Source organism: Gudongella ferriphila (assembly GCF_046224405.1).
Lineage (GTDB): Bacteria > Bacillota > Clostridia > Tissierellales > Tissierellaceae > Gudongella.
Window position 1 is genome coordinate 1 of record NZ_JBJXRK010000020.1, and the last position, 45537, is coordinate 45537.

At 40.4% G+C, this 45537-nt stretch carries 47 protein-coding genes and 1 pseudogene; 38 read left to right on the plus strand and 10 right to left on the minus strand.

Annotated elements, in window-relative coordinates:
* Positions 1 to 413 precede the first annotated feature (413 nt).
* The gene (locus tag ACKVDP_RS10000) at positions 414 to 998 is read right to left on the minus strand and encodes a TetR/AcrR family transcriptional regulator (RefSeq protein WP_409228700.1); all 585 of its coding nucleotides are present in this window, start codon (positions 996 to 998) and stop codon (positions 414 to 416) included.
* A gap of 293 nt (positions 999 to 1291) precedes the next feature.
* Here ACKVDP_RS10000 and ACKVDP_RS10005 point away from each other — a divergent pair, with 293 nt between their 5' ends.
* The 3 genes from ACKVDP_RS10005 (at position 1292) to ACKVDP_RS10015 (ending at position 6712) form a co-directional block, all read left to right on the plus strand.
* The gene (locus ACKVDP_RS10005; RefSeq protein ID WP_409228701.1) at positions 1292 to 2461 is read left to right on the plus strand and encodes an IS110 family RNA-guided transposase; all 1170 of its coding nucleotides are present in this window, start codon (positions 1292 to 1294) and stop codon (positions 2459 to 2461) included.
* Between the two features lie 269 nt (positions 2462 to 2730).
* Positions 2731 to 5358 (plus strand): phosphoenolpyruvate synthase, encoded by a 2628-nt coding sequence (gene ppsA / locus ACKVDP_RS10010; RefSeq protein ID WP_409228702.1) that lies wholly within the window; start codon positions 2731 to 2733, stop codon positions 5356 to 5358.
* Between the two features lie 64 nt (positions 5359 to 5422).
* Complete coding sequence (locus ACKVDP_RS10015) at positions 5423 to 6712, plus strand: MFS transporter (RefSeq protein WP_409228703.1); 1290 nt, start codon at positions 5423 to 5425, stop codon at positions 6710 to 6712.
* Between the two features lie 568 nt (positions 6713 to 7280).
* Here ACKVDP_RS10015 and ACKVDP_RS10020 read toward each other — a convergent pair.
* Positions 7281 to 8030, minus strand: a complete 750-nt coding sequence (locus ACKVDP_RS10020; RefSeq protein ID WP_409228704.1) for a response regulator transcription factor — start codon at positions 8028 to 8030, stop codon at positions 7281 to 7283.
* Between the two features lie 335 nt (positions 8031 to 8365).
* On the opposite strand from ACKVDP_RS10020, the pseudogene ACKVDP_RS10025 reads away from it, so the two are divergent.
* Positions 8366 to 9205: pseudogene (locus ACKVDP_RS10025) on the plus strand (3-methyl-2-oxobutanoate hydroxymethyltransferase).
* Positions 9206 to 9235: 30 nt separating this feature from the next.
* Entirely contained in the window at positions 9236 to 10162 is a 927-nt protein-coding gene (locus tag ACKVDP_RS10030) for an SDR family NAD(P)-dependent oxidoreductase (protein WP_409228705.1), read from the plus strand.
* A 230-nt stretch (positions 10163 to 10392) separates the two neighbouring features.
* On the opposite strand, the gene ACKVDP_RS10035 is transcribed toward ACKVDP_RS10030, so the two are convergent.
* Positions 10393 to 12327, minus strand: coding sequence for a 4Fe-4S dicluster domain-containing protein (locus tag ACKVDP_RS10035; RefSeq protein ID WP_409228706.1), 1935 nt, complete (start codon positions 12325 to 12327; stop codon positions 10393 to 10395).
* Positions 12327 to 14363, minus strand: a complete 2037-nt coding sequence (gene fdhF / locus ACKVDP_RS10040; protein ID WP_409228707.1) for a formate dehydrogenase subunit alpha — start codon at positions 14361 to 14363, stop codon at positions 12327 to 12329. The genes ACKVDP_RS10035 and fdhF overlap by 1 nt, the downstream gene beginning before the upstream one ends.
* 304 nt (positions 14364 to 14667) lie before the next feature.
* On the opposite strand from fdhF, the gene ACKVDP_RS10045 reads away from it, so the two are divergent.
* Together ACKVDP_RS10045 and ACKVDP_RS10050 are read left to right on the plus strand one after the other, a co-directional pair.
* Positions 14668 to 16002, plus strand: coding sequence for a DEAD/DEAH box helicase (locus tag ACKVDP_RS10045; protein ID WP_409228708.1), 1335 nt, complete (start codon positions 14668 to 14670; stop codon positions 16000 to 16002).
* 217 nt (positions 16003 to 16219) lie between these two features.
* Positions 16220 to 16912 (plus strand): aspartate/glutamate racemase family protein, encoded by a 693-nt coding sequence (locus ACKVDP_RS10050; protein ID WP_409228710.1) that lies wholly within the window; start codon positions 16220 to 16222, stop codon positions 16910 to 16912.
* Between the two features lie 111 nt (positions 16913 to 17023).
* On the opposite strand, the gene ACKVDP_RS10055 is transcribed toward ACKVDP_RS10050, so the two are convergent.
* Entirely contained in the window at positions 17024 to 17743 is a 720-nt protein-coding gene (locus ACKVDP_RS10055) for a CPBP family intramembrane glutamic endopeptidase (protein WP_409228711.1), read from the minus strand.
* Between the two features lie 153 nt (positions 17744 to 17896).
* Here ACKVDP_RS10055 and ACKVDP_RS10060 point away from each other — a divergent pair, with 153 nt between their 5' ends.
* On the plus strand, positions 17897 to 18985 hold the full coding sequence (locus ACKVDP_RS10060; RefSeq protein ID WP_409228712.1) for a hypothetical protein: 1089 nt from the start codon (positions 17897 to 17899) through the stop codon (positions 18983 to 18985).
* A 73-nt stretch (positions 18986 to 19058) separates the two neighbouring features.
* Here the strand turns inward: ACKVDP_RS10060 and ACKVDP_RS10065 are convergent, their stop codons facing one another.
* Positions 19059 to 20537: a peptidoglycan DD-metalloendopeptidase family protein gene (locus tag ACKVDP_RS10065; RefSeq protein ID WP_409228713.1), complete on the minus strand. Its 1479-nt coding sequence runs from the start codon at positions 20535 to 20537 to the stop codon at positions 19059 to 19061.
* Positions 20538 to 20874: 337 nt separating this feature from the next.
* On the opposite strand from ACKVDP_RS10065, the gene ACKVDP_RS10070 reads away from it, so the two are divergent.
* The 14 genes from ACKVDP_RS10070 (at position 20875) to ACKVDP_RS10135 (ending at position 32603) form a co-directional block, all read left to right on the plus strand.
* The gene (locus ACKVDP_RS10070; RefSeq protein WP_409228714.1) at positions 20875 to 22464 is read left to right on the plus strand and encodes a BMP family lipoprotein; all 1590 of its coding nucleotides are present in this window, start codon (positions 20875 to 20877) and stop codon (positions 22462 to 22464) included.
* A 115-nt stretch (positions 22465 to 22579) separates the two neighbouring features.
* Complete coding sequence (locus tag ACKVDP_RS10075; protein WP_409228715.1) at positions 22580 to 23143, plus strand: DUF4256 domain-containing protein; 564 nt, start codon at positions 22580 to 22582, stop codon at positions 23141 to 23143.
* A 45-nt stretch (positions 23144 to 23188) separates the two neighbouring features.
* Positions 23189 to 23647 carry a DUF3795 domain-containing protein gene (locus tag ACKVDP_RS10080; protein WP_409228716.1) on the plus strand — a complete coding sequence of 153 codons (459 nt, stop codon included), beginning with the start codon at positions 23189 to 23191 and terminating at the stop codon, positions 23645 to 23647.
* The gene (locus ACKVDP_RS10085; protein WP_409228717.1) at positions 23644 to 24009 is read left to right on the plus strand and encodes an iron chaperone; all 366 of its coding nucleotides are present in this window, start codon (positions 23644 to 23646) and stop codon (positions 24007 to 24009) included. The genes ACKVDP_RS10080 and ACKVDP_RS10085 overlap by 4 nt, the downstream gene beginning before the upstream one ends.
* Positions 24010 to 24136: 127 nt before the next feature.
* The gene (locus tag ACKVDP_RS10090; protein ID WP_409228718.1) at positions 24137 to 25363 is read left to right on the plus strand and encodes a PQQ-dependent sugar dehydrogenase; all 1227 of its coding nucleotides are present in this window, start codon (positions 24137 to 24139) and stop codon (positions 25361 to 25363) included.
* Between the two features lie 219 nt (positions 25364 to 25582).
* The gene (locus tag ACKVDP_RS10095; protein WP_409228719.1) at positions 25583 to 26224 is read left to right on the plus strand and encodes a general stress protein; all 642 of its coding nucleotides are present in this window, start codon (positions 25583 to 25585) and stop codon (positions 26222 to 26224) included.
* A 285-nt stretch (positions 26225 to 26509) separates the two neighbouring features.
* On the plus strand, positions 26510 to 26893 hold the full coding sequence (locus ACKVDP_RS10100; RefSeq protein ID WP_409228720.1) for a hypothetical protein: 384 nt from the start codon (positions 26510 to 26512) through the stop codon (positions 26891 to 26893).
* Positions 26894 to 27008: 115 nt separating this feature from the next.
* Complete coding sequence (locus tag ACKVDP_RS10105; RefSeq protein ID WP_409228721.1) at positions 27009 to 27728, plus strand: ATP-binding cassette domain-containing protein; 720 nt, start codon at positions 27009 to 27011, stop codon at positions 27726 to 27728.
* A complete protein-coding gene (locus ACKVDP_RS10110) occupies positions 27721 to 28395 on the plus strand; it encodes a methionine ABC transporter permease (protein WP_409228722.1) in 675 nt (224 codons plus the stop codon). The genes ACKVDP_RS10105 and ACKVDP_RS10110 overlap by 8 nt, the downstream gene beginning before the upstream one ends.
* Before the next feature lie 14 nt (positions 28396 to 28409).
* On the plus strand, positions 28410 to 29222 hold the full coding sequence (locus ACKVDP_RS10115) for a MetQ/NlpA family ABC transporter substrate-binding protein (RefSeq protein ID WP_409228723.1): 813 nt from the start codon (positions 28410 to 28412) through the stop codon (positions 29220 to 29222).
* A gap of 191 nt (positions 29223 to 29413) precedes the next feature.
* Positions 29414 to 29746, plus strand: a complete 333-nt coding sequence (locus tag ACKVDP_RS10120; protein WP_409228724.1) for a hypothetical protein — start codon at positions 29414 to 29416, stop codon at positions 29744 to 29746.
* 331 nt (positions 29747 to 30077) lie between these two features.
* Positions 30078 to 31025 carry a linear amide C-N hydrolase gene (locus ACKVDP_RS10125; protein WP_409228725.1) on the plus strand — a complete coding sequence of 316 codons (948 nt, stop codon included), beginning with the start codon at positions 30078 to 30080 and terminating at the stop codon, positions 31023 to 31025.
* A gap of 47 nt (positions 31026 to 31072) precedes the next feature.
* A complete protein-coding gene (locus ACKVDP_RS10130; RefSeq protein WP_409228726.1) occupies positions 31073 to 31585 on the plus strand; it encodes a DNA-deoxyinosine glycosylase in 513 nt (170 codons plus the stop codon).
* Positions 31586 to 31838: 253 nt separating this feature from the next.
* Entirely contained in the window at positions 31839 to 32603 is a 765-nt protein-coding gene (locus tag ACKVDP_RS10135; protein WP_409228727.1) for a ribonuclease H family protein, read from the plus strand.
* A 9-nt stretch (positions 32604 to 32612) separates the two neighbouring features.
* Here the strand turns inward: ACKVDP_RS10135 and ACKVDP_RS10140 are convergent, their stop codons facing one another.
* A complete protein-coding gene (locus ACKVDP_RS10140; protein ID WP_409228728.1) occupies positions 32613 to 34352 on the minus strand; it encodes an ABC-F family ATP-binding cassette domain-containing protein in 1740 nt (579 codons plus the stop codon).
* 279 nt (positions 34353 to 34631) lie between these two features.
* On the opposite strand from ACKVDP_RS10140, the gene ACKVDP_RS10145 reads away from it, so the two are divergent.
* Positions 34632 to 35060, plus strand: coding sequence for an arsenate reductase ArsC (locus ACKVDP_RS10145; RefSeq protein ID WP_409228729.1), 429 nt, complete (start codon positions 34632 to 34634; stop codon positions 35058 to 35060).
* A gap of 115 nt (positions 35061 to 35175) precedes the next feature.
* Here the strand turns inward: ACKVDP_RS10145 and ACKVDP_RS10150 are convergent, their stop codons facing one another.
* Together ACKVDP_RS10150 and ACKVDP_RS10155 are read right to left on the minus strand one after the other, a co-directional pair.
* Positions 35176 to 35517: a hypothetical protein gene (locus ACKVDP_RS10150; RefSeq protein ID WP_409228730.1), complete on the minus strand. Its 342-nt coding sequence runs from the start codon at positions 35515 to 35517 to the stop codon at positions 35176 to 35178.
* A 102-nt stretch (positions 35518 to 35619) separates the two neighbouring features.
* Positions 35620 to 35883 carry a helix-turn-helix domain-containing protein gene (locus tag ACKVDP_RS10155; RefSeq protein WP_409228731.1) on the minus strand — a complete coding sequence of 88 codons (264 nt, stop codon included), beginning with the start codon at positions 35881 to 35883 and terminating at the stop codon, positions 35620 to 35622.
* Positions 35884 to 36081: 198 nt separating this feature from the next.
* Between ACKVDP_RS10155 and ACKVDP_RS10160 the strand changes: the two genes are divergently transcribed.
* The 5 genes from ACKVDP_RS10160 (at position 36082) to ACKVDP_RS10180 (ending at position 39170) form a co-directional block, all read left to right on the plus strand.
* Positions 36082 to 37275, plus strand: coding sequence for a MalY/PatB family protein (locus ACKVDP_RS10160; RefSeq protein ID WP_409228732.1), 1194 nt, complete (start codon positions 36082 to 36084; stop codon positions 37273 to 37275).
* Positions 37276 to 37420: 145 nt separating this feature from the next.
* Positions 37421 to 37792, plus strand: a complete 372-nt coding sequence (locus ACKVDP_RS10165) for a PadR family transcriptional regulator (RefSeq protein ID WP_409228733.1) — start codon at positions 37421 to 37423, stop codon at positions 37790 to 37792.
* A gap of 14 nt (positions 37793 to 37806) precedes the next feature.
* Positions 37807 to 38115 (plus strand): hypothetical protein, encoded by a 309-nt coding sequence (locus ACKVDP_RS10170; RefSeq protein ID WP_409228734.1) that lies wholly within the window; start codon positions 37807 to 37809, stop codon positions 38113 to 38115.
* 12 nt (positions 38116 to 38127) lie between these two features.
* Positions 38128 to 38607 (plus strand): hypothetical protein, encoded by a 480-nt coding sequence (locus tag ACKVDP_RS10175; RefSeq protein WP_409228735.1) that lies wholly within the window; start codon positions 38128 to 38130, stop codon positions 38605 to 38607.
* On the plus strand, positions 38604 to 39170 hold the full coding sequence (locus ACKVDP_RS10180) for a permease (RefSeq protein ID WP_409228736.1): 567 nt from the start codon (positions 38604 to 38606) through the stop codon (positions 39168 to 39170). Before ACKVDP_RS10175 ends, ACKVDP_RS10180 begins: the two co-directional genes overlap by 4 nt.
* A gap of 161 nt (positions 39171 to 39331) precedes the next feature.
* Here ACKVDP_RS10180 and ACKVDP_RS10185 read toward each other — a convergent pair whose 3' ends face one another.
* Positions 39332 to 39532: a dodecin family protein gene (locus ACKVDP_RS10185; RefSeq protein WP_409228737.1), complete on the minus strand. Its 201-nt coding sequence runs from the start codon at positions 39530 to 39532 to the stop codon at positions 39332 to 39334.
* Positions 39533 to 39708: 176 nt separating this feature from the next.
* Between ACKVDP_RS10185 and ACKVDP_RS10190 the strand changes: the two genes are divergently transcribed.
* From ACKVDP_RS10190 to ACKVDP_RS10235, 10 genes are all read left to right on the plus strand, one after another.
* Positions 39709 to 40479: a transposase gene (locus ACKVDP_RS10190; RefSeq protein ID WP_409228738.1), complete on the plus strand. Its 771-nt coding sequence runs from the start codon at positions 39709 to 39711 to the stop codon at positions 40477 to 40479.
* Positions 40480 to 40499: 20 nt separating this feature from the next.
* On the plus strand, positions 40500 to 41327 hold the full coding sequence (locus ACKVDP_RS10195) for a DegV family protein (protein WP_409228739.1): 828 nt from the start codon (positions 40500 to 40502) through the stop codon (positions 41325 to 41327).
* A 42-nt stretch (positions 41328 to 41369) separates the two neighbouring features.
* Positions 41370 to 41834 (plus strand): aminoacyl-tRNA deacylase, encoded by a 465-nt coding sequence (locus ACKVDP_RS10200; RefSeq protein WP_409228740.1) that lies wholly within the window; start codon positions 41370 to 41372, stop codon positions 41832 to 41834.
* A 3-nt stretch (positions 41835 to 41837) separates the two neighbouring features.
* A complete protein-coding gene (locus ACKVDP_RS10205; protein WP_409228741.1) occupies positions 41838 to 42035 on the plus strand; it encodes a YwbE family protein in 198 nt (65 codons plus the stop codon).
* An 11-nt stretch (positions 42036 to 42046) separates the two neighbouring features.
* Complete coding sequence (locus tag ACKVDP_RS10210) at positions 42047 to 42385, plus strand: arsenate reductase family protein (RefSeq protein WP_409228742.1); 339 nt, start codon at positions 42047 to 42049, stop codon at positions 42383 to 42385.
* Between the two features lie 36 nt (positions 42386 to 42421).
* Positions 42422 to 43099, plus strand: a complete 678-nt coding sequence (locus ACKVDP_RS10215; RefSeq protein WP_409228743.1) for a metal-dependent hydrolase — start codon at positions 42422 to 42424, stop codon at positions 43097 to 43099.
* A 121-nt stretch (positions 43100 to 43220) separates the two neighbouring features.
* Positions 43221 to 43913 carry an AzlC family ABC transporter permease gene (locus ACKVDP_RS10220; protein ID WP_409228744.1) on the plus strand — a complete coding sequence of 231 codons (693 nt, stop codon included), beginning with the start codon at positions 43221 to 43223 and terminating at the stop codon, positions 43911 to 43913.
* 6 nt (positions 43914 to 43919) lie between these two features.
* A complete protein-coding gene (locus tag ACKVDP_RS10225) occupies positions 43920 to 44240 on the plus strand; it encodes an AzlD domain-containing protein (RefSeq protein ID WP_409228745.1) in 321 nt (106 codons plus the stop codon).
* A gap of 54 nt (positions 44241 to 44294) precedes the next feature.
* On the plus strand, positions 44295 to 45116 hold the full coding sequence (locus ACKVDP_RS10230) for an alpha/beta fold hydrolase (protein ID WP_409228746.1): 822 nt from the start codon (positions 44295 to 44297) through the stop codon (positions 45114 to 45116).
* A gap of 164 nt (positions 45117 to 45280) precedes the next feature.
* On the plus strand, positions 45281 to 45537 hold a 257-nt coding region (locus tag ACKVDP_RS10235), incomplete at its 3' end, for a LysE family transporter (RefSeq protein WP_409228747.1).

Sequence of the window (45537 nt, forward strand, 5' to 3'; positions counted from 1 at the left end):
TTTGCCAAATACCCAATATTGATACAAATAAACAAGATGCTGGTGTTCGATTTTAAGTAAAGTGGTAACGGATAGGAGCATATGGTACTAGCTAATGCTTTGTCAAATATATCTGCCCCAATTAAAAAAACCTCGGCTAGGTCTCAATTGAGAACAGCCGAGGTTTTTAACAGATTTATTTCTAATATTCTGGTGGCAGCGCCATCATCTCTTCATAGTTATACACAGGACCATCAACGGACATGTAGTGGCCTCCAACTTTATAGTGGCCGCATTTTCCAGGACCGCACCGAATTATTCTTAAGATGGATTATCACTACTATTTGATGACTCATGATTAGCTTAACAAACCTTATATTTTAAGTTGATGACGTTTAGTATTGTATTGGAAATACGCAACTTAATCTAAGCTATCAATCAATTAGCTGGTCACTAGATCCAAATAGACCATAAAAGAATAATTTTCCTAAATCAATTTGTATCTTCTTATTCAAGTTTGACATCAGAGCTTGATTGATTGCACGAATGTAAATCAATATGGATTCAGAAGAAATATCTTTGTCAAGAGAGCCCTCAAGTTTACCTTGATCGATTAACTTCATAAATAGAGGGATGGTTTTGGTTTCCCCATACTCATCTAGAAACTGCTTTATAAGTGGATCGTTTACAAATTCTACCTGACTAAAGATTTCATTGAAGTTATTACCCGCTTCACTTGAAATAGAGCGCATCTTAGTAATTTTTTCCTTAAAGGAAAGTTCGCTTTTGACTAATGATTCCAAGTCTCTCATGGTATCATCCATCAACTTAAAGTAAACTTGTCTTGCCAAATTCTCTTTGCTTCCGAAATAGTTGTATATACTCACCTGAGATACATTTGCACTTTTTGAGATTTCTGAAATGCTAACATCCTTTATGCCCTTTCTTGAAAAAAGCTGAAGTGCAGCATTTAAAATATCTCTCATTTTGTTTGATTTTCTTATTTCAAATCCATTCATTTATTTCACGTATAATCCAATTAACCTCTTTAATAGGGGGTGTTGGATTATTTCTCCTTTCTCCCAAATTATTTGGGTATTATCTATTACTCCGTTATTATAATGATAAAGCACTGTGGATTTGTTTCTATTTTGCTACAGCTTTGACTGTTTTGAGGTGACTCAGACCACAGCTTTTCGTCTTCACTGGTAATTGGTTAGTTAACGCTTTGACGTTTGTATTTACGTGATTCCATGGCCGGAAACCTTGTGGAAAACAACAGTGCTAAATATTATTGAAGGAGGTATTTCTAATGTTCTATGTCGGAATCGACATCTCTAAGTTCAAACACGACTGTTTCATTGTTACTGAAGCAGGCGAGGTTGTTTGTGATTCTTTTCCCATCAAGAGCGATTCTGATGGGTTTACAGAACTCTTGTCTGTTCTAGATTCTCTTGATCCTAAAGAGAATGTAAGAATAGGGTTTGAATCTACTGGTCACTATGCTTTAAACCTGAAGTTATTCCTCGAAAAAGCCCACTACAGCTTCATGGAATTTAACCCTGTTCTTCTCTCAAAGTTTAACAAGTCTCAGTCTTTAAGGCGTACCAAAACGGATGCAATTGATTCCATATCCATTGCCCGCTGGCTTATGACGGTTGATTACAAACCCTATCCAATAGGATTTTATCATACCTACGCGCTTAAGTCATTAACTCGTCTTCGTGACTCTCTTGTTAAACAGCGAAGCTTTTACATGGTTAAGATTACAAATGTCCTTGATCATGTCTTTCCTGAGTTTAAGCCATTTTTCAATAATCGGTTTAGCAAGACTGCTATCTACCTTTTAGAGAATTATGGTTCTGCCAAAAGTATTGCTAAGATGAATACTAGGTCCTATGATGCTTTGCGCAGTATCTCCAGAGGAAAATTCTCTATGCAAAAATTCCTAAAGCTCAAAGAATTGGCCAAGAATACAGTTGGCTGTGATCATGAACTTTTCACTTGCCAATTGAACAGTCTGCTGTCTTTGTATAAGCAATTAGCAAATGAGATTGCATCTCTTGAGAGGCAAATTGAATCTTTAATCGCTGAAATTGATCCCAAAACTTTATCAATACCTGGTATTGGTCCTCTGTCAACAGCTGTTATATATGCTGAATATGGTGATTTCTCAAAATTTAATTCCCCTGCTCAGATGCTTTCGTTTGCAGGGCTTGAACCAGGTTATTATCAATCAGGGACGTCGGAACATGGTGGCGGTATGGTTAAAAGAGGTTCTTCCCATCTTCGCTACACCTTGATGAATCTTTGCATTCCATTGATTCAATACAACATAACATTTGCGGAGTACTACCACAAGAAGCGTAATGAAGGTAAATCACACCGTGTGTCATGTTCTCACCTTGTTAAGGAGTTGATTCGAGTCATCTTTACTCTTGAAAAGAATGGAATTGATTTTGATCCAACAAAACTTCGCTGATTGTGTAGTGGCAATCAGTAACACTAAAGTCTGATTGCTTTTTGAAGTGATCTATCAAAAGGCTTGTTTCGTATGCCCATTTTTGTTTCAGTATTTTTTCAATAAAAATCATTGACTTTTAATAGTTAGTCACCTCACTATTAGTGTAGCAATATTTATGAAATATATCAAGAGAATATTTCATAAATATATTGACAGTACAATCCTAATAATATAATATGAAATATATAGAAAGAATATTTCATAACTCTGGCATGAGGAGGATTTGTATGAGTTCATATGTGCTTAATTTCAATGAGATTGATAGAACACATCTTATGGTTGTTGGAGGGAAAGGATTTAATTTGGGGGTGCTATCCAAAATTGATGGGATAATGGTCCCCGAAGGCTTTTGTGTCACAACAGGAGCGTACAGGAAAGCAGTGGAAAATATTGATGGTTTTAAAATACTGCTAGATCAATTATCGTCACTAAAAGCAAGAGACAGAGCTAAAATCAAGGAAATTAGCAGTAAGCTTCGCACAGCTATTGAAGAAAAGGAAATCAATAAAGAGATTGAGATGGAAATCATCAATAGTATATCCAAACTAGGTCAAGAGCATGCCTATGCTGTTCGTTCAAGTGCCACAGCTGAGGACCTGCCGTTTACTTCTTTCGCAGGCCAGCAAGACACTTACTTGAATGTGGTAGGTAGTGATTCAATCATAGAACATGTTAGGAAGTGTTGGGCATCACTATTTACAGAACGTGCCGTAATCTACAGAATACAGAATGGATTTGATCACCGCAAAGTATATCTATCAGTGGTGGTTCAACGAATGATTTTTCCTGAAGCTTCTGGCATCCTATTTACTGCTGACCCTGTCACATTCAACCGTAAAGTCATTTCCATAGATGCTAGCTTTGGACTTGGAGAAGCCATAGTGTCAGGTTTAGTTAATGCAGACAATTATAAAGTTCGAAATGGAAGCATTGTTGATAAGAAGATTTCCACAAAAAAAACAGCAATTTATCCTCAATGCAATGAAGGGACAGAAGTATGTGAAATAGAAATGGATAAACAGAATGATCAGACACTTACAGATGAACAGATCTTACAGCTTGAAAAAATTGGAAGACAAATTGAGACAAGCTTTACCAAACCTCAAGATATCGAATGGTGCTTGTATAAGGAGAAATTCTATATAGTTCAAAGTAGGCCCATCACTACTTTATATCCTCTACCGAAAGCTGAAGATAATAAAAACCGTGTATATGTATCCTTAGGTCATTTGCAGATGATGACTGACGACATAAAGCCATTGGGGATGTCGTTTTGTCAAATGCTATCTTTCTGGTTTGGGCAGAATCTTAAGTCGGCTGGCGGGAGACTTTTTATAGACGGGACATACGACCTATCATCACCTATTGGGAGAAGAGTGTTAATGTCCAGTACAGGTAATGCGGACATATTGATGAAGAATGCTCTTGTTAACCTGATGAAGAGGAAAGATTTCGTTAAAGGGCTCCCAAAAGGAAAAGGTACAATAAGCTCAGGAACAGGAGCACTGACATGGATTGTACCAGCGATTAAAGTGTACAGAAAAAATGATTCTGACACCATAAAAAATATAATTGCCTACAATGAAAAGCTCATAGACGATATGGAGAAGCAAATCAGAACATTATCAGGAGAAAAGTTGTTTGAATTCATTTCACAAGATACTAAGGAAATAAAAGGTGTACTGACTGGTCCTGAAAATATGAAGATGATGGTGGTTGGGGGGTATGTCACCAACTGGATAAATAAGAAAATGGAGAAATGGCTGGGAGAAAAGGGTGTTGCTGATATTCTTTCCAAGTCTGTAGAAAACAATATCACAACTGAAATGGGATTTGCACTTTTGGATGTAGCTGGTATTGTTGGGAAATATCCAGGAGTAGTCGAATACTTGAGGAATGCATCAGATGAGACTTTTTTTGAGGACTTAAGAAAAAAGGAAGGTGGAGAATTTGTTGCTGCAGCCCTGGAGGAGTTTCTGGTAAAGTATGGCATGCGTTGTCCTGGGGAGATAGATATAACGAAGCCTCGTTGGAGTGAGAAACCAACTGCACTGGTTCCAATGATTCTAAGTAGTATTAAGAGTGTTGAACAAATCTCAAGTACTGAAAAGTTCGACCAGGGACGTAGGGAAGCTTTGAATATGGAAGAAGAGCTATTAACTAGACTAAAACAATTGCCTGGTGGAAAGGGCAAGGCGAAAAAGACAAGAAAGATGATTAGGGTATTAAGAAATGTGATTGGATTCAGGGAATATCCTAAATATTCCTTTATTAAGCGGTTTCAGATCTATAAAAACGCACTTATGAAAGAAGCTGACGCATTGCTGGAAAAAGGTCTAATAAAGAAGACTGAGGATGTTTATTATCTTTCTTTTCATGAATTTTGGGAGGTTGTAAAGACTCAAAATCTTGATTATACAATTGTTGAAGAAAGAAAAAGAGACTATGATTTATATGAGAATCTGACGCCTCCTAGGGTAATGACTTCAGAGGGAGAAGTGATTTCAGGACAGTATAATACCAACAATATACCTGAAGGAGCTTTGGTTGGAGTGCCGGTTTCATCGGGAATCGTTGAAGGAACAGCTAGGGTTGTGATGAAGCTGGAGGATGCAAACATTGAAGAGGGAGATATACTAGTGACATCATTCACGGACCCTAGCTGGACTCCGCTGTTTGTATCAATCGAGGGATTGGTGACAGAGGTAGGGGGATTAATGACCCATGGGGCTGTTGTGACCCGCGAGTATGGCATAGCGGGAGTGGTAGGTGTTGAAAATGCAACTATGTTAATAAAGGATGGGCAACGAATTAGAGTTAATGGTACGGAAGGTTATGTGGAAATATTAGAATAGAGATGAGTTTATATTCTATTGAATCAATATCGATGACTATCCTAAAGGGAGGGTGTGCTGCCTCTTGAACAGTGAGAATAGCAATGGGAATGAACGTGAAAATAGGAAAGGTCCTGTAAATATCAACTTTATTCTATTCCTATTCGGGAGAGTAGTATCCGACACTGGAACCAGTATCCAGATGATGATTATGCCCCTATATATTATTGACGCGGGTGGAACGGCTGCAACCGTGGGAGTTTTCTCCTTCCTATCCTTAATGCCTGCACTACTTGTATATCCTTTTGCAGGAGTAATTGGAGACCGCAGGAATAGAAAGATAATTATGGTTGTAACAGATTTCGTTAATGCAGGAGCTATTTTAGGATTGGCACTGCTATCTAATTGGGGTGTAATGAGACTATCATTCCTATTAATTGTACAGGTGGTTATTTCATTAATGAACGGATTGTTTGAACCTGCCACAAGGGGTATGCTACCTCAATTGGTAAAAAAAGAGGAGTTGACCCGCCATAATTCCATAGTTGCATCCACAAGGAGTGCTTCTATACTTCTGGGGCCAGTCATAGGGGCCCTATTGTACGCAAGTTTTGGAGTGACACTGGTATTCGTTGCAAATGGAGTTTCATTTATGATATCCGGAATTAGTGAGATGATAATTCGGTATACCCATATTAAGCAGGAAGCGCCAGATGGTCCAAAGGGAATGCTTAATGACTTGTTTGAAGGTGTAAGATTTGTTTTACAAAACAAACTTATACGTAAGTTGAGCTTCTTTCTTTTAGTAAGCTATTTTGTCATACAACCAATTTTCAGTGTGATTTTGCCATTGTTTTTTAAGAAAAGCTTATCATTTTCAGATGCGCACTATGGATATCTGCAGACAATCATCATACTGGGTGCATTAATTGGGAGTGTCATGGTTGGGTATCTTTTTGGGAAAGAAGTAAGGATGTCCAAGCCTCTGGTTATGGGAAGCAGCATTCTATTGAGCTCTATGTTTATTTTCTCGATCTTGCTTTTTCCAAAAAGCTTGTATATATTTGGGAATGATTCGACCATCTATTTCATTTTACTGGCATCTATTCTATGTATGTTCAGCGCTGGAAGTATGTTCATATCAATCCCTGTTCAGTCCTTTATTCAACAAGCAACTCCAAATGAATATATGTCCAGGGTCTTTTCATTGGTCAATATGATATCTCGCGGTGGAATACCATTTGGTGCATTGATGTATGGAACGATTCTAGAAAGAGCTGAAATGCACTGGACAATGTTGATTACCACAGTATTGATGATCTTTGCAATGACAATGTTACTGATTTCTCTATCGAGGTCATATAGCGATAGATAGGGTATGTCCAGTATCCAACCAAGAATAGATTCACCATTGTTTAGAATGGAAATCTCTTATTTTGTATTATTGTAAGAAGTAAGTATTATAAAGTTAGATGTAAAAATCTTTATAAACTAAAAACCTCGACCAGGTCTCAATTGAGAACAGCCGAGGTTTTTAACAGATTTATTTCTAATATTCTGGTGGCAGCGCCATCATCTCTTCATAGTTGAACACAGGACCATCAACGCACATGTAGTGGCCTCCAACTTTAGAGTAACAGCATTTTCCTGCACCATAGAGCATAAGAGTCCTAAGTATTTTTAGAATGTTAAATATGCAGATTATATTTAAGGCCTGAAATATGGTTATGAGCAAGTAATCTCTGAATAAAAGCTATAAAAGTCTTGAAAGGGAAATTCTCTCTGATAGCTTTGGAATACTCAAGCTTTATACTGCCTTCAAGGTTTCTTGTTATTAAAATCAATAGTAAATCAAAAACACGGGACTCAGATTAAGAGTTCCGTGTTTACCATTTTAGCCAATAATAATTAAGTGTTTATATAAATGCTGGTTGGATAATAATCTAGCCGAGCAATCTAACCAGAAGTTCCTGCAAGTTGGAGACATGCATTTTCTGGTAGATGTGAGATATGTGCTTATGAGTAGTAGATTGGGAAATATGAAGAGACTTGCTAATCATAGTCGGCGAAACTCCTTGGCATAGAAGATTTACAACCTCTATCTCCCTCTCAGTCAATTCCGTAGTATCCCAGGAGATTTGATCAATACCCTTCTGAACTGTCTGCTGATGGAAATAATTCTTATGAAGATTGTTTAGCAACGGAATTAACAAAGACAAAGTTAGTAATTCGTTATCTGTAAATTTTTCGTCGTTAGTTTTATCAAGGGCAAATACGGTTCTAGGCATACCATTAAGATCATATAGGCAAAACCCAAGGGAGTATTTCAGACCACGGGGACGAACATAGTCAGGAACAAATTCAGTAGAAGCTTCCTTTTCCCATTCTATTACATTTATTGTAGGTTTGTTTGGATTCTCTCTAGGATTTTTACTAATGGAGTATCGTGCATTTTCAATCTTTGAATAGTATTCGAGGTACATGGTGCTCCAATGTTTGTCAATATTCATGAGATATTGATTTTGTACCCTTCTATTTCCATCGAGAAAGTAAATGAGTGACTGATCAAAATTGCATAGCTCTTTAAGGTTATTCATAACAGAGATTGAAAATGACTTTGGGTCGCTCTCATTTCCGCAGGAGATGGCAAAGTCATAAATTTTTTGCCAAGGAATATTTGGATTAGTATTCATCTTCATTACCTCCAAATTCCACATTAAAAGACTAAATGTCTGAAACCATTTCTATAGGGTAGATTCGAATCTAGCATGTATTGTTAGTGTTAATCAAACGTATCTATTTATTATATCAACATACAAGTAGTTTGACAATTCTAAAAACTGATTATATTTAATACTCATGTCTGCCTATTATAAGCAAATATTGTTTCTGATATCATTTGAAGTGAGATAGTAGCAAGAAAAAACTGGAAAGATACCAAAGGGATTATTAACAAATGATGAAAGGAGAAAAGAAAATGGAAAAAGAAGAAATGAACAGAATGTACAGTCCTTTCCCCAAGATGTCTATGGCAAAAAAGGGACGTAAGACGATTCACTACCTACAGAAGCTGAAGGAAGAGGGAACACATATTGTACAGCACTGCCCGAGTATGCTGGGGCCAATGTTTACAATGGCTGCTGAAATGGCGGGCATTGATATTTGTCGTCTACCTCCATCCAATGGAAGAATAGGACCTGATGAGGCGTTGAAACGTTCAATGGAATGGATTGGAGAAAATCGCAGCGTTGCTCCACGCATCCATATCAACTACGTAACTGATACAATTGCCTTCACTTCCAAGGAAGAAGCATTAGCAAACTTTTCCAGATTCCATATTGCGGGTGCTGACTCCGTTTTACCTATGGGAATCAACAACGAGACGCTTGAATATGTAGCAAATAATCATGTAATCGTTTATGGACATGTAGGAGCTATTTCAGGTTGGCAAACCATGGGCACACATGGCGGATATAAACTGCTGGGTAAAACTGCAGAGGATGCAATGAAAATTTTCAGACAAGCCTATGAATATCAGGAAAGTGGTATGAAGGCCATGTCTATTGAATTAACGCCGACCTAGGTAAGCAACGCTATAGCGAAGAAACTCCGCGTACCAGTGATAAACATAGCAGCCGGGGGTGCTTGTGACGGAAGTGAAATGGTTGATGCTGACCTATTTGGACTGATGGCTAAGCCTGCCACCCACGCCAAGACATATTCTTACTTCTTGAAATTTGCCGCTGAAACCTATGGAGCCTGGGCAAATGATGTCAGAACAGGAGGATATCCAGAAGATAAACATGGATTCCATATGGAAGAAAAAGAATTGGACAAGTTTTTGAATGAATTGGAACAAAAATATTAATTGTAATTGTAAATTGGGGGGGTAGTTAATATGAATATTGATGCCCAAGACATTTATTCAATGGCTCAAAAGAGCACTGCTGGACTAAGCAGTTTGACAGAGGTTTTTTATGAAGATGTGGTCGGGAAAATAGCTATCGTAACTGGAGGTGCAACAGGACTCGGTTATAATGTAGTAAACCGTTTGGTAGAGGCTGGTGCCAAAGTTGTTATTGCATCCAGGAAAGATAGTATTGGTAAAAAAGCTGAAGCTGAACTCCAATCAAAAAACTATGACGTAAAATGGTTTCAAACAGATGTAAGTAAGGTTGAGGACTGCTATTCAGTTGTAGATTATACAGTCAAACAATATGGTTGTGTAGATATTGTCGTAGCTAATGCCGCAATTTGGTCAATGTATTCCTTTTTGGATATGCCTGAGGAAGCTTTTGATGCTGTTATAAACACCGACCTAAAAGGTGAATATTTTATAGCTCAAGCCGCTGCACGTATCATGGTAGAACAAAAGAGAAAAGGAAAGATAGTGTTTATTTCCTCCGTGGCTCATAAGGGTTCAGATGCTGCAAAGTTAGGAATGATGACTCACTACAATGCAGCAAAAGGAGCAATAGTAAGTATGACAAAAGGGATAGCTAAAGAGTTGCGTCAATATGGGATTAGTGTAAATTGCATTGCTCCTGGTGGAATGCTCACGGCTGGCGCATTGACTAACAGTACAGAGGCAAGCAGCTTTTATGGTCAAGAACTACTGGATGAGCGATCAAAATATGGGCGAGAGACACCCATGGTTACAAATCCAGATGAAGTAGCCCTTGTAGTATTTGCAATGTGCACAAAAATGTCTGATTTCATTGTTGGAGAAACAATTGATGTGGATGGAGGCTCATTGTTAAGCTTTCAGGCTAAACCTTGGAGCTATAACATAGAAGGATGCATACCTGGTCCAAAAAAAGAATAATATCCCAAGAACAATCCCCCTTAAGCATTTGACTCTAGGGGGATTGTTTATTAAGAGATTATAGTTAGGTTACTAGGGAGCGGTAGGGTGATTAATATTGCTTTTTAAAGCTTTATTTGTTATTCTTACCGCTGCACTCTTATCTAGAAGGCAGAGCTAGTAGCTCTGCCTTAAAACATGTTCAAAACCGATAGATTAAATATCTCAAGAGTTTAATTTGGTCCACAATTCTAATATTCTGGTGGCAGCGCCATCATCTCTTCATAGTTGAACACAGGACCATCAACACACATGTAGTGGCCTCCAACTTTACAGTGGCCGCATTTTCCTGCACCGCACCGCATATGGGTCTCAAGTGTAACAAGTATGTTTGTTGGCTTCATGCCAAGATCCATCAGGTCTCTTGCAAGCTTCTTGATCCTTTCTGGAGATGCACATAATAGTGCGGTAGTGTTCGACCAGTCAAGGTCAAGGTCCGGAAGTAGATCATTTACATAGCCACTATATGCATCCACCTTATCAGTTGGGTCCTTCAATGCATATTTTACCGTCAGGTTCGGTACCTTGGCCCACTCTATCATTTCTTCCTTGTAAAGGAGCTTCTCATATCTGAGGGCACTGGCCATTACAAAGACCTGCTTGAAATCCTCGTGGTTGACCATAACAGGTTCAATTACAGTTCTTAGAGGTGCCATGGCAACTCCAGATCCAATGAATATAAGGTTTCTTCCTTTAAGAGATTCATATGGGAAGGCTCTTCCATAGGGCCCCCTCAATCCAACCTTGTCCCCTTCCTTCATCTGGAATAGCTTGTCTGTTACTGAACCAACGTTCTTAAAGTCAAATACAAGCTCATCAGTCATTTCTGGTCCGTAGGGTATGGATAGTGGGACTTCTCCTTCTCCAAAAACCGTTACCTGGAAGAACTGGCCTTTGTGCTCATAGTTCTTGTGCAGATCAGGGTCGTCGTACTTCATGAAAAGTCGCTTGATATCAGGAGTTTCCTGCTTCACCCTGGTAATTGTTGCTACATCTGGAGAAAACAGTCCGTTTTGGGATTTTATTTCCCGGTCCATGATCTCGTGACGTATCTTGGTGATCTGGTGTATTGCAGGTGGCTCAGGATTTTCCTTTGCAGCCTTTTGGATCTTCCCAATGATGTCGATTATGCTTATATAGGTTGGACATACATCTGTGCATCTTCCACAGCCGGAGCAGCCCTTGTAGCCAAATCTCTCCTCAATGTATTTCAGCTTGTCATAGATTCTATACCTAACCCTTGAAATGGCATCCCTTGGATTGTGGTGCTCAGCATTTCTTGTGAAATGGTCGATTTGACAGGAATCCCAATATCTGACACGTTGTCCATGATTCTCGTCCAGGTTTTCCTCAACGACATTGAAGCAGGTACAGGTCGGGCAAACGTTGGTGCATCCCGTACAGCCAATACATGCATTGGCTTCATCAAGCCAAAAGTCGGCATTGAAGGTTTTTGCCATGTCATCCCAAAGGTTTGTCAGATCCATCTTTAGCGGGAAGCTTTCCTCAACCCTTGCCATCAGATCGTTCTTTTCCTCAAGAATACTGTCATCTATCTCCGTGAAGAATGATTCTGCCTTGTTAATTAGCTCCTGTCCCCTTGGGGTGTCCACTTCCACCAGGTAGTGGGAATCAAATGGGGTGAGGGCAAGGTCATGACCCATGGTGGAAAAAACTCCAGTTCCAACTGAAGTGCAGAAGCAGTGTTGACCTGCCTTAAGGCAGTTTACTGCAATTATGGTTGTCTCATCTCTTCTTGACTTGTAGTTTGGGTCTGGAAATTCTCCCAGGTAGAATCTGTCAGTATATGCAATACCGTAGGTATCACAGGCTCTGACGCCGAACAGGATTCTGTTCTTGGAATGATTATGGGCAAGACCCTCCACTTCCATCTCTTCTCCGTCAAAACACCACTTGAACAGGCCTTCCTTCTGTTCAAAAACCATCTCTTTAACCGGCAAGGTCAGATTGATGTAGTCCTCGGTTCGTTCGCCTTCCCCTAGAGGCAACAGTTGGATATCCCTTCCCTTGCCGACAGGAACATATACAGAACTGTCCTCATTCCAAATGTCCAGCACCTGGTCCAGGTTGTCTCTATTTAGTGTATACAGTCTATTTGCTTCCATTATTCCACCTCGATTCTTACGGCCGAAACCTTCAAGGCCGGGATATTTATTATTGGATCCAGATTTTGCCCCGTCAGTCTGTTTGCTGGTGATTCTGCAAAATGGAAGGGAACGAAAAGCGTCTTCTCATTTATGCGGTTTGTTATCAATGCCGGTGCAACAATACTTCCCCTTGCAGAGGTGATCCTTATGGGTTGATGGTCCTTTATTCCCAGTTCTTCAGCATCCTTGGTGTGTATTTCAACAAACCCTTCAGGATACTCCAGAGCCAAGGTCCAAACCTTACGGGTCATGGTACCTGTATGGTACATATGGGTAACCCTTCCAGTCGTGAGGATAAATGGGTATTCCTCACTTCGCTGGTCTCCAATATACTCAAAATCATTTACTGTAAAGAGCCCTTTGCCTCTTTTGAACTCGCCAACGTGAAGAATAGGAGTTCCTGGGTGATCCTTATCCGGGCATGGCCACTGAAGTCCAACCTCCTGTATACGGTCATGGCTGATGCCTCCGTAAATTTCTGTAGCTGCATTGATTTCGTCCATTATGTCAGATGGACCTTCGTAGTTTACATCCATGCCTATTCGCTTCATGATTTCCACCATTATTTCCCAGTCTGGCTTGGAATCTCCAATTGGTTCAATAACCTTATGTATCATCTGTACTCTTCTATCAGTATTGGTATAGGTTCCATCCCTTTCAAGGAAGCTGGAAGCTGGCAATACAACATCTGCAAACTCAGCGGTTTCAGTCAGGAATATGTCCTGTACCACAAGAAATGGAACCTTCTCCAGACAGTGTATTGTGTGGGTCTGGTCGGGATCCGAAAGCACAGGGTTCTCTCCCACTATGTAGGCTGCCTTCATTGTACCTTCGTCCATGAGGTTGAACATCTGGATGATGTTTCTTCCCCTAAGGCAGGAAAAGTCTCCCCAGACCTTGGTGAAGCGTTCCTTGGTTTCTGGCCATTCAGGTCGTTGATAACCAGGCAGGAAATCAGGCAAAGCACCCATGTCTCCGGCTCCCTGGACATTGTTCTGCCCACGAAGTGGATTGATACCAGTGGAAGGTCTACCCACATGTCCAGTTATCATGGCAAGGTTTGCCAGTGCCCTGATGCTCTTGACAGCTGTAGTTTGTTGTGTCACTCCCATGGTGAAGAGGATCATGGCCTTGTCGGTTGTAGCATATTTACGGGCGAATTGTCTGATGGTATCTGCTGGAACCTTGGAAATGGATTCAGCCCATTCTGGAGTGCAATCCTTGACGGACTCCTTCATCTCTTCATAGTTTTCCGTTCTGTTATTGATGAATTCCTCATCAATTAGATTTTCTTCAATGATTACATGGATCATTGCATTGATCATCGGCAAGTTAGTACCTGGCTCGATGGGAGCATAGCCATGAGCAAAGTCTGTAAGTCGAATTTTCCTTGGGTCAACTACATAAAGCTCTGCACCCTTATCAAGTGCCTCAAATATTCTTGTACTGGCCAGTGGATGCTGCTCAGTTGTGTTGGAGCCAATAACCATGATCAGCTCAGCATCGCTGATATCATTCATGGTGTTTGTTGCGCCACCTGTTCCGAATGAAGTAGAAAGACCTTCTACCGTCGGACTGTGTCAGAGGCGGGCGCAGTGGTCGATACTGCTTGTCTTAAGGCCGGCCCTTGCCATTTTGGCCATGAGATAGTTCTCCTCGTTGGTACACCTTGCTGAAGAAATAAGACCAATTCGATCGGTATTGTCTTCATCCAACATGGCATTTTTAAACCCTTCTGCAACCCTGTCCAATGCCTCATCCCAGGTTGCTTCTTTGAATGTACCGTCATCCTGGCGAATCAAGGGACTGGTTAGACGACGTGAATCCCTTACAAATGCAAACCCATGCCACCCTTTTGAACAAAGTCTTCCTTTACTGACCACGTGATTATAGCTTGGTGAGATGCCTAGAATTGTGTCATCGTCTGCCACATTCACATAAATACCACAGCCACAACCACAATAGCCGCAAGTGGTTTCTACACGTTTCAACAAAATCCCTCCTTCTTTTAAATTGGATAAATTTCATAATATTCACTCTATAATTTTACCATACAGTCATGATTAATAGCAATCATAGTTAGGCTATCCATTTCATTTTGGAACAACTAATGAAAGCGAAGGGATCCGTTTTCAGTGCATTTTCTGTCCTTGAGACCTAGGATATTTGCACCAATCCCAGTTATGGTGTATAATGGTTCAGCACTGATTGAAATAGAAGGAAGCCAGGTAAAAGTAAAATAATATATGTGTTAATACAGATAGTGAGTCTTAATGCCATATCAAAGGAGAAGTTATATTGTCATTTAAAGAATTAAATTTAATTGAGCCAATTCAGAAGGCTTTAAAAACTGAAGGGTATTCAGAGCCTACCCCCATACAGGTAAAGGCCATTCCACAATTGTTAAAGGGGAAGGACCTGCTGGGTTGTGCTCAAACAGGGACAGGTAAGACAGCTGCCTTTGCAATCCCCATACTACAGGGGATACATTCAGAAAAACAATCAACCAAGGGTAATAGGCAGATAAAGGCACTGGTGGTTGCACCCACAAGGGAGCTGGCCATACAAATTTCAGAAAGCTTCAGATCTTACGGAAGAAATCTTGGATTAAGGACCTTGGTCATATATGGTGGTGTCGGTCAGAATCCGCAAACCAAGGAATTGCGTCAAGGAGTGGACATTCTGGTTGCAACACCTGGAAGATTGCTGGATCTTATCAATCAAGGCTTTGTAAGTCTTAAGAACATTAAATACTTTGTGCTGGATGAAGCAGACATGATGCTGGATATGGGAATGTTAAAGGATGTCAGAAAGATTATTGCCTTTATACCAAAGGTCAGGCAGACTATGTTCTTTTCAGCAACCATGCCAACTGAAATCGGTGAATTGGCCAAATCCATATTGAATGATCCGGTTAGAATAGATGTCACACCGGTATCATCCACGGTTGATATAATAGAGCAGGAGGTATATCCTGTGGACAAGGGAAATAAGACCAATTTGCTCATTCATATACTGAAGGACAAGAAAATCGAATCCGCATTGGTATTTTCAAGGACCAAGCACGGTGCCAATAAAATAGCTGCATCCCTTTCGAAAGCAGGGTTTACAACTGAAGCAATACATGGGAACAAATCTCAAACCGCAAGGCAGTTGGCATTGAGTAATTTCAAGAATAGAAAAACAAGGATACTGATTGCAACGGATATAGCTGCAAGAGGGATAGATATAGACGAGCTTTCACATGTCATAAACTTTGACCTGCCTGAGGTACCTGAAACTTATGTCCATAGAATTGGCAGGACTGGAAGAGCTGGTCTGGGGGGCAAGGCAATATCATTTTGTGACTATGGAGAAAAACCATTACTTCGTTCGATTCAAAAACTTACCTCAAAACCAATTGAAGAGGTAACGGATCATCCATATCCACTTGTGGATACGACCATCAAGCCAAAGGAAAGGTCAAGCAGAAGACCTTCCACTGCTAAGTCATCTCCATCAAACGAGCCTAAGCAAAAGGGCAAGGAAGCTAAGAACGGCAAGGTTAGAAGAGAGAAAAGAGCAAACGAATCAAAGAAAACAACTTCAAAGAAAAATGAAAAGAGGAAAAATGTTCACTGGAGTAGCAGGTAGCAGGACATAAAATCTCAAGTATTGACATAAAAGCCAGAGTGATTAATCACTTTGGCTTTTTTCAAGAGAATTTACCTTGTTGCAGCAATATTCATTTACATTTCAGATTCACAGAAACTCAAATGTATTCCGCAAGTAAGAATATGCTCCTGGAGCACAGAATTGCTAGAATATATGGTAAAATGTGACTATAGAATTGAAACAAGGGGGAAAATCGATGAAAAAAATGGGATTGTTAGGTGGAATGAGTTGGGAATCCTCACTTGAGTACTACAGGATAATCAACAAAGAAGTAAAATCCAAGCTAGGAGGATCTCATTCAGCCAATTGTCTGATGTATTCCTTTGACTTCCAAGAGATTGAGGATCTTCAGCATAAGGGAGAATGGGAAAGACTAAAAAAATTGATGGTTGATGAGGCAATGAAGCTGAAGAAGGCTGGTGCTGAGTTTATTGTGATCTGTACAAACACCATGCATCTGATGGCCCCTGACATTGAAGAGAACACGGGTTTGAAGGTGATCCACATAGCAGATGCAACAGGGGATGAGATAATCAAGAGGGATGTCAACAAGGTCTTGCTCCTTGGGACAAAATTTACAATGGAAGGAACCTTCTACCGGGAAAGACTTGAGAAAAAAGGTATTGAAGTTCTAATACCTGGTGAATCAGATAGACAGGTAATTCATGATATCATATACAATGAACTGATCCTTGGAAAATTTAATCCGGAAAGCAGACGAAAATATGTTGATATAATAAACAAAGCAGCTGATATAGGTGTAACTGGGGTTGTACTGGGTTGCACAGAGATTCCATTGCTGATTAAGGATAAGGATGTGGACATTGAGGTATTTGATACCACTGAAATTCATGCAAAAGCTGCTGTTGAGTATGCCACAGAGGATTAACCATTCAATATCAGTGTGTGAGAATAGATATTTTCTGCATAAGACTGATACCGATGGAATATAGCATCATGTAGTGCCCAGGTGCTTAAGAAAGTTTTCCCAATGGTTGAATCAAGTTGCAAAGAATGAGAGGATTATGGTTGATCCAACCATAATAACATTGCTGTAGCTATGCATGATCATGGGGTAATACATGCTGCCGCTTTTTTCATAGCAAATGCCATAGAAAATGCCAAGCACAAATGAAAGAAACAACTGTGATGCATTATATGTTATTCCAAAAGGTTCAAAGGAGAAGCCCATATGGGCCATTGCGAAAACCACTGCTGCAAGAAGATTTGCCAGGCTGATATGTTGTGAGATAGTTTTTCCTTTTATTAGCATGGTAAATATTGTGATGGCAAAACCCCTAAAAATCAATTCCTCTGAAGGGCCAGACAATAGAAGTTGAAATCCCATATAGCCGGCAATGTTTTTTTGGGTCAATGGGAATTGAAAGGCCTGGAAACTGTTGGTCAAAATCAATATGGCGAAGGATACAAGGGTATATATTGTAAAGTATTTTATGAACCTCAAGGTTATCATCTTGCCGATGTTTTTTTCTCCCCATTTGAAACCAAAATCCAAATTGAATTTTTTAGTCAGCAATACCATGATCAATATAAAAACAGCTGCTTGAAAAATGTGATGCACTGAAATCCAAGCAAAGGAATCATCGGGATCAATGGCAGAGTAGTCAAACAGGCTGGCAAAAAAGCCAGCAGCTCTTGGAACAAAGAGAATGAAAAAGGATGTGGCAATAGTGAGGGTTAGATTTTTAACATTTTCCATGACTGCCTCCTTTGTGCAAGCCTGACACTTTATTCAGCATTAGTGTATCTTAATTGAGGTTCAAAATCCAGACATAATCTTCAAAAGAGCGTTACAAACTGAAAAAGCATTGATATGAGGCACGAAAAAAACTTTGAATTGGAGGCTGATTTTATGGAAGTGAAGACATATGCCATCATAAATCCTTTTAAGATCAATATCGACCCGATGGAAAGATTACTCCTCCTGAACTTTGAAAAAGATCCGGATGCATTGTATATTGGATTTGAGCCCCAGGTATTTGAGGATAATATTCATGGAAAAGGTCATATCGTGATTGGATGGAGAGCTGATGGCAGGGTGGATGTCTATTATCAGCGGAGTTTGAAACTTGATCCCAGAACGTATGATATTGCAGGCAAAGGACTGGCTGATATGGTTGAAACAGAGTTCACCGCAGCGTCCTATGAAGTCAATGATTTTGGAGTTCAGGCATACTATGAGTTTAACACCATTGACAATAGACCAGTATTAATTAGAATCAGTGAACAGAACCCCAGGAAGAGAAAGCCATTTGGCTTGCTTGCCCCTATGGGTGATGCTGCAGAAAATCCTTCTGCGATGCCACTGGTGCTTCTGAATGACTTTTATTTCATACGTAAGAACAATACTGAAGCCAAAATAAGCATTGACGGGAAACTGCACAAGCTTGACGAATTGCCTGTTCCGATGGATGGCACAAGAATGTTTTATGCGCGTTACAGTACAGAACCTCTCATTGCAACCATCAACCCTGCTTGTGATGATGAGTTGAAACCTTTTGAGATTGAGCACCAACAAAGGGTGGCAAGCTTAGAGGATCAGGATATCGAGCTGGAATGGCTTGAAGATAAGCCTTACATAAGGAGAATTACACAAAAGAATGGAGTCCACCCGGTGACTGTGTCCTTTAAAGGAGCTTTTCCAGACATCAGATTCTTGAAAAACAATACTGTATTCAGCGGAGAGTTTGAAATAAAAGGGCATCCTTCCACTGGAAAGATTGGTGGTAACTATAAGGTTGAGAAGAATGACGCAATAAAGATTAGAATCATCCCTGCAAAGGGATGGGAGCCAATCCCCACGAAATTATCACTTCGCCTCATGTACAGTGTGGCTAAAATCTTCAAAAAGTGGCCAACGACATATGAGTGGACGGCACATATCCAAGAGAGTGGAAACGGAGTCTATCATATGCGGTCGAGATGGGACAGGAAAAGGTAGTGAGTAAATAAGAATTAAGATAACAAAAGAAATACCAGGGACAGTCCCTGGTATTTTTGCGTTGTGCCATAAATCATTTCATTAGCTCCTGGTAATTGTTTTTGGTAACCGGTTGATTGTAGATCAGATATCCAGGCTCCATATTGATTGCATAATGGGACATGGTGAAATGCAGGTGAGGTCCAGTTGAGAACCCGGTAGATCCAACCCCCCCAATCAATTGACCCCGTTTTACCATATCACCTTTTGACACAAACATTTTCTCGAGATGGAAATAGACACTAAACAGTCCTTCCCCGTGGTCAATGACAATGCTGTTTCCAGTCAAGGTAAGGTTCATGGCCAAGGTGACCTTGCCTGAGTTGGTTGCAAGAACATCTGTATTGGTTGGTGCGGCAATATCAAGCCCGGAATGCCTGTAGGTTGTCGGGGCACCGTTTACAGTTCGAGTTTCACCGAATTCAGTTGTTATCCTTCCCTTTGTTGGCAATATGAAGGGGTCAGAATAGTACTTGACCGAAGATGAGACCTCACGGGAAGGGTTGAAGTATTTTCTGTACTGGGTGTAGGCTTCCTCATTTCTAGTGCTTGCTTCCACATTTGGGTCCACCGTCAGGTATTGTACCCTGAAATCCCTTGAAACTATTTCAACGTTCTTTGTTATTGTGTCTCCAGTGCTTGAATCAGTCAGCTTAAGGCTGTAGACTCCCGGTGAGGTATGGTAATTGGTTGGGATGTAGCCGTGTATCACTCCACCAGAATCATACCATTTGAACCCAGGGTAAAGGTTTTGTACCAGTGACAATCCGGAAGGACTGCTTGCATGATATACGTTTATCCTTATCATGTCTCCCTGCTGAAGTCTGTCCTTTGAAACTGTTACATTCACCGGAAGGGATTCATTCTCAATTATTCCCTGTCTAAGCAAAAGCCTATAGGTAATGACAGCGGCCTCTGCCCTATTGGCAAATTGGTCCGGGGCAAAGGTTCCATTTGGATAGCCTGATATTAGCTCCAATGCAACAGAGGCGATGGCATTCTTCCTATAATCGGGAGAAACAGAACTGAAGTCGCTTAATCCTGTGCTTGCCTTGTAAAGGGCGGAAGAATCGATTTTGCCACCAGATTGGGTATAGGCGTTGACCACTATACTTGCCATTTCCTCTCTGGATATGTTCCTGTTTAATGCTGTTTCATCCATATTGCCAAATTCATTCGAGCTTATAAGACCGCTTCTGATGGCAGCTTCAATATATGGTTGTCCCCAGAACTCAACACTTTTCCTACCTCGCACATAGGTCCCCTGAGAGTTTACTATAAGTGAAATGAATTCTATTCTTTTTATATTGTCATTGGGCTTGAAGGTTCCATCAGGATATCCTGAGATGGCCTTGTAATCGGAAACCGTCTCCACATAGGATTTTGCCCAGTGGTTGTCCACATCCCTAAAGCTTGCAGCAAAGGAGGGTGAAGAGCCAGCTGCTACTGATGAAACAATAATGCAAAGAGCCAGGATAAGTATGAATACGCGGTTACTATATCTTTGGGACATATTGTGCACTCCTTTCAAGAAACCTATGCTGATATCTACTCGTACATTAACTATATTATATCTCATTTGACTGTGTCATTTCATTACAAGGAAATGACAATAACTATTTTCAGGAAACCATCCTCAAGTGCAGTTGGTTTCAATTATACTCGAAACCCGTGAAGGATTAAAAGGATACAAAGGTTATTTAGTCAGTTAAAGCGGGTATTATTAAATAGAGAAGCTTTAATCAAAGTTTTTCCTAGAAATAGATATCAACATGGAAATGGTCAAGTAATCCTGGTTTTTAAAGCTTTAGGTATCAGCTGCATTGGTTTAGGTGAGAGGAGGAAAGGTTATGAAGAAAACAAGGGTAATCTCCTTATTGTTGGCATTGTTACTTATTATTACAATCACACCAGGATATGGTCAGACAATACTACATGATAAAGAAGCTAGAAGTCTATATGAGCTTAAGCTATTTCAAGGGGTAAGTACATCGGAATTTATTCCTGATCTGGGAAGTATGAGCAACAGGGAGCAGGCAATGACAATTATTGCAAGGGCATTACAGTGGGAGCTTGACATCAATGAGAGAAGTCCTTTTGGCGATGTAAGTGATTGGGCCCAGCCATATGTAGCAAAGGCCTTCAAAATGGGAATAACCAATGGTATAAGTCCTTCTGAATTTGGAGCAAAACGAAATGTGACCCAAAGAGAGCTGGCAACCTGGATGCTGAGGGCATTGGGGCATGATGGGATTGAAGCCTGGGAAAGGACCGCAGAGCTCAGTGGATACATCGGAACAAGGCTGGATGCATCGAGGATGAATGTTCCAATAAACCGTGACGTGCTTGTGGGAATGCTATTTTCCTTCATGAAGGAAGGGAAAGAGGTGTCCGGGAAGGAGACGTTGATACAGCAATACATTGAAAAGCATCCTGAGTATGAGTCCATAGCTAGAAGGCATGGAATGATTCCTTTTGAGGGAGAACAGATTGAAATGACTAGCATCGGCTTGGTTCTTGATCCTCTGGGAGTTGAGGAAAGTAGTATAAACAGGATGGCTTGGGAGGGTATAAAGAGATTCCAGCAGGAGAAGGAGTTTGTAAATACCTACAGCTTCTCGGCAGCTCCATCGGATTCCGATTTGATGTGGCCATTTAATGAGGAACTTGCAAAAGAGAGGGATGTAATTATTGCAGTGGGATTTATTTTTACGGATCCCATAGATCATTTTTCGGATTTGAAGCCAGACAAAAGATTTATTCTTATTGATGCATATATTGAAAAGCCAAATGTAACAAGTGTACTGTTCAAAGAGGAAGAGGGTAGTTTCCTGGCTGGTGTCGCAGCTGGAATGAAGGCTGTTGAATCAGGAGCAGAAAAGGTAGGATTCATCGGGGGAATTGATTTTGAACTGATTCAGAAGTTTGAAGCGGGATATGAGGCTGGAGTGAAGGCTGTAAGTCCATCAATCGAGGTAGTGATTGATTATATTGGAAGCTTTACAGATGAGTCCTTGGCTAAAGAATCAGCAGCTAGAATGTATGATGTTGGAGCAAATGTAATTTACCATGCGGCAGGTCCTGCTGGCATGGGAGTAATCGAAGAGGCAAAGTACAGGACAGAAAGTGGTAAGGCTGTGTGGGTAATAGGTGTGGATGTAGACCAGTATGAGGATGGGTTATATGATGGGGGCGAGTCAGTGGTGCTTACCTCCATGGTCAAGAAATTTGACAATGTAGTGTTCAATTCTTGCGAACATGTAATTGTTGAGGGATTGAACGGAGCCACCTTGTTTTTTGGTATTGACAATGATAGTCTTGGATTGCCTGATGTAAATCCTAATCTGAGTCAGGACACGATCCAAAAGATCGATGGATTCAAGGATAGGATCATTTCCGGAGATATTGAAGTGCCATTGGAGCCAACAAGACTAAGGTAGGCCACAAGTTAAGTGGAGTGAAAAGATACCAGGAGGACATTCCCACCTGGTATCTTTTATTTATCAGGATAGTGGGTAGAAGTATTACATCAAGGCAGGTACAAGGAGGATTGAAATGAAGGAAGAAAGAGTTACATCAGCTGACCAAAAATACGAGATTATGGAAAAGCTCAAAGTTAGATTTGACGAAAACATGATTAGGCACAAAGATATGAAGTGGTCTGATGTTGAAGCAAGACTCAAGGAACACCAGGAAAAGCTCTGGTCCCTTTATGAAATGGAGAGGACCGGTGGAGAGCCTGATGTTGTTGCCTATGATGAAGGGAAGGACGAGTTTATTTTCTTTGACTGTGCTGTGGAAAGTCCCAAGGGTAGAAGAAGCTTATGCTACGACAATGAAGCCTTGAAATCAAGGAAAAAAAACAAACCAAAGGACAGTGCACTTAATCTGGCAGCTCAGATGGGAATTGAACTGCTGACGGAGGAAGAATATCTAAAGCTTCAGGAGCTGGGAGCTTTCGACACAAAAACCTCCAGTTGGATAAAAACGCCTGAAAGAATAAGAAATCTTGGAGGGGCTCTATACTGTGACCGAAGGTATGACACGGTATTTGTATATCACAACGGAGCGGAATCATACTACGCTTCCAGGGGATTCAGGGGTTCTCTAAGGGTATAGCGAATAAGTCTAAACCATACATTGGTAGATGGAAGGTGGAAACAAATGATAGAGGAAGACCTAGTTGCCCCATGTGGAATGAATTGCAGCTTGTGTATTTCATACCAGTTCGGCAAGAATGACCTGAACAAGAAAGGCTTTCATCGAACCTATTGTCCTGGATGCATACCAAGAGGCAAGAACTGCACCTATATGAAAAGCACTTGCGACAAGCTTGGAAAAGGAAAGGTTAGATTCTGCTTTGAATGCGATGATTTTCCTTGCAAGCGACTAAAGATTCTGGATAAGCGATATCGCACCAAGTACCACATGAGCATGATAGAAAACCTGAACTATATTAAGGAGAATGGCTTGGAGGCTTTTCTCAGGGAAGAGGAACTGAAGTGGAGGTGCTCACAATGTGGTGGCACAGTCTGCTGTCATAACGGCCTATGCTTGAACTGTAATATTAATACCTTGATCAGGAATAAGAAATATAGATGGAATGAGGAGAAAACAAAATGAATACAAAAATGGATGAACCACAAGACATTGATGAGTATATAGAACAATTTCCGGATGATGTGCAGGAAATACTGAAAAAAATAAGAAGGATCATCCGTGATGCAGCTCCGGATGCGACAGAAAAAATCAGCTATAAGATGCCAACATTCTATCTGAATGGGAACCTGGTACATTTTGCAGCATTCAAGAGCCACATAGGGTTCTATCCTACACCCAGTGGCATTTCATCTTTTGAGAATGAGCTGGCTCCATATAAGAGAGCCAAGGGGTCTGTCCGGTTTCCACTGGATAAACCAATTCCATACAATCTTATAGACAGGATTGTAAGGTTTAGAGTAGAGGAAAACTTGAAGAAGTTATAGCTGTGGGCGGTGTGCCTTATCTAGAACGATCAGAAAGTCAACATAACAGGAGAACTCCGCAGAAGCAAATCACAGATAGCATACTGTGGATTTGGTTGTTTTATACGGAGGCAAGGAGGAGTGGACAATGAAAAGCAAATGGATTATTTTAAGCGTAGTACTGGTCTTCCTGCTTGTATTTTGGCAAATGGGAGGCATAGACTATCTGTTAGCCCGTACAGTCTTTGCACCTGACCATGATTCAGAAATTATTGGAGAGGAAACTGATGAAGAGGATGAGAGTCAGGAAGAGCCAAATAATGATGAGAGTCAGGAAGAGGTTCCTGAGGAGGAGGAAGAAGTTATTTACTCTGCTGAGGAACTGACCTATGAGATAGAAGTGATTGGAGGGGGGTTGGAGATACCATGGGAGATTTTACCCCTAAATGATGGGAGATTTCTTGTAACCGAACGGCCAGGAAGAGTCCTGATGCTGGATAATGGAGAGATTTTTTCTATTAAGGGTGTTGAGCATATTGGTGAAGGTGGTCTGTTAGGCATGGAAAAAAGCCCTGAATTTGATGAAAACGGTTATATATTCCTGTATTATACCTACAGGGATGGCAATCAAATACTCAACAGGGTTTCAAGGTTTACCTTCGAGGAGGACACACTGGTTGATGAAAGATATATTCTGGATAGGATCCCAGGATCAAGATTCCACAACGGTGGAAGGATCAAGTTTGGCCCTGATGAAAAGCTATATGTCACCACAGGTGATGCACAGGTTCCAAGCCTGTCACAGGATGTAGACTCTCTGGCGGGAAAGATTCTTAGGCTTAACCCAGACGGAAGCATCCCCCAAGACAACCCATTTGAGGGAAACCCAGTATATGCCTATGGGCTTAGAAATCCTCAAGGGCTTGCTTGGCATCCAGTTACTGGGGATCTGTTTGCAAGCGACCACGGACCAACAAGTCAAGATGAGGTAAACAGAATAATCCCTGGTGGAAATTACGGATGGCCAGTTGTGACCTGTGCTGATGGTGAATCTCAGTATGAGGATCCAATAGCTTGCTACTCAGATTTCACCATGGCCCCATCCGGAATAGGATTTCTTCCATGGGATAACCTGGCGGAGCCACCTCTATATGTGGGTGGTTTAAGGGGAAACATGGTCATCAGAATTGACCTGGACGCTGAAGGGAACCCTGTCCGTCAAGACCAGCTGTTCAGTGAGTACGGTCGGATAAGGACAGTGGTCTATCATGAAGGCTCCCTTTTTATTGCCACAAACAATAGGGATGGGAGAGGAGTGGTCAGGGATAATGATGATAAGATCCTAAAGATTACACCTAACCTAGCATCGAAGTAGGGAAGGTAAATGCTTGAGTTTAAGGTATTGTACGGACAGATCTTGGGACCTGTTTTCATGTGCCGCTTCATCCACCTATGTTTACCAGCTTCTTGTTCCGGGCATGTATATAATATAGGAGCTTACCCAGAACATCCCATCAGCCAGCAAGAATATGTAATCTGGAACCTATGATTTAATAAGCGAACGTTAATTGTTTATTAACGGGGGGAGGAAGCAATGAAAGATCAAATAGGAAAAGATAGTGGAGACAAAGGAAACAGTCGTATTGAAAAGGAAACAGTCTATAGAGATAAAGAAACAAGCCCATATAGCAGAGAAGGTAGAAATAGAAAAGGTACAGAGGATGGAAAAGTATTGGTGGGAGTTTTCGAAAAGGTTGACGAAGCCTTGAATGTTATTAAGCGGTTAAGGGAGGCAGGCTACAAGGAATCTGAAATAACAGTGGCAGTTAAGAATGAAGAAAAACAGGAAGAAATTGATCATAAGACAGATGTGGATGTAGAATCCTCAGGATATGCAGAAAAAATGTCAGGAGGAGCTGCCATTGGTGGAGCTCTGGGAGGATTATATGCGGCACTTCCTGCACTTGGGCTGGTAACAATACCAGGAGTTGGTCCAATTTTGGCAGCAGGGCCCATTGCAGTAATACTTGGAGGTGTAGTTGCAGGTAGTGTAGCTGGTGGCTTGATAGGAGCACTGGTTGAATTGGGAGTGGATGAGGAAGAAGCTAAGAATTACGAATATTTGGTTGATCAGGGTAAGATAATAATTCTGGTCGAAAACAAAGAAAACCTTCGTGATGATGTGTATATGGCATATAGACAGAACAATACACTAGTTGGCGGAAGAAAATGGTAGGAAATCAAATGAAGAATGATAATCCCCCTATGCTGTAGGCATAGGGGGATTTAATTTATATTGACAACTAGAGACCTTGTAAGTCATACTATTTCCATTGTTCAAGAATTCAAGTGTATGTGATAGAATCATATAGAGGATTTGTAAACAGCATTAATATTAATTATCAGGCTTGGAAGACCAGTAAATACAATCAAGACAAATAACTAAGTGAGTGATTTTATGTAGACAGGCATTTTCTATAGATTTGGAATTCAGGACTAAAAATTTAACGGGGAGTAAAAGATGAGGGCATATCTGGGAATTAAATATCATAAGGATTATAGAAACAGAGAAATATTTGAAAAGATTTCAAGGATCCTTGAGGAAAATCAATATGAAACATGCTGTATTGTAAAGGATTGTGACTCGGGTAAAGAATTTTGTTCCAGCCCCACTGACTTAATGAAGGAGACATTTAAGAGGATAGATTCCTGTGATCTTGTTGTTATTGAATTTAGTGAAAAGGGAGTTGGCTTGGGGATTGAGGCAGGTTACGCGTTTGCCAGGGGAATTCCCGTATTAACAATAGCCAGGATGGGATCTGAAATATCAGAGACTCTGGAAGGGATATCAAATAGAATTATTTTCTATGACTCCTTAGAGGAACTGGGAGATGTTAAATTCTAGATAATCCTTTCATTTAGTTTTGTGATTGTTATAATAGATAAATGGGAATCGATGTATTCTTTCTGACACGATAGGATTTGATTTGAGTAGGAAATTATCATTGGCGGGTGATGTTTTGATAAGATTGGAAAAAGTTTCAAAGGAATTTTTCATAGGCGGTGAAAAAACCAGAGTAATTGATGGAATTGATCTGCATGTGGATAGGAAGGAAATATTTGGACTTGTTGGAGAAACCGGAAGTGGTAAGTCCACCATACTTAGGATGATGAATGGGTATATCGAGCCAGATGAAGGAAGCATATACCTTATGGGTATGGTTCTGGACAGTGATTCCAGGTATGAGCTGGTGAAGGAGACATCAATGATTTTTCAGGGCTTCAATCTTCTGGGCAATCTGAATGTTATAGAAAATGTACTCCTGCCAACTAAGCTCAGAAAGGGTGTCAGGAAGGAAAATGTTGAGAGGGCAAGGGAATTGCTGTCGTTTGTTGGACTTTCTGAGTTTGAGAAATCCAATATACGCAATCTGTCTGGAGGACAGAAACAAAGGGTTGCAATAGCAAGGACGCTGATTACAAAACCAAGAATTATTTTCTGTGATGAACCAACCTCAGCCCTGGATGAGAATATGAGCTATGAGGTTCTAAAGCTACTCAAGGATATAAATGAGAGGTTTGAAACCACCCTTGTAATAGTCTCCCATGACATTGGAGTTATAAAATCTGTATGCAGCCGTGTTGCCATAATTGAAAATGGAAAGATATCAGACCTTATCTCTTTGACTCCTAAGGGAGTTGCTCCCGTTTCCTACAAGGAGGCATTCTTAAGTGATTGAAAGATATATTGAAACATTCAACAAATTTAGAGACCCGTTATTCAAGGCGCTTTTTGAAACTGCGGACATGATGCTGTTTTCTATGGCTGCAGCACTAATTCTAGGCCTTTTATTGGGATTTGTCCTGTTTATAACCGGAGCGGGTGGGATATACAAGAATAGGTCGATTTACTTTATGACTTCAGGATTCATAAATATTACAAGGTCCATCCCTTTTATCCTGTTCATAATAGTCATGATACCGGTTAACAGGATGATTCTGGGGACTGGATTTGGAGTGGATGCCTCAAAGATCCCCTTGAGCCTCATAGGTATATCGCTCTTTGCACGGTTCACAGAGCAGGACCTGCTGGATGTCAACAAAAATATACATGAAACATCGTATGCACTGGGTGCCAGCACCCTGCAGTACTTCTCACATTTTCTGCTGCAGGAGGCTAGGTCTGGCCTGATATTAAGCTTTACATCAACAACTGTTAGCCTCCTGTCCTACTCAACTGTAATGGGGATCATCGGCGGGGGTGGACTAGGATATCTTGCAATAAGTGAGGGTTATTACAATTTCAACTACGAGCTGATGTGGATTATCATCCTCTTGATGATTTTGATAGTCCATGGGCTACAAACAGCTGGCAACACCATAGCTGAAAAATTTGACAAAAGATAATGGAGATGATGACTATGAAAAAAATTATATTGGTTATAATGGTGGTTGTTCTAGGTGCTTCCATAATTGGTTGTGGGGCCAATGAACCGGAAGAGAGCAAGGAGATTAACGTTGGGGTTGCATTTTATCCCATGAAGGACATTCTGCTGTTAATTGAGAATGATCTTGAAGAGGAAGGCTACGACCTTGTTATACATGAGTTTTCGGACTATCAGGTACCCAACAACCTCCTCCAAAACGGGGAATTGGATGCAAATATGATACAGCACGACTATTTTCTTCAGATGTACAATGAGTCCAATGGTGCTGAACTTGTGACTGCCCAACCAATCTACCATGCAACATTTGCTCTTTATTCAAAGGAGTATGAGACCATTGAGGACATACCTGATGGATCAATTGTAACAATGGCCGATGATGCCACAAACTTCAGCAGATCTCTCTATCTCCTTAAACAGGCGGGACTTTTGACCTTCAATGATGACAAGACAACCGGTTTGACTATTGAAGACATCGCCACTAATCCAAAGAACCTTAAATTCGAGGATAAAGTGCCATTGACCAGTCTGGCCCAGAGATACTCCGAGACCGGTCTTGCGGTGATGTACCCAACTTATGCCAGGAGCCTGGAACTGGTTGGAGATGAACAAAGACTCTATGTTGAACAGCAGGATTCAATCACAGAGGGATACGCCATATCCCTGGCAGCAAGAGACGACAACAGGGATAGCGAAAAAATACAAGCATTGATCAAGCATGTCACAAATGATAAGGTCAGACAGCTTTTGATTGATGAATACAGCTGGGCAAGCAAGCCTGCTTTTTAGTACAATTGAATTAACACCGAAGGTCGACATTGGACAATAACCCTTGTCGACCTTTGTATTTTGATTTAGGGGCAAGTTGTTTTAGAGAAAAAGCGGGTATTTATTATATGAGACACCTTGGAGAAGAAATGTCCTTTTAGCAGAGTTTATATCCTAGAAATCAGTAGAATTGAAGAAAGGGGACTTTATCCGTGAAAACAAGCTTTTTTCCTAAAACATCAATGGGAAAGACGGCGGGATATCTGTTTTTGATTTTTGTTTTGATGATTTTTACAGGAAGATTCATCTCGGACATGACAAACAATACAATAGAATACCCAAACCCAATTAACAGCCCGATTTTTGGAACCTTCATATACCTTACATTTCTGACTGCTGCAGTTTCATTTTTAACTGGATTGAAGGCTATTCTAAGAAAAAAGGAAAAATCTCTTATAACTTACTTGATAATAATAATTTGTGGATATTTTGCAATAGGAGGCCTGACCCTTTTTATCGTTGGAATGTTTCAAAGCTTTCTATAGCAAAGGGCTCTTGGAAAACTTATAGAACTACAAAACACTATCTTCTTGATAGTGCTTTTCTTTATTACGAATAGGGAAGTTCTACTTTTTTGTATCGTTCTTGTATTAAGAAATCTCCGTATAGGAGTATCATAAAAAGCTTCCTTAATGCATCTTTACAAATGCAATTGATGTAAAATGTTCCATGGGAATTTCTGAAGAATCAATTCAGGTTACATTTACCCTAGCTTCTGTTTCAAGCATTTCCCTTAAATGTTTGGGGTGCATTTGCTATAATAAAGCAAAGGACGAATCTAACTTTATCATGACACCATTACGAAAGAGGGATCATATGTGTACTGGAATAAAGATTGACTATAATGATGGCTGTGTGCTCGGAAGGACCATGGATTATGAATCACCCATGAACTACAATGGATTGTACTTGCCGAGGAACTACAACTATGCCAAGGACTTGATGGGACGACAATTACATTCGAGATACAGGATGCTGGGGGTTTGCTTTCATAATAGAGATCCCTTGAAAGATGGAGTAAATGAGCATGGCCTGGTTGGAATCACAAATGATTTCGCTGGCTTCAACCTGTATGCTCAGAAGGTGGATACCAGTAAAATAAACCTATCAAGCCTGGATTACTTCAACTATGCCCTTGCTAATTACAAATCAGTTCAGGAGCTGGTGGATGATTTGCCCAACATTCATATATCGACACGCAATCACAAGGGTGAAAAGGCCATATCCCCGGATTTTCATTTCATGTTCTCTGACTCCACAAAAAGGTGTATCGTAGTTGAACCAAAGTCTGGGGATCTGATATGCTACGAGAATCCCTATGATGTCATGACAAACTCTCCTGGTTTTGGATCCCATGTTAGAAGACTCAACAAGTATATTGATATGGAAAAGCTTGAGGAGTTCAATGCATCCAAGGATTTGCCAGGTGGATATGATCCTGTGTCAAGATTCATTAAGGCCTTCTACATGACAAGGAGGAGCAAGAAGGCATCGGGCTACCACGAGGCTCTATCATACTTCCATAGCATAATGAATGCAATGACCTTGCCGGATGGTTTTATCAGGAACAAGAAATATGATTACACAACCTATACAAGGTATATCTGCTCCTATGATACCAAGGGTATGGAAATGACACTTAAGTCCGATACAAATCCAATGGTTTACAGACTGGGCTTTGAGGATCTTGTTGATATGGAGAGTAGACAGGCATTTTTCGTTGACATGGAGTTCAGAACTCATAACTTGATTGGGAGTAAATGATAAGCGCATATCCGGGCTAAAGGGACTAAACTATTGGAGGGTGGGGTATGGATAAAATCAAGTCATTTGATCCGATTGTAGATATTAATTCAAAAATATTGATTCTAGGTTCCATGCCAGGGAATATGTCCCTGGAAAAGGGAGAATATTATGCTCATCTTCGAAATCACTTCTGGAGAATAATCTTTGATCTTTTCAACGAGCCCTATCAGGATGATTATGCTGGAAAGCTTGAGTTTCTACTTGTTCATGGAATTGCAGTTTGGGATGTGATTGCTGAGTGCAGGAGAGAGGGCAGCTTGGATGCTCGAATATCTGATGAAAAGCCAAATGAAATTGTGGAGCTGTTGAAGAGCTTCTCAGGAATAGAAGTTATTATGTTCAACGGATTGAAGGCGTATCAAAGCTACAAGAAGATGGTCGGATTTGATAAAAAACCTGATGTGACATATATCAGGCTACCATCAACCAGCCCAATCCCAACCAGAAGAATTAGAACCTATGAAGATAAGCTAGCGGAATGGAAGATCATATATGCCTATGTTTCTGAGAAGGATTAAACAGGAGCTCATGACAGGAGCACCTGACTGGTTGGGAGCTGACACATTCCATGTGCTCTTTACCCCATGCCTTAAAATAACCTCGGAGACAGATCTGCTTCAAGTACATGTGAAAAAATACTCTGGATAGGGTGACTGTTTTGTATGAACAAGTGGTTATTAATAGGTTGTGAGAATTCCCAAACGGTTTTGTTGTGGAAAAGCATCAAACATTCTGATGCAATAAAGCACGACAGAAAGGAAGGTGAGAATCATGAGGGCCAAGCAGATGCATCTTGAAATCATAGAAGGAACTGATAAGAAATTCGCCATAATAATATCAGATGAGTCGAGACAGGTTGTTGTGACTTATGATACCTCTAGCAAGGAGCTTCAAATACCATTGATTAATGAACTGGCTGAGTTCATAAGAAGGAATGAAAGTCAATTTAGGGGGATTTTACATAATAAGAAGAGTGAAAGCTATTATGTGGGATTCAGACTGGACTTTTCAATAATTGATGGTAAGGATATATCAAAATTCAAGGATAGGAACAATATAATCATCAGGGAAAAAGGCAAGGTATTAGTGGAATCTGCCGTGGGCAAGAACAGGCTGCCGGAGGTTTACACTGATGCAAGCTATGATGAGAGGGTAGAAAAGGGTGCATTCTGTGTGTTGAGGAAGGAACTGGATGGCTCATATGAAGCCAGGGAATTTGTATGCGAGTGTCAGGATTCCAATTCAGCAGAGCTTGAAGCAGTCATCAGGGCACTTGAGATTTATGAGGATGACTTGAGAATTATCACCGATTCACAATATGTCAGAAAAGGAATCACGGAATGGATCATCCATTGGAAGCTTAACGATTGGCATACAGCAAATGGAACAAAGGCCAAAAATATAGATATGTGGAAAAGACTTGATAGGCTTTGTGAAAACCGCAGGGTGGAATTCGGATATGTAAAGGCACACAATAATCATTTCGAAAATGAGTATTGTGACCTTATGGCAAGAATAAAAAGAGAAGAAGGATAAACCAAATACTTACATGGACTTGATCAGGACTTCCAATTGCTCTGACATTACTTTTGCATCTTCAAAATTCTTTTCTTTTAAAGCCAGTTCAATCTGTCTTTCAATGGATTTTTTCTTTTGTTCAATTTCCAAATAGTCCTTGTCAAAATGCTTATCATATATCATTTTTCTGAATTTCCGGATGCTCATCCTTCTGATAGCCCTGTCCTCAATTATCAATACATAATCCATGCAGTTAACGATTGTGTGGTAGTCGTGGGAAATCATTAGAATTGAACCTTTATAGTCTTCAATTGCATATTCCAGAGCAACCTGAGAGTAGGTATCCAAGTGGCTGGTAGGCTCATCCAGAAGCAACAGATTGGCATCGCTCACAGAAGCTTTTGCCAGCTGAAGCATATTCTTTTCTCCTCCGGACAGAGCATCAATCTTTTGGTCAATGGCCTCTTCATCGAACCCATACCTTGAAACAAGCATGCGTATTTCATCATAGGACTTCAAGCCTGCATGAAACAACTCATCTGCGATGCTGTTTGATCCATCCAGCATTTCTCCCTGAAGCTGGGACAAATATGACACTTTTATACCGTCGCCAATTTCAATGGACTCCTTGCTGTTTTCATATATATCCTTCAGCAAGGTTGTCTTTCCCGTGCCATTTGCTCCAATAAGTGCCACCTTGTCCGTTGAGCCAATCTCAAAGCTTACATTTTCCAGAAGCACATCATCAAATGCAACACTGTAATCCTTAACCCTAAGGGGAACAATATCCTCCAATGGAGTATCCGAATTGAAATTCATGTCCGGTTGTCTTATTGCCAAAAAAGGTGCCTTTACCCTTCGTGCCTTTAATCTCTCCTGGATCTTGACCTTTGCATTAACAGATCTACCCTTTGAGGCTTCTGCATTCTGGTTTGCCAAGAATCTTAGTTTTTCAATTAGGAGGTCATTTCTCTCAATCTCTTCGTCATCCATTATAGCCAGCTCCTGCATTTCTATCTTAGCTTGAAGCATTTCCAGGTTGTAATCTATATATCTACCATTGAATTCCTGAATGTCCATGTTTTCTAGATGTAGGATCTTGTTGAAGCAATGGCTTAGGAGATATCTATTGTGGGTTACGACCAGAAGAATCCCTTTGTGTGAATTTATAAGGTCCTTTAGGGAGTTGAGATTTCTATAATCAAGAAACACATCAGGTTCATCCATTATAAGTATATCAGGCTTGACCAGCATTTCCATTATCACCTGTACAAGTTTGAATTCACCTCCGCTAAGCTCAGATATCAGCTTATCCTTAAGATCCATAAGTCCGGCAAGGTTTAACTTTCTGTCTATCATACTTTCAAAATCATCCCCGCCGATTGCATGGTAGGTATCCAGGGTGTTTTGGTACTCTTCCAACAGAGAATCAACTTCTGAGGCAGTTTCCATCCTTAGGCAAATGGCCTGGATTTCATTCTGCAAGCTTATAAACTCCCTGCCAATATACTCAAAAACCCTAGTGTCCTCTGCTCCGTCCAGTCTTGGGAACTGACTTACATAGCCGATCCGACAGCCCGGTTCAATTTCTATTGTGCCATCATACATGTATTCTTCAGGATCCATAATCATATCTATCAAGGTACTCTTTCCGATACCACTTGATCCAATAAATGCGCAGTGCTGACCATAACTCAATTCAAACGAGATCTTCTTATACAGGTCCTTCTGTGGGAATGAATAGGACATTTCATTAATTTTCAACATATTTCTACCTCTTCTTATCAAATTTAAAGAAGCCTGCTTAACAAGCTCCTCCGTGTTAGCTCTTTCCATTTGAAGCTGGAAACCATAACTAGCTTCAACTAATTTGTTTACCGACGTAGCATATCATTTTTTCAGGTCAATATCAATCATTTATCATAACTGGAAAGAATTAACTTCCAAATATTTTACCTAAATTTCATACTAACCTAACAATAATATGTCAGAATAGATATATATTGGTATTAAAGTGTAGAGAGCTCATTATAGGGAGGAATTTTAGTGGACAATAGAATAAGGGTATTGTTTGTATGCGTACAGAATTCATTTAGAAGTCAGATAGCTGAAGCAATAATGAACAAAAAATACGGGGATCGTTTTTTTGCTGAAAGCGCTGGTCTAAATCAGGGAGAAATTCACCCTCTCGCCATAAGAATAATGGAGGATTACGGACTGGATATTTCGGGGAACAATGTGGATAGTGTTTTTGATTTTTACAAGGAAGGAAGAGTATACAGTTATGTTATAACCGTATGTAGTAGGGACAATGAAAAACAGTGTCCAGTATTCCCGGGTATAAGAAGACGCTTCAATTGGGATTTGGAAAATCCAGAGGATTATACAGGTAGTGAGGAAGAAAATTTTCATAAGGCAATAAAGCTAAGAGATGAGATCGAAAGAAGAATAGATGAGTTGGTAAGCATAATGTAATTTTGTAATGGGGGCGTTTCATTGGCTAGAACCGCCCCATCCAGGTTATTTGAAGCCATGTAATCCATAAAGGTAATCTGGAAGCTGAGTATCTTAGCATCAGTTGGAATAGGTTTCAAGTTACGGAAATCATATTGTAAAGCTTCAACAACCTGATGTCCTCCTTGGAGACCTTCAGCTGCCTTGCAAGAGCATCATCCTCCTTGAGAATTTTCTTTGAGAAGAGCATCTTTACAGCTATAGGCATCATGGGCCTTGAGGAGATCCCAAAGAAAAGCCCCCATTTTATATCAGAATCAAGGAAGGATGCTAGGATGCTTATGGTCACCTGCTCCATGGGCGTATCCTGATTTTTCATATAGATATTGGTAAGTGCGTCATAGTGTTCAATGTAGCCCCAGTAGGTGTTCTCGCAGTTCTGATAGTTGCTGAAATCCTTGAAGTTCATATACATCATTATTTTGTACCTTGAGTCACCAGCCTCAGAAAGCACGTCAAATACGCACCTTGAGATCTGGTTGGACCTTCCGTCGAATATGTATGAATAGAATTGTGATACTCAGCTGAAGAACGCTGGATTGCTGCCCTTGGTGGCCAAGACTGTCCTCTCGGGACTTGTGTATAGAAGCTGCTCAACATGTACCTGAAGAGCAGCTGCAATGTCGTATAGTGTTTCAATATCGACTGTTATTTCACCCTTTTCATATTTTGATATTGTCGCCTTGCTTTTGGAAATCATCTCTGCCAGATCCTGGAGAGTCATTTTTCTTGACTTGCGAAGGCTCCTTATCCTTTTACCTATCTCAGTACTTATCTCTGACATCCACTACACCTCCCGGAGTCTATCTAAAATAGAAATTCATATTGATTTTACAGAAATTAATTAGGATTGGACTAATTATATACCATATGAGTCCATATTTCTACTATAAAGAAACTGTGCTATTTTGACCAAGTGAGATTTTGGGAGTAGAATTGTTATAAGACCAAGAACTGAACGGATGAAGGAGAGGGTGATCAAGTGTATAATTTTAATGAGATTATCGACAGAAGAAACACCAATGCAATGAATACTGACGGCTTCAGGGAATACATTTTCCATGCAGACAAGACCATGACATTCCCTTACAAGGACGAGGAGTTCGTTCGAATGTGGGTTGCTGACATGGAGTTTGCAACACCAGATGTTATAATAGAGGGAATCAAGGAAAGATTGGACAAGAGTATCTTTGGCTACACACGAATACTTTCCGATGACTATTACAATGCTTTTGTTGACTGGTGCAGAAGGAGGTATGGCTGGAGTTTTGAGAGAGAACACCTTGTAATGTCCAACGGAATAATTCCTGCACTGTTCGAGCTTGTGGACTACATATGCGAACTAGACGAAAAGGTTATATTTTTCACACCATCCTATGCATACTTCAAGTATGCCGCAGACTTCCACAATAGGGAGAGTGTGTTTACAGACCTTGTTGAGGAGGAAGGAGACTTTTATGTTGATTTCGAAAATCTGGAGGCAAAGGCCTCTGATGAAAAGACGAAGCTTTTCATTCTATGCAATCCCCACAACCCTACAGGAAGGGTTTGGTCAGAGGAGGAGCTTAGGAGGATGGGAGAGATCTGTATAGAGAATGACCTATGGATAATATCCGATGAAATACATTGCGACCTTTTGAGAAGTGGAGAGAAGCATATCCCTCTAGCTAAGGTGTTCCCAGATTACGACAAGCTCATTACCTGCATGGCACCAAGCAAGACCTTTAACATGGCTGGATTGATGATATCTAACATCATAATTCCAAATGATGACCTTAGGAGCATATGGCTGTCAAGACATTACAATTTTGATAATCCACTGAGTGTAGCTGGTGCACAGGCCGCCTATGAAAAAGGGGAGCCCTGGCTTGAGGAGCTGACAGAATACCTGGACGAGAACTTCAGATTCACCAAGGAATACCTGTCTGCCAATCTACCTAAGGCTGTATTCAATATTCCACAGGCAACTTACCTTGCTTGGGTGGATGTTGGGGAGTACTTCAAAAAGGATGAGGATCTGCCCATGTTCTTTGCATATGAGGCTGGAGTGCTGCTTGAAGGTGGAAATATGTTTGTTCAGAACTCAGATGGCTACATCAGGTTAAACCTGGCATGCCCCAAGACAATTCTAGAGGAAGGCCTGAAAAGGATCTGCGAGGCAGTAAACAACAAATAGATTGCTAGAACACATCTTAATAAGACCGATTGTAACGCCAGACCTAGTTCTGGCGTTTTTGATTGACTTAAGAGATTAATTGGTTTATACTATGTACAAGACAACTATATACATAATGCATATAGTGTTAGCCGGAGGTGGTCAGGTGGAAAAAAATCAAGACTTGTTCTGTAGTGGAAAGAGCCATAAGATGGAGAGATTCCTGGAAGTATGTTTGCTGCTGCTGTTGTATGATGAGGCTGGGTATGGCTATGGACTTATTGAGCAGCTGGAGTATTTTGGCTTCTCTCAGGAGGACCTCAATGTAAGTACACTCTATAGAACCCTTAGGAAAATGGAAAAGGAGAACCTGGTTTTATCATCGTGGGAAGAGGGAGGTCCAGGGCCAAAGAGGAGAGTTTACGAAATAACAGATGAAGGAAGAGAGAACCTGGACCAGTGGATCAGGATCCTGGAGATCAAAAAAGCAAGAATTGAAAGGTTAATTGGAAGATATGAAGAAAAGAAACAGAAGTGAAGGGTGGGAGAAAAATGCAAATATTTGATTTGATGAATCTGGAAGCTGAGGGATATGAGAACAGGAAGGTAAATGTTTTTTACCAGAATGAATCATTCAAGACCCGGGTGATAGTGCTTGAGGCTGGAGGTAAAATTCCAGAATGCCAGATGGATACCTATGTGATGTTCTATGTGGTCAAAGGAGAAGTGACTTTAAGTAAAAACCAGGAAACATCAATACTGAAGGAAAACCAGGTGTTTATTACCGAACCGGCATTGCTTTCAATGGAATCTGCCGAGGGAGCTAGACTTATGGGGATACAGATAAAGGCAGGAAATTAGGAAGGTGATATTATGGGAACGTTTGTAACTATCTACAGTCTATTGGGCATAAGCTTGGTTTTATCCCTTGTTAAAAGCAGGGAAAAAACAAAGAAGGCATTTAAGGTTGCTGGTAAAGCATTGCTTAAGTCGGCACCGAGCCTCTTGGCGGTATTGGGAATTGTTGGGTTAACCTTAGGTGTACTAACTCCAGAGACAATTTCGAATCTGGTAGGAGCTGAGGCTGGCTTTATGGCAACTATTGCAGCTGCGGTGATAGGTGCTGTTACCTTGATTCCTTCACTGGTAGCATTCCCTTTGGCTGGTTCATTACTGAGATCAGGTGCAACTGTTATGACGATTTCAGCATTTATAACCACCCTTGTTATGGTTGGAGTTGTGACTGCACCCATGGAAATAAAAACACTGGGGAAAAAATTCACAGTCCTTCGAAACGGATTGGGGTTTTTGGTTGCACTTATCATAGCGGGTATAATGGGGTTGATATTATGATGGAGATGATTAAGAAGTTCAGACTGCCAATTCTGATTGGATTCATATATGCAGCATTGGCTTTGTTTGTGCCTATCGCAGCTTCACGCTCCACTAAGGTGTTGTGGGATTATTTCAAAGAAATGGCAATGATTATGCCTCCTGTATTTTTACTGATGGGGCTCATGGAGGTGTGGGTACCAAAAAACGAGATACAAAAGTGGCTTGGAAGCGGTGCAGGGATCCGAGGTGGTGTTATTTCCTTTGTCCTGGGCACTTTACCTACAGGACCTTTGTATGTTGCATTTCCAATGACTGCAACACTATTGAGAAAAGGAGCCAGTATAACAAACATGATATTGTTTTTAGGGTCTTGGGCAGCTCTTAAGATTCCTCAGTTGATGATTGAGATTAAATTTCTGGGGATTCCCTTTACGGCATTAAGGTTTGTCTTAACCCTGGCTGGATTGATTGCAATGGGTTTTATCATGGAGACGGCTTTGGGACACAGGTCAGTGGATAAATGGCTTCCACCAGAAGATGAGGAAGCTGGGAATGGCATGAAAGGTAAAATGAAGATATGATTGTAAAGAGCCTTAAGGAACGGAGGCTATTATGAGTGATATTTTCAGTATGAAGGATACTTTTATGACCCCTTTGATTAAGCTTGTTATAAGGTACCCAAACATAATGGAATCCAACTAAAGAAAAATCTGGAGACAAAGATAATGTCCCCAGATTTTTTTTAGTCAACTATAAATGAAACCTTTACATTGACTCTGTACCTTACTATCTTGCCATCCTCGACAATGGCCTGGAAGTCCTTAACATAAACCGATGTAACATTTTTTACTGTCTTTGACACTTCCTCAACTGCCTTTTGTGCGGCAGCCTCCCAACCTTCAGGTGATTCCGCAAGAATTTCAACAACTTTTACTACTGACATTTTCCAATTCCTCCTTTTAAGAGTTCACGATTAAACTACTCTCTATATTCCTTCTACCCAATTAGCTCTAAAAAGCATCAGAGCGTATACTTTGTTTTTAGTAGCAAACATCAGGGACGGTTCTTTTTGTTTGACTTGCCTCTCAAAAATGATAAAATGTAGAGGAGGTGATTGGTTTGCCAAGGCATGCAAGAATTGAAAGCGAAACGAAGCATTATCATGTAATGACAAGAGGGATCAACAAGGACAAGATTTTTTCTGGTGAGAGTGATAAGAAAAAGTTAATGGAATTGTTAAGGTCAAAGCTGGAGGATGTGGATATTACGTGTGTTGGATATTGTATCATGGATAATCATCTACATCTTGCTCTAGTAGGGGAGATAGAGGAACTGAGAAGCTTTATGAAAAAAGTCAATATTTCCTATGCAATGTATTACAATCGAAAGCATAATCGTATAGGACCAGTGTTTCAGGATAGGTTTAAAAGTGAGAACATCTTTAATGAAAGTCACCTAATGGGTGTAATTAGATATATTCACAATAATCCAGTCAACGCTGGCATGGTTAAGACCCCAGAGGAATATAAATGGAGTAGCATGAACGAATATATAACCAAGGAATTATTCTTAATTGGGGTTGAAACCAAAGAAAATGTTTTAGGTGGATTCAATTCCAAGGATGGATTTATGGAGTTCCACAAGCAAAATGATGATAGAGAGTATTTAGAGACAAAAGAAGAGGAAAGAAAGCATCAAGACAAAAAAATCAGGAAGATAATTGAATCATACTTTAAAGATAAGGGTATGGTTGAAGAGAATCAGATTAAAGACTTGGATAGCTTGATTGTACTTTTGATAGAAAGAGGCTTATCCTATAGAAAAGTGGCAAAACTTACAAATACAAGCGTTCATAGGGTGTATATTGCAAACAAAAAGAACCGTCCCTAGTGTTTGAAAGGAGAGATGACGTGATAAGCTTAGTGACTGACAGCTCAGCTGATTTACCAAAGGAAATAATTGAAAGATATGATATTTCCGTTGTCCCATTAAATGTTTTAATTAATGGGAAAGAATATGTTGAAGGTGTTGACATCTCGGCAGAAGAGTTTTGTGAAATGATGATCAATTCGGAGGAACTACCAAAGACATCGCAACCCTCGCCAGAGGTTTTTAAGAAGCATTTTGAAAACCTATCCAAGGAAGGTCCAGTACTCTGTTTGACAATTTCCTCCCAATTAAGTGGTACATATCAATCAGCATGCTTGGCAAGCGACATGGCGGATGCAGACGTGACAGTTTTTGATACATTGGCAGGCTCAATGGGTCATGGCCTACAGCTTATGGAAGCAGGAAGATTGATTGAAGAAGGACTTTCCATGGAGGAAGTGGTTGAAAAGCTTAAGGAATTCAGAAGCCGTTCCAATATATTGATCTTGCTTGACACCCTTGAAAATATAGTAAAGGGTGGTAGAGCAAGCAAGTATGCCGGTGCAGTAACAGAGATACTCAATATAAAGGTGTTATTGGAAGGGATAGATGGAAAAGTTGAAATGATAGAAAAAGTGAGAGGCACAAAAAAATTTACCAATAGAGTCTTGGAGGTCATAGGTGAAAGAAAGAGTGACTTTTCAGATACGGTATTTGCGATTACCCATGTCAACAATCAAAAAGGTGCTGAAAAATTACGAGACTTAATAATGGAAAAATATAAACCAAAAGATATAATCATAAATTACATGGGAGCTACAATGGGAACATATGCTGGGAAAGACGGCATGATCGTCTCATTTTACTAGGCAAACAAAAAGAACCGTCCCAGGTGTTTGGAGGAGGAAAGTATGATTGAATATGAGAACAAGCTAAAGGAATATATAATTCATAACAGCATTGAAGCAGACCACATACATTTTGAAGACATATGTCACTCCGTTCAGGAAGCAGCTGATGCAGCTGGAGCAACACCTGATGATCTGGTGAAGAATATATGTATGGTTGATGACAAGGGAAATCTAATTGTTGCCATTGTAAAGGGTGAGGACCGGGTGAGTACATCCAGAGTGGGCAAGACCTTGAAAATAGATAGACCGAGAATTGCAACTGAGGATGAGATCCTGGATAAGTCAGGTTACCCTTGTGGTGGGGTCCCATCATTTGGTTATGATGCAACATTTATTGTTGACCCAAAAGTCATGGATAAGGACTACATATATACTGGTGGTGGATCTGAATATTCTCTGGTACGCATTAAGAGTGAGAATCTAACAAAGGTCAATAAGGGATTGACAATGAGAGTGAGGAAGTAACATATGAGTGGAAATTTGAGAGAAAAAATTGAAATAGGCAGCAAGGTCAGAGTTGTACAGAAGCAAGATCAGAGGTCGGGAAAGTTGACCGAGGGTAGCGTTGAGAAGATTCTTACCAAGTCATCATCACATCCTCATGGAATCAAGGTGATGCTTGATGATGGGACTGTTGGAAGGGTAAAGGAAATAATAAATAGTTAGTGGGTGAAGGGTTGAATATACAAATTTTTGGAGCAAACAAGTGCTTCGACACAAAAAAGGCAGAAAGATATTTCAAGGAAAGAAAGATCAAGTTTCAATACAAGGATCTGTACAGATATGGCCTTAGCAAAGGTGAATTTGAAAACATCAAAGCTTCCGTTGGAATGGAAAACCTAGTGAACACAAAATCAAAGGATTACGAAAAACTCAATCTACATCGGATTAGAGGAAATGCCATCCGGGAGGAGATTATACTAAGCAACCCAAAGCTCTTCAGAACACCTATCGTGAGAAACGGAAAGCAGGCAACCGTGGGCTATAAACCTGAAATCTGGAAGGAATGGGAATAGTTGGGTATACTAAAGAAAAAGGAGAGGTGATGGTACATGAAGCTGACCTATCTTGGACATTCATCATTTTTGATTGAGGAGGGGAAATTCAAGGGTATTATCGACCCGTTTTTATCCGGTAATCAGGCATCAATTACTAAGCCGGAGGACATCAAAGGGCTGACACATATATTTATTACACATGGACACGGTGACCATATTGGTGATGCAGTTCAACTGGCAAAGGCCAATGACGCACTTGTTATTGCCAACGCTGAAATATCGGATTACCTTTCAACTAAGGGACTGAGAATCCATGCCATGCACATAGGTGGAAGATTCAAGTTTGATTTTGGAACTGTAAAGATGACCCCAGCCCTGCACGGATCTGGAATTAAGACTGAAAAGGGAATGCTATATGGAGGCAACCCAGGAGGTTTTGTGGTTGAAGTTAACTGCAAGAAGGTCTATCATGCCGGTGACACGGGACTTACAATGGACATGAAGCTACTGGAAGCTGAGAAGATTGATGTTGCAATGCTTCCCATAGGAGGCAACTTCACAATGGATATAGATGATGCGATAATTGCAGCAGATTTTGTAAAACCAAGGATACTGATTCCAATGCACTATGATACCTTCCAGGTAATCAAGGCGGACCCACAGGAGTTTAGGGAAAAGAACAAAACCTGTGATACAGTTATACTTGAAATTGGAGGAGTCTACGAGTTTTAGACTCATCAATATCCCCTGATGCAAACCTATTGAATGGTGCATCAGGGTTTTTATTTAATAGCTAAATTTGGGGCTTTGTGATAGAATACATGTTATTATCTATTGAAGGAAGGTAAATAGTATGTTTAATAAGGAAAGTATAATTAGGGGAGTTAGATCTGTTGCTCCATTGATTCTTGGAATAATTCCTTTTGCCATGATAAGTGGAATAACTGCTGCAAACACAGGGCTTTCACTTGGAATGGCATTGCTTATGAGCATTGGAATTTTTGCGGGCGCTTCGCAGCTAGCTGTTCTTCAGCTGGTAAGTGACAATGCCCATATGCTTGTGATCATCTATACTGCCCTGATCATCAATCTCAGAATGATGATATACAGTCTATCCATTGCTCCACATCTCCAGGGTATAAAAACAAGTTTAAAGGCTCTTTTGGCCTACAGCATGACAGACCAAAGCTATGCGATTTCAACGGTCCATTTCCTGAACAACCCGGAGGAGGACACCAAAAGCTTCCTGTTGGGAGCCTCATCAACACTATGGATAGTATGGCAAGTAAATACAATCATTGGATATCTTATGGGTTCAATAATACCACCAGAGCTTGGTCTTGATTTTGGTATTCCGCTGACATTTATTGCAATCCTGTTCAAGGGTGTAGTAGGATGGCCCGGAATAATTGCAATCATTACCAGTGGTGTAATTGCAGTGGCTGGTGCAAATCTACCCATGAATATTGGGCTTGTTTTAGCAGCTATTATTGGAATAGCCGCTGGTTCCATTAGTGAAATCTATTTAAGTAGAGGAAGGGGATAGGGAATCGTGAATAATATACAGCTTATATTGACAATTTTGATAATTGGTCTTGGCACATTCATTTTCAGATTCTCATTTATTCACCTTTATGGAAGGATGAAGCTTCCCCAATGGGTGCACCGAGCAATGAGATTTGTACCTCCTGCAGTAATGTCTGCATTGATTTTTCCTGCAATTTTGATTAAGGATCAGGAACTGTGGCTTTCATATGAGAATCCAAGGCTGTTGGCAGGGATGGTGGCCATTGTAATCGCATGGAAGACCAAGAATCTATTGCTGACAATTGTGACTGGTCTGGGTATATTCTGGTTGATTGTATTTGTGTAAGGATATAAATCTATTAGATTGATACATTTGATTAATACAAGGGAGAGGTTAGGTATGCGAGAGCAGAGGTCGCTGTCAAGATTAGGTTCAAATATCAAATACTGGCTATATGGAGAGGAAGACAGACCTGTGGTTGTGTTGACCCATGGTGCCACCCTAGACCATATGTCATTTATGGATCAGGTGCCAGCATTGGTAGAAAATGTCTACAGGGTTTTGACATGGGATATGCGGGGTCATGGAGATTCATCTCCAATGGGAAGAAAAGCCACCCTGCAAATCCATGTTGAGGATCTTATCGCCATAATGGAAAATGCAGGAATAGAAAAAGCAACATTGGTGGGTCATTCACTTGGAGGCTTTGTTTCCCAGCTTTTCGCACATAAGTATCCGGAGAGGGTGGATGCCCTTGCAGTGTTGGGGTGTACGGATATATCCCAAAAACCCAGCTTGTTCTACAAGGGAATGTATTTAATTATGCCGAGAATACTCGGTAGGATGCATCTGGAATCATTCAGGGAAAAGACTTTGGCGGACCTTTCCATATATGAAACTGTGAAGGAGTATGCAAGGGAAGCAATGGACCATATTCCAAAGGACGATTTCATAAAGATTATAATGTCTGGAGTTCAGGCTCTATGGACTGATTCCGGAATTCCTGAGGATTATATGATTCCTGTACCGTTTTTGCTGATGCATGGTGATTCTGACAATGCAAATGGGAAGGTTTATCAGAAGGAATCACCAGAATGGGAAAAGAGACAACCAAAATGCAGGTATGAGATTATTCCACATGCGGGGCACACTGCTCAGATGGATAACCCTGAAGCCTTCAATAGGGTGTTGATTGATTTTTTAAATGATGATGTATATTGATCATAAATACTAGGTTATATAATGTGAGAAATCCTTGAAAGTACTGAAATTTCATAACTTTCAAGGATTTTATTGTGGGTCTATATCAATTAAATCTTGATATTGGATTAGGTTTTGATACAATAAAGCATAGCAGAGTTAATTGCAGACCAGGAGGAATCAAGATGCGGTCTTCGAATAGGGTGCAGGAATTGAATAGCAATGTAATTTTTAGTGGCTTCAGATTTGGAATGATCCTTCAATTGGCAATAGGACCAATATCCCTTCTGGTGCTTCAAACTGCCATAACCAGGGGATTATCACAGGCAATGCTTGGAGTTTTGGGCGTAACCCTTGTGGATGCAGTATTTGTCATAGCCGCAATTCTAGGACTTGGTGCAGTGATAAACAAGAATAAAAATGCAAAAAGAGCATATCAGTT

Excerpts from the sequence above, each read along its gene's own strand:
- ACKVDP_RS10000 (WP_409228700.1), bottom strand. The coding sequence starts at position 998 with ATGAATGGATTTGAAATAAGAAAATCAAACAAAATGAGAGATATTTTA.
- ACKVDP_RS10005 (WP_409228701.1), top strand. The coding sequence starts at position 1,292 with ATGTTCTATGTCGGAATCGACATCTCTAAGTTCAAACACGACTGTTTC.
- ppsA (WP_409228702.1), top strand. The coding sequence starts at position 2,731 with ATGAGTTCATATGTGCTTAATTTCAATGAGATTGATAGAACACATCTT.
- ACKVDP_RS10020 (WP_409228704.1), bottom strand. The coding sequence starts at position 8,030 with ATGAATACTAATCCAAATATTCCTTGGCAAAAAATTTATGACTTTGCC.
- ACKVDP_RS10030 (WP_409228705.1), top strand. The coding sequence starts at position 9,236 with ATGAATATTGATGCCCAAGACATTTATTCAATGGCTCAAAAGAGCACT.
- ACKVDP_RS10035 (WP_409228706.1), bottom strand. The coding sequence starts at position 12,327 with ATGGAAGCAAATAGACTGTATACACTAAATAGAGACAACCTGGACCAG.
- ACKVDP_RS10050 (WP_409228710.1), top strand. The coding sequence starts at position 16,220 with ATGAAAAAAATGGGATTGTTAGGTGGAATGAGTTGGGAATCCTCACTT.
- ACKVDP_RS10055 (WP_409228711.1), bottom strand. The coding sequence starts at position 17,743 with ATGGAAAATGTTAAAAATCTAACCCTCACTATTGCCACATCCTTTTTC.
- ACKVDP_RS10060 (WP_409228712.1), top strand. The coding sequence starts at position 17,897 with ATGGAAGTGAAGACATATGCCATCATAAATCCTTTTAAGATCAATATC.
- ACKVDP_RS10065 (WP_409228713.1), bottom strand. The coding sequence starts at position 20,537 with ATGTCCCAAAGATATAGTAACCGCGTATTCATACTTATCCTGGCTCTT.
- ACKVDP_RS10070 (WP_409228714.1), top strand. The coding sequence starts at position 20,875 with ATGAAGAAAACAAGGGTAATCTCCTTATTGTTGGCATTGTTACTTATT.
- ACKVDP_RS10075 (WP_409228715.1), top strand. The coding sequence starts at position 22,580 with ATGAAGGAAGAAAGAGTTACATCAGCTGACCAAAAATACGAGATTATG.
- ACKVDP_RS10080 (WP_409228716.1), top strand. The coding sequence starts at position 23,189 with ATGATAGAGGAAGACCTAGTTGCCCCATGTGGAATGAATTGCAGCTTG.
- ACKVDP_RS10085 (WP_409228717.1), top strand. The coding sequence starts at position 23,644 with ATGAATACAAAAATGGATGAACCACAAGACATTGATGAGTATATAGAA.
- ACKVDP_RS10090 (WP_409228718.1), top strand. The coding sequence starts at position 24,137 with ATGAAAAGCAAATGGATTATTTTAAGCGTAGTACTGGTCTTCCTGCTT.
- ACKVDP_RS10095 (WP_409228719.1), top strand. The coding sequence starts at position 25,583 with ATGAAAGATCAAATAGGAAAAGATAGTGGAGACAAAGGAAACAGTCGT.
- ACKVDP_RS10100 (WP_409228720.1), top strand. The coding sequence starts at position 26,510 with ATGAGGGCATATCTGGGAATTAAATATCATAAGGATTATAGAAACAGA.
- ACKVDP_RS10115 (WP_409228723.1), top strand. The coding sequence starts at position 28,410 with ATGAAAAAAATTATATTGGTTATAATGGTGGTTGTTCTAGGTGCTTCC.
- ACKVDP_RS10125 (WP_409228725.1), top strand. The coding sequence starts at position 30,078 with ATGTGTACTGGAATAAAGATTGACTATAATGATGGCTGTGTGCTCGGA.
- ACKVDP_RS10130 (WP_409228726.1), top strand. The coding sequence starts at position 31,073 with ATGGATAAAATCAAGTCATTTGATCCGATTGTAGATATTAATTCAAAA.
- ACKVDP_RS10135 (WP_409228727.1), top strand. The coding sequence starts at position 31,839 with ATGAGGGCCAAGCAGATGCATCTTGAAATCATAGAAGGAACTGATAAG.
- ACKVDP_RS10140 (WP_409228728.1), bottom strand. The coding sequence starts at position 34,352 with ATGTTGAAAATTAATGAAATGTCCTATTCATTCCCACAGAAGGACCTG.
- ACKVDP_RS10150 (WP_409228730.1), bottom strand. The coding sequence starts at position 35,517 with ATGATGTATATGAACTTCAAGGATTTCAGCAACTATCAGAACTGCGAG.
- ACKVDP_RS10155 (WP_409228731.1), bottom strand. The coding sequence starts at position 35,883 with ATGTCAGAGATAAGTACTGAGATAGGTAAAAGGATAAGGAGCCTTCGC.
- ACKVDP_RS10170 (WP_409228734.1), top strand. The coding sequence starts at position 37,807 with ATGCAAATATTTGATTTGATGAATCTGGAAGCTGAGGGATATGAGAAC.
- ACKVDP_RS10175 (WP_409228735.1), top strand. The coding sequence starts at position 38,128 with ATGGGAACGTTTGTAACTATCTACAGTCTATTGGGCATAAGCTTGGTT.
- ACKVDP_RS10180 (WP_409228736.1), top strand. The coding sequence starts at position 38,604 with ATGATGGAGATGATTAAGAAGTTCAGACTGCCAATTCTGATTGGATTC.
- ACKVDP_RS10185 (WP_409228737.1), bottom strand. The coding sequence starts at position 39,532 with ATGTCAGTAGTAAAAGTTGTTGAAATTCTTGCGGAATCACCTGAAGGT.
- ACKVDP_RS10200 (WP_409228740.1), top strand. The coding sequence starts at position 41,370 with ATGATTGAATATGAGAACAAGCTAAAGGAATATATAATTCATAACAGC.
- ACKVDP_RS10205 (WP_409228741.1), top strand. The coding sequence starts at position 41,838 with ATGAGTGGAAATTTGAGAGAAAAAATTGAAATAGGCAGCAAGGTCAGA.
- ACKVDP_RS10215 (WP_409228743.1), top strand. The coding sequence starts at position 42,422 with ATGAAGCTGACCTATCTTGGACATTCATCATTTTTGATTGAGGAGGGG.
- ACKVDP_RS10220 (WP_409228744.1), top strand. The coding sequence starts at position 43,221 with ATGTTTAATAAGGAAAGTATAATTAGGGGAGTTAGATCTGTTGCTCCA.
- ACKVDP_RS10230 (WP_409228746.1), top strand. The coding sequence starts at position 44,295 with ATGCGAGAGCAGAGGTCGCTGTCAAGATTAGGTTCAAATATCAAATAC.